Origin of the sequence: Loktanella sp. R86503, assembly GCF_042466455.1 — a bacterium.
Lineage (GTDB): Bacteria > Pseudomonadota > Alphaproteobacteria > Rhodobacterales > Rhodobacteraceae > Loktanella.
On sequence record NZ_JAXHCI010000001.1, the window covers coordinates 202,501 to 258,828 of the forward strand.

The window sequence follows — 56,328 nt, forward strand, 5'->3', positions numbered from 1 at the left end:
GCAGGGCAGCCGCACAAAGGTGGCGTCCGGCGTCAAAGCGGGCTGCGCCGTAACCAACCCGGCACCGACCAGTTCGATCAATTGCGCGAAGACATTGCGCGCTGCAATCGGCCAAAGCGCCGGTGCCACATCTGTATAGATCGCAGCTGTCAGCCCGCTGACATCACGCGGGACATCCAGCGCAGCCAGCACCTGTGACCGTCGCTCTATCCTGTGGGCGATCAGCCAATCGATCCGCGCAGCTGGCTCGCCGACCGGTGCACCGTGTCCGGGATATAGCACGGCCGCACCTTCGCCGCGCAACCGCGCACAAGACGCCAGAAAGTCGCTGATATCGCCGTCGGGGGGCGATACCAGCGATGTTGCCCACCCCATGACCAGATCACCGGAAAACACCGCATCGCCCCAACGCAGGCAGATATGATTACCCATATGCCCCGGCGTGTGCAGCACATGCAGGGGCCCTGCGGGCGTATCGATGACATCGCCATCACCGACAATCCTGTCAGGCGCAAAATGCAGGTCGACCCCTTCGCCGCCGCCATCATATCCTTGTGCGACAAGCTCTTGCATCACTGCCGACCGGCCAGAGGATGAATCGCCAAAGGCCCACACCTGCGCGCCGGTCTGCGCCGCAAGTCGTGCTGCCAACGGCGAATGGTCCAGATGCGAATGGGTGACCACGATATGACTAACAATTTCGCCGCTGGTGGCTTGCAACAACGCGGCCAGATGTGCTGCGTCGTCGGGCCCGGGGTCAATAACAGTGACCCGCCCCTGCCCTAACAGATAGCTATTCGTGCCGCGCCACGTCATTGCGGATGGATTAGGGGCCAGGATGCGGCGCAACTGCGGCGCGATCTGCTCTACCACACCCGGCTTGGGGTCAAACTTATCCATCGCTTTGCCTTCTGCTGCACCTTCGCTAGGATCATGCACATGTTCTTCCAATGGCTCAAACGCTACATGCCGCGCGGTCTATATACCCGCGCACTGATCATCCTGATCCTGCCCGTCCTCAGCTTGCAGCTGCTGGTATCAGTTGTCTTTATCCAGCGCCATTTCGAAGGCGTCACCCGCCAAATGACAGCGGCCGTCGCCATCGACCTGCGCTATTTGCGCGATCTGGCCGATGCGGCCCCAGACCGCACCGCCGCAATTGCGTCGGTAGATGCGGTGGCCGACCCGCTGGAACTTGCAGTGTCATGGCCTGCCGACATTCCCGATGTTGGTAACGACCGCGAATGGCTTGATCTGACCGGCCGCACCGTTGCGCTGCGCCTGCAAGAGGCTGTGCCGCAGATCAAGGCTGTCTCTATGATGGACCGTCGCCGCGTCACGGTCTGGATCGATACACAGCAGGGTCCGATGTCGGTCGATATCTCTCGCACGCGCCTTTCTGCCTCGAACCCGCATCAGTTACTGGTCATTATGGTGGTGCTTGGTGCCGTGCTGACGGCAATCTCTTATATCTTTCTGCGTAACCAGCTGCGCCCGATTACCCGCATGGCCCGTGCCGCTACCGATTACGGCAAAGGCAGGATCACGCCCTACCATCCCGGCGGCGCTACAGAGGTGCGCGCCGCTGGCATGGCCTTCCTTGATATGCGCAATCGGCTGGAACGGCAGATCCAGCAACGCACCATGATGCTGTCGGGCGTCAGCCACGACTTGCGCACCCCCCTGACCCGCCTTCGACTTGGCCTGTCACTGCTGGACGACGAAGAAGCAGAACCGTTGACGCGCGATGTCGACGAAATGCAGCGCCTCTTGGACAGCTTTCTCGATTTTGCCCGCTCGGATGCCGCCGACGCCTTGGAAAAGGTTGACCCCGCGGGGATTGCCCGCGATCTGGTTGCCGACTTTACCCGCATCGGTCTGGCCGTCGCCCTGCAACCGGGCAGCGGCCCCGAGGTTCTCATGCCCCTGCGCCCCGCAGCCATACGCCGCGCATTGGACAACCTTGTCGGCAATGCCCTGCGTTATGGCAAAAAGGCCCATATCGCAGTTCACGTCACCGACCGCGCTATCCGCTACGTCGTCGAAGACGACGGCCCCGGCATTCCCGCAGATCAGCATGATGATGCAATTCGTCCCTTCACCCGCCTCGATGCGGCGCGCAATCAGGACAAAGGGGCCGGCGTAGGTCTTGGCCTTGCCATCGTTGCCGATATCGCCCGCAGTCACGGCGGTGTGCTTAGACTGACCAGCAGTGAAACGCTTGGCGGGCTTAAAGCCGAACTCGTCATAGCGCGGTGACGGATATTCCGGCCCGCGAAAGTCTAACCGACACCGGAAAAACGATGCGCTTTATTTAGCTCTATTACCCTTTGACTGCGGCGCCGCAATTGGCAACGCTTTCGCAAGGTCCGCACAGGCAACCCGATCCTAACCCATTGTCAGAGAAAACGATTCTTTTACATAATATGTATCGCATGCGAAACATTGCTTTTATGAAATGTATTTTTCGCCCACCCTGCGGCATCGGCCCATCGCCCCGCCTCCCCCATTTCGGGTGCCAAATATGACGCGCGCCATGAAAAATGCGCCATTTCGAGTTGAAGTTGCCACATTTTAAGGTTTCAGAGAGTTACACACGAAAAGCGAGCGCAGCATGTCGACATCATATCTGGTCACTCACTCTGGCGGGTTTCACGCGGACGAGCTGATGTCGAGCGTTGTGCTGACGCGCATTTACCCCCAGGCGCAGATCATCCGCAGCCGAGATCCGGAATGGATCACCCCTGGCCCCGACCGTGTCGTCTATGACGTGGGCGGCGGTTATGATCCAGACTTGCGCCTGTTCGACCACCACCAGCGTGACGCACCGCTGCGGGACGATGGCCAGCCGTTCAGCTCGTTCGGGCTGGTCTGGAAACACCTTGGCCGCGATTACCTTGCCGCCCACGACGTTCCTGCGCATGACATCGAAACCGTCCACGCGAAAATCGACGCAGGCTTCGTGCTGCCGATTGATCTGCTGGACAACGGCGCCGTGAACCCTTCTGTGGCGGGTCCTTTGTCAGGCATGATCCTGCCAAGCCTGCTTGAAACGCTCAAACCCGTATTCGATCAAGGCGGACCAGAGGCCGACATGGCTGCCTTTCACGCCGCCCTCGACATCGCCCGCGCCTTCCTCGAAGCCCGCGTCGCCCGCAGCGCCGCGGGCCTGCGCGCCGATGACATGGTCATGACTGCAATTGCGGCTGCCGGCACAGGTCGTGTGCTGGAATTGCCCATGGGCATGCCATTCCGGCCCGCCGTCATTAAGGCCGGCGCTGATCAACTGCTTTTCGTCATTACCCCCCGCGGCGAAGGCGACTGGACCCTTGGCGGAATTTCCAAGGACCCGAACAGTTTCGAATTGCGTGCCGACCTTCCTGCCGCTTGGGCCGGCCTGACGGGCACGGCCCTGGAAAAAGCCAGCGGTGTGCCCGGTGCCAAATTCTGCCACAACGGCCGCTTCATCGCCGCCGCCTCTTCTTATGACGCCATCCGTGCGATGGCCGACCTTGCGGTCAGCCAGGCCGAAGCGGACGGCTTGTAAACACCAGACGAAAAACACTTGCACCTGACCGCCGAAAACCATAGGTCACACCACACAAGACCCAAACCCGGCGGCGAGTTGGCGGAGAGGTTACGCAGCGGATTGCAAATCCGTGTAGACCGGTTCGATTCCGGTACTCGCCTCCAGATTTTTCGTAATTCTTGCGCCTTTCACACTTTGTCTCTTTTGCGACAAATTATGATGTGCTGGCGCGTTTGCGGCACCTTGCATTGATGAATACGATTTGCGCGACAGCATTCATCCCGGATTGCATAGTGAACGGAATCGCAAGGCGCGTGGCAGCGTGATGCAATTGAACGAAGCCTGCTATGCGTAAGCTGCGCAATCTTATCTTTGCATTCAGGCTAACACATCGCAGGTAGCAATATTGCGGCAGGTTTTGCTTGGTAGATCAGCATAGATCAGGATTTGCCGGTTTCTTCGCCAAGTTACCCCTACGTCATGCATCGTTTGTCATAAAAACTATGCTGATTTTTAATCAGGTGGAAAAATCTCAGCCCGCAGGAGCAACAGGTTATGGCAAAAGCATTCAAGATCGGCTTCTTTTTTGGCGGCTTCGGCCCCGACGTTATTGACGGCACTGCAAGCAACGACGTGATTTTTGGCGGATTTGATAATGACATCATTGATGCCGGCGCGGGCCGGGATCTGGTTTTTGGCGGGTTCGGAAATGATACAATTCTAGGGGCTGCGGGCAGCGATACCATATTTGGCGGTGCCGGAACGGATACCGCAATTTATGAAGGCGGTGTCGAAAATTATACAATTTCGTTCAAACCGGCTCGCGGGTTCAGTGCGGCGCAGGCCAAAATCACAGACGGCGCAGGCGACACCGACACCCTGCGCAGCGTAGAGCGGCTTTATTTTGCGGCGGACGATTACACCGCCGATCTGACCGGAGGCAACAATGCCGTCTTGGCGCGGGGTGATGCAGCCAGCGTGGCGGCGAACGTCGGCACCGTACTGACCGGGCTGGATGACAACGATTTCGACTTTGACGGCGACAACCTGCAGATCAGTGGGATCGACACCTCTGACCTTACGGGCACAGCGACGCTGCAGCCGGATGGCACGATTTCCTATGATGCCGCTGGTGCCTTTGATCACCTGGCCGAAGGCGAGGTTGCGACAACTACGCTTCGTTATACCGTGACGGACGGGCGCGGCAGTGTTGATACTGCGACCGTCACGATTACCGTGACTGGTGTCAACGATGCGCCCACGCTGGATTTGACCGACGTCATGGTTTTCGAAAACAGCACTGCGGTTCTGACGGCTACCGGCGCGGATGTGGACGGCGATCTGCTGACCTATACCATTTCGGGTGCCGACGCGGCGCTGTTTGTGATTGATCCGGCAACCGGTGAGGTCGCCTTTGCCGACAATCCCGATTTCGAAGCACCGGTCGATCAGGATGGCGACAATGTCTATCAGATTGCCATTACCGCGACCGATACCGGTGGGTTGTCGGCGACATCTGACATCGCGGTGACCGTCACGGATGTAGAAGACACCGCGCAGCCCAGCGTTTTCGTGAACGAGATCCACTATGACAATGCCGGTGCAGACACCGGCGAATTCATCGAGGTGGCAGGTGCCGCCGGGACTGACCTGACCGGCTGGAGCCTGGTTCTGTACAACGGCAATGGCGGTGCAAGCTATGCGACGATCCGGCTGGATGGCGGATTGTCCGGCACGTCGGGTCAGGGATATTTTTCTGTCGATGCGGTCGGCATCCAGAACGGGTCCCCGGACGGGGTTGCCTTGGTCGACGCCAGCGGCGCTGTGGTCGAGTTTCTGTCCTACGAGGGCGAGATGACGGCCACCAATGGTCCGGCTGCGGGCATGACCTCTGTCGATATTGGTGTTTCGGAAAATGGCAGCGATGCAGCCGGCTTGTCCTTGCAGCGGCAGGAAGATGGCAGCTGGACGGGACCGGTGACCGCGACGCGCGATGCCGCGAACGATGATGACACCGACACGCCGCCGCCCCTGCCCGATGGCACAACGCTGATTTCGACGGTTCAAGGGAGCGGCAGCGCCAGTGCATACGTGGGCCAAACCGTCAGCGTCACGGCTGTGGTCACGATGGTCGCGGAAAACGGCTTTTACATACAAGAAGAGGATAGCGACGCGGATGGGAACGCCGCGACCTCTGAAGGTATCTTTGTGTTCACCGGCGACACGCCAAATGTCACGGTATCCTACGGCGTGACGGTGGTTGGCGAGGTGTCGGAATACTTCAACGCCACCCAGATCAATGCCCAAACCTTTGAACTTGTCGGCCCCCTTGCCCAGTTGCCGACCGCGGCAGAGCTATCGCTGCCATTTGCCACGGATGATGCCCTGGAAGCTGTCGAGGGCATGCGCGTTTCGCTTGATATCGGCACCGAAGATGCCCCCTTGCAGGTGATCGAGACATTCGAGCTTGGCCGGTATGGCGAAATCGTCGTGTCCGAAGGGGCCCAGTATCAGCCTACGCAAATTTACGACGCGCAAACGCAGGCAAGCGAAATTTCCGCTCTGCAGGCAGCCAACGCTGCGAACCGCCTGACGATTGATGACGGTGTTGCAGCGCAGAATCCGACAGGATTTGCCTATATCCCCAACACCACCGATGGCGATAATGGCAACGGGTATCTGGATATCGGCGATGACCTGAGCGCCGGCGGCACCCTGCGGATCGGGGCAGAAATCACAGCGCCAGTGACCGGCGTGATGAGCTACAGCTTTGGCGAATACAAACTGATTGCCGACGGCGTGCTGCAAATTGATGAGGCCACCAACAATGGTGCCCGCGAAGCCGCACCGGCTGATGTCGGCGGCACGCTGCAAGTGGCCAGCGTCAATACGCTGAATTACTTTACCACGCTGGGTCAGGACGATTCCAACGCGCGCGGCGCGCAAACGGCAGAAGATTTTGCCCGGCAGACGGATAAACTCGTCACGGCGATCACCGCACTGGATTCGGACATCATCGGCCTGCAAGAGCTGGAAAACAACGGCTTTGGTGACGCCTCTGCCATTGCAACACTTGTGGATGCCCTGAACACCCGGGCTGGCAGCGCTGTTTATGCCTTTGTTGACCCGACCGGCACGGGGGGACTGATCGGCACTGATGCCATTACGACGGGACTGATCTATCGCACGGATGCCGTCAGCGTCGTGAACTCTGGTATTCTTGATTACACTCCCGAAGGCGAATCCCAGCAGAACCGCCCAACCGTCGCCGCCTTGTTCGAAGATACCAACGGCGAGCAAATCACCATTGCCGTCAATCATTTCAAATCCAAAGGTGGTTCTGGCACGGGCGACGATGCCGATCTGGGCGACGGTCAGGGTGCCTTTAACGGGACCCGCACCGATGCGGCGATCCAGTTGACGCAGTGGCTGGCGTCCGATCCTTTCGGATCCGGCGACACCGACTATCTGATCATTGGCGATTTGAATGCTTACGGCGCAGAAGACCCGGTGCAGGCCATCGAAGACGCGGGCTATACCAGCCTGCTGTCCAGCCTGATCGGCGAAGATGCGTTCAGCTATACCTTCGACGGGCAACGCGGCGCGTTGGATCAGGCGCTGGCAAGCAGTTCGCTGACCGGACAAGTGACCGGCATTACCGAATGGCACATCAATTCGCTTGAGCCCAGCATTCTTGGCTATTCGTCCGAATTTACCGATCCGGCATGGTTCAATGGCGATGATCCCTATTCAGCATCCGACCACGATCCGCTGCTGATCGGCCTTGATTTGGGGAATTACATGGATCTGCAAGTCGCCTGATCCCGTATCATCGCTTGAAAGGCCCCGCCATCGCGGCGGGGCCTTTTGCGTTTGCCGGAGCGACAAAGCGAGGCCGGGCATGCGATCAATTGCCAGCGGTTCAAACTGTCACCGGCCTGAGTTTGCTCGCCGTTGCGCATCCTAAAAAGCGGGCATTTAGCAAAAATGCTATAAACTAGGCATCTGCCTAATCGTCCGGCATATTCCATTTCATTTCGCACACTTTGCCGGCTTGAATCTTGACGGTCATGACCTGCGCGACTGACGCTCTGGTGGCACGCACCAGAAAGGCCCGGCTTCCATGTCACATCTGCAAATTGTCCTGCCCAAAATTGCCCGGCCGGGGAAAATTGCATGCGGGGCAAGCGATTTATGATGCCGAAATGGGCCAGCGCCTATGTCCGCTATGTCGAGGCACTGAATTACCGTGTCGGGCGCTTTGCCATGTATCTGCTATTCGCCATGATGGGCGTGCTCTTGTGGTCTTCTGTTACCAAGGTGGCGAATGTCCCCGCGCTTTGGACGTTGGAAATGGCGCAGTTTATCCTGGTCGCCTATTATCTGCTTGGCGCTCCCTACACGTTCCAACTTGATACTAACGTTCGAATGGACCTGCTTTATGCGCGGCAAAGCCCGCGCAAAAAAGCGATTTGGGATGCGATCACGGTCTTTGTGCTGATCTTTTACCTTGGCGTAATGCTTTATGGCGCGCTTGGCAGCACCGCCTATTCCTTTGCGACCTCGGAACGGGCGCCAACGGCGTGGCGCCCTTATCTGTGGCCGATCAAGACCATAATTTGCGCCAGCTTCGTGCTGATGATCCTGCAAGCCGTCGCCCACCTGATCCGCGACGTCGCCATCTGGCGCGGAAAGGCGCTGTAATGTCATACGAAATGATCGCAGCCCTGATGTTTTCGACAATGCTGCTGATGATGCTGACAGGGCAGCGGGTGTTCGGAGCCATTGGTTTCGTGGCCGTTGTCGCCGCAATCCTGCTGTGGGGGCCGGGCGGGTCCGACATGGGGTTTTCGTCCATCATGAAGCTGATGAAATGGAACGCGCTGCTGACGCTGCCGATGTTCATTTTCATGGGATACGTCATGTCCGAAAGCCGCCTGGCCGAGGACCTGTACAAAATGTTTTACGTCTGGTTCGGCCCCCTGCCCGGCGGGCTGGCCATCGGAACCATCATGCTGATGGTGATGATTTCGGCCATGAATGGCCTGTCTGTCGCCGGAATGGCCATCGGGGCCACCATCGCCCTGCCGGAGCTGCTGAAGCGGAACTATGACAAGCTGATGATTTCAGGGGTGATCCAAGGCGGTTCAAGCCTTGGCATCCTGATCCCGCCATCGGTCGTGCTTGTGCTATTTGCGCAGATCGCCCGCCAACCGGTCAGCCAGTTGTGGTTAGCGGGGTTGATGCCGGGCCTGCTGATGGCGACGCTTTTCGTCATTTATATCGTTGTGCGCTGCCGCCTGAACCCGTCGCTGGCCCCCGCCATGTCTGCCGAAGAACGGGCCGAAATTACATGGGCCGAGCGTATCCGTTTGCTGCGCGCTGCCTTGCTTCCCATTATTATCTTTGCCGCCATGATGGTTCCTTTCATTAAAGGCTGGACCAGCCTGACCGAAGCATCCGTCATCGGGGCGCTGACCTCTGTTATTGCTGCTGTTTTAAAAGGCCGCTTTACCCGCGACGTATTCGAAACGGCCACCCGCAATACGCTGGCGATTACCGTGATGTTCATGCTGATCATCATGGCAGCCCTGTCATTTGGCGCGGTCTTTGACGGACTTGGTGCAGGACGCGCAATCGAAAATCTGTTTGTGCAGGACCTTGGCCTGACGCCTTGGCAAATCCTGATCCTGATGCAGCTTAGCTTTCTGATTATGGGGATGTTTCTGGATGATACGGCGATGCTGGTTATCGTCGCTCCGATCTATGTCGGGCTGGCCAAAGCGCTTGGCTTTGATCTGATCTGGTACGGCGTTCTTTACACCATCACCTGCCAGATCGCATATCTAACGCCGCCCTTCGGGTACAATCTGTTCCTGATGCGCGCGCTGGCCCCCCCGGATTTCACCCTGACACTGATCTATCGGTCGGTTTTTCCCTTCGTCCTTGTGATGCTGGTCACGCTCATCCTCGTGATGATTTTTCCCCAGATCGCCCTGTGGCTGCCGGAAAAGCTGCTGTGATGCCATAACCAGACCCCGCAAACGGGGCACCCATCCCAACAAGGAGATTGACCCATGACGACTAGACGCAAGTTTATCACGACCGGTGCCCTTGGTGCCGCCGCCACAACCCTGGGCGCGCCGGCCGCTACGGCGCAAACGCCCATCAAATGGCGGATGCAAACCTATGCGGGCACTGCCCTGGGGGCCGAGGTGATCAAACCGGCCGTCGACGCATTCAACACCATCGCTCAGGGCCAGATGGAGATCGAGCTGTTCTACGCTGACCAGCTTGTCCCAACGTCGGAACTGTTTCGCGCTTTGCAAAACGGCACTATCGACGCTGTGCAGTCAGACGATGATTCCATGGCATCTCCGACCGAAGTTACTGTGTTCGGCGGATATTTCCCTCTTGCGCTGCGTTATTCTTTGGACGTGCCCGCACTGTTCAACCACTATGGCCTGGATGAGATCTGGAAAGAAGAATACGCCAAGGTCGGCGTCAAACATATCTCTGCCGGCAGCTGGGACCCCTGCCACTTTTCTATGAAGGATCCGGTCACATCGCTGGCCGATCTGCAAGGCAAACGCGTCTTTACCTTCCCGACTGCAGGACGTTTCCTTGCGCAATTCGGCGTCGTGCCCGTCACCCTGCCATGGGAAGATATCGAGATTGCACTGCAGACCGGAGAGCTTGACGGTGTCGCATGGTCCGGCATCACCGAAGTTTACACCGCCTCTTGGGCTAAATTGGCCCCAAACTTTCTGACCAACAACATTTCTGGTGCCTGGATCGGACACTTTTTCGCAAATTTGGAACGCTGGGACGAAGTGCCACCGCATCTGCAAGAGCTGATGCGCGTCTGTTTCGAACAATCCCATTATTACCGCCAGCACTGGTATTGGGCCGGCGAAGCCCGCCTGCGCGTCGAAGGGGCCGAGACAAACCTGACCTCTATTCCAGACGAAGAATGGGCCACGGTAGAGGCCGCCGCCCAGACGTTCTGGGACGAAGTCGCTGCCGAAAGCGAGACCAAGGCAAAGGTGGTCGGGATTTTCCGGCAATACAACGAAGCCATGTCCAAAGCGGGACGGCCCTACCGCTACGGCTGATGTCGCATGGCCGGGGACCAAAGCGGTCTTTGGTCCCCGGTTTGTGCAGCATTTTCGGCTACGGCCTTCGCTGCTTGCTGGTTCATCGTGTCAGGCCGGAAGGGTTGCCTACATCCGTTCATCAAACGGTTCACAGCAGCCCTTCCGGACATCCGACGCAATTTCCATGTGTCCTAGCCAAGCAGCAGCGCGAGTCGTTTCGCAGACGCCGAACGTCGCAAATGTTTCAAAAATCTGCTTAATTTTGCATCTTTGCCGGATTCATCTTAGGCAAAGGTTGATGAAAGATTAATTGTTACAATGTTGATGTTGACTGCCAGCAATGGCCACCAATACTTAAACGCATAAACGGTACGACTATTTTTCTGTAGTTTACTATTTATTTTACGATCGGCCGTCGAGAGACGCCCAGTTTTTAGTACAAATCATAGCTGCGATTGGTCCACTGTCTATTTCGACAGTCAGGGCTGCGCAGCCGCGGGAGAACTCGAATGAGGAATACCGACGAAAAGCAAGATTTAAAGATCAACGGCACCCGTGCCAGGGTCGCGGATTCAACTGAAACCCGGCCGGAAATCGCCACTGATGCGAAAAAAAATAGTGTTGATATTTTGATTTTTGATAACAGCTCTGGCATGTGTGCGGTTTTAGCACGGCATCTGTCTGACCTATTTAAACTGAACTGTGTATCTTGCGCACATAGCGACGCCCCAATTCTGGCAACTTTGGCAAAACTTCAACCGAAGATACTGATTCTTGACCCGGCAGAGCTGTCGCTTAGCCCGCAGCATGACTTGCAAGATTTCCGGCGCAGTGTCCGGACCATTTCGGCGCGGACAATGCTGTTTGGCTATACAGCCCGGATGGACGATGCCGTTCTGCGCGGCGTTATCGGCGCACAGTTTGTGGGTTGTGTTGGCAAGCAGTCGAACCTTGAACAATTGGAAATCGGTTTGATGGCGGTCCAATCGGGCGGCGTGTATTTCGATCCCGGTTACGGCCATCTGCTTTACGAAGTTGTCGCGCAGGACAGCCTGAACAATAATGATTTGCTCAGTAAACGCGAAAGAGCAGTCATTATTCTGACCGCAAAAGGTCAGCCTGCGAAACAGATCGCAAAAGAGTTGCAGATCAGTGCAAAGACCGTCGAAACCTACAAAGGCAGGGCACTGAACAAGCTGGGATTAAGTAACCGGGCAGAGCTGTTGGACCACGCTTTAACGCAAGGTTGGCTTGCCTGATTCGATCCTTTTCGAAAACAAAATGCGGCGTTGCAGCACATGACTGCAGCGCCGCATTTTATTTTTAATGCACTGTCTACATTAACAAATTTGGTTAAAAAGTAATTTACCTTACAAGTGTAAGCATGTTTCCGACTACCTGATTTTTCTGCACCGCGGCACGCTGATCCCAGAAGTTCATTTACTGAAACTTAAAGGAATTATCATGGCGCGTATTAGCATATTCGGTATTGGCTACGTCGGGGTTGTTGCGGCCGCATGTCTGGCGCAAGACGGGCACGATGTGATTGCCGTCGACGTGGATCAGGGCAAGATTGACGCGATCAATGCCGCGAAATCCCCGATCGTGGAAAAAGGTCTTGGCCCGCTGGTCAAAAAGGTCGTCGAGGCTGGAAAACTTTCCGCAACATCCGATGTCGCATGGGCCATCAATAACACCGAGGCGTCATTTGTCTGCGTTGGCACACCCTCTGCCGAGGATGGATCGGTTGGACTGGTTTACGTCACTTCCGTCTGCGAAGCTATCGGCGCGGCGCTTGCGAAAAAGGATGCATTTCATTCTGTCATTATCCGGTCCACGATTGTTCCGGGATCCTGCGAAGGCACCTGTATTCCCACATTGGAAGCGGCATCAGGCAAAGTGGCGGGCGAAGGTTTTGGCGTAGGCTATTATCCGGAATTCCTGCGCGAATCGACCGCGATCGAGGACTATTACGATCCGGGCCTGATCGTTTTCGGATCTATGGACCGCCCCACGGAAACGATTTTGACCGAGCTGAACGAATCGCTGAATTGCAAGATTCATTCGGTCGATTTACGCACCGCCGAAATGGTAAAATACACATCAAATACCTGGCGCGCCGTCAAAGTCACCTTTGCCAATGAAATCGGCAATATCGCGAAATCTTGCGGACTTGACGGCCAGACTGTCATGGAAATTCTGTGTTCGGACCTAAAGGTGAATATCTCGCCTTATTTCATGCGGCCCGGCTTTGCCTTCGGCGGGTCCTGCCTGCCCAAGGATGTGCGCGCATTGCGTCATCTGGCAAAGGAAAACGGTGTCGAAGCGCAGGTCCTGAATGCCGTGCTAGAGGCGAACTCCGCGCAGATCAAGCGGGCAGAAACCATGGTCGAACATTCGCAAGCCCGCAAGGTCGGCATGATCGGCGTCAGCTTCAAGCCAGGCACCGACGATATGCGGGAAAGCCCGCTGGCAGAACTGGCCGGCCGGCTTATCAGCTCTGGCATCGGCGTCGAGATCTACGACCCCTTTGTTTTCGAGGCTTATTCCGAAGCAAATTCGACGGCCGGGCGTGGCAACGATGCAGTTCCCGACCTGCAAAGCCGTTTGGTTGGCGATCTGGATACCCTGATTGCAGGGTCCGATGCGATTATCGTGGGCAATATTTACAAAGAAACCTTGCCAGATCTTAACCAGGCCGCGCTGACGACGCCGGTCATTGATCTGGCGCGGCTGGACCGGTCAAAGGTGTCCGGCGGCAGCTACGCCGGTATTTGCTGGTAGGGGCCGGGTACGTGCTGGGACATCTTGCCTATCTGTCGACCATTATCCTGCTGGCTTCCATGGCATCGTCAAACATGCTTGGTCAGGCCAAAGAAGCTGCGATGGTGGTCGGTGCCCTTGGCTTGTGGCGCTATAGCTGGGCCGCGCTTAACTATAGCCGCGCCATCGTGTTCCGGCACATTGCCCACCCCCGCCGCCGTGCACTGGCCGAAAATCGGTTTGCCGCTGCAGGCACACCATGCCGCGCCTTCTTTCTAGTGACGTCCTACAAGATCGAACCAGAGGTCACGATGCCGGTTTACCGGTCGGTGTTTCAGGCTGCCCAAACGGCAAAGGATGGCGCGACAATCGTCGCCTCTGTCGTGGATGGAGCCGACGAGCGGCTGATCCGGCAGCTTTTCGCAGCAAGCCGCCAGATGCATCCTGATGCGGATGTCGAACTGATCCTTGACCGGATCCCAGGCACAGGAAAGCGCGACGCACTTGCACGCAGTCTGCAACTGATCGCGCGCCAGGCTCCGACGGCTCATGATATCGTCATCTTTGTCGATGGTGACAGCTGTGTGCCATTGGATCTGGTGGCACGGTCCGCGCCGGTTTTCACCGATCCAAAGGTCGGTGCGCTGACGACCGACGAGGCTGTCGATATCCCGGAGCCGGGGCTGTTCCGCGACTGGTTCAGCCTGCGGTTCGACCAGCGGCAGGTTATGATGTGCTCTATGGGGCTGTCTAAAAGGGTGCTGACATTGACGGGTCGCATGTCGGTGTTTCGCGCCAGCCTGGCAACCGACCCCGACTTTATCTCCATGGTCCAGTCCGATTTCATCGATCATTGGCGTCTGGGGCGGGTAAATTTTCTGACCGGCGACGACAAGTCCACATGGTTCTGGCTGATGCGTGAAGGCTATCAGATGATCTATTTGCCAGACGTACAGTCCCTGTCAGCCGAAACACAACCAAAACCCGGATTTTTCGACAGCGCCTCTGTTCTGATGGTGCGCTGGTTTGGCAATATGATGCGGACAAATGGCCGTGCCCTGCAACTGCCACCATCGCGCATCGGCTTTTTTACCTGGTGGTCGATCCTTGATCAGCGGGTATCGATCTGGACGACCCTGTCCGGCCCCATCCTTGCGCTAACCGCCGCCCTGATTTTCGATCTGTCCGTTCTGCCCGTCTACATCGCCTGGGTTATGCTGACACGCTACTGCTTTGTCTGGGCTATCACCTTGTTTCGGGGACGGGCCGGATTTCCGATAACCTATCCCTTCCTGCTCTATTTCGGTCAACTGTTCGGCGCTTTGGTCAAAAGCTACGTCTGCTTTCGCCTCGACCGTCAACGCTGGACCCGTCAATCCAGCAGCAGCGGCCCCCGCCCCAGCTTTGCGCAGCGTGTTAGTGCCGCAGGATCGCTGCATATGCACGCCCTTACCATCGGCTGGCTGACCCTTGGGCTATTCTGGTTCGCCGGAATGTTCTGACCCACTAGCCACCCCGCTAACTTGATCATTTCATATTAATTTCCCATCAAGAACAGGAGCTTCACGATGTCCGACGCTCAGACCAACATTCCAGAGCTGCCGCCCAGCTTCGCCTATGAGGGCGAGCATCCCCAGGTCCGGCTTCCGTTCGCGATCATACTTGAGGGGCGCAAGCTGAAAGGTGAAAGCCTGTCCGTGACCCGCGCGGTGGCAACCGGTCTGGTGAACCCCAACCTTGATGGCCATCAGGTTCTTGCCACTCTGCGCTTTGACCTAGAAGGTTTCACGGTCAGCTTTCCGGTTGATGTCGTCGTTGGCGTTGCCGGTCGTTCCGAGGACGCCGAGGTCATCTTTGTCTTCGCTAATCCAACAGGCCAGCATCTGCCGGCCATGCGGTATCTGTTAAACAGCTTCATCGCCGGTGATGTCGTATCCATTGCCGGAATGCTGTCCTACACCGGCCCGGTCAAGGTAAAGGCCACCAACGCCGCGGATAAGCCAAGCCCGCTGCAGCGGCTTGGCCGTGTCGGCCGCAAGGCCATCGTTGTGGCGCTGACCGCCGGTCTGGTTTTTCTGGCCGCTGATGTCATCATGGAACGGGTGGTTTATGCCTACGAACCGCGTCCGGTGCAGGTCGTGCAGGAAGGCCAGCTATTGCGCGCAACAGCGGCCGGTCAGATATCATACGTCGATGCGCAGGCGACCGAAGGCGATGTCATTTATTCGATCCTTGCCAATTCGGGCGATTTGCTTAGCGTCCGGATGCCCTGCGATTGCAGCATTACCGCGACGGATGCCTTTGCTGTCGGGGCCACCGTTCTGCCCGGCGCGGCGCTGGTTCAACTGACAACGGACGACACCCGCGTCACCGCCACCTCAGAGATTTCCTATGAAGGCACTGCGCGTCTTTTAGGAGGCGATCAGGCGGAACTGGTTCTGACCGATGGCCGAGTGGTTCCTGTCACGCTCGAACTGCTGCCAATCGAAGGCACAAATTCCGAAATGCAGCCGGTGACAATTGTCCTTCCCGACGATGTTTCTGTTGCGCCCGGCACGCCCGCGCGCCTGCGGTTCCAACGCCAGTTGCTGCCAGAACAGCTGCAGATCTGACGTTCACAACCACTCATTTTACCAGATCCAGTTTTTTCGACCCCCGATTTTCAAGCAATCCTTCACCTGAACCACCCGCCACCAGTGGCACCGATATTTGGAGATCAAAATGTCTAAGATCGTCCCAGTCATTCTTTGCGGCGGCAGCGGAACGCGTCTTTGGCCCATGTCCCGCAGCCAAAGCCCGAAGCAGTTTCACCCTGTTGACGGGCCTGCGTCGCTTAGTTTTTTTCAAACGACCGTTCAGCGACACCGGTCCGACCTTTACGATGCCCCAATTGTCGTCACCTCGGTCACTCATCTGACGACTGTCCGTCGCCAGCTTGCCGAACTTCAGTGTCCGGCCAGGATTATCGCAGAACCTGTCGCCCGCAATACCGGCCCGGCCGTGCTAGCCGCGGCGCTGCAAATAGCGCAGACCGACCCCAAATCGCTGATGCTGGTTTTGCCATCCGACCATGTCATCTCCGGCGATATGGACAGTGTCATTTCTGGGCCGATGCAGGCCGCTCATGACGGACGCATTGTCCTTTTTGGCATAACGCCCACTTATCCCGAAACCGGCTATGGCTATATCGTCGACGGCGGGGCCTTTGCGACCCATCCCGGTCTGCGCCGGGTCGCGCATTTCGTTGAAAAACCGCCGCTTAGTCAGGCAACAACTCTGGTTGCGACAGGGGATGCCTTTTGGGCATCGGGCATATCGTTGTTTGCGGCTGAAACGATCATCAGCGAAATGCGCCGCTGCGACCGCAAAACCTATGATGCGGTGGTGACGGCCTGCGAAAAAGGTGAAAAGCGCACCGGAGAGTTGCATTTGAATACGGACGCCTTGCGCCGCGCCCGTAGTGAGCCGACCGAACGCATCGTGTTCGAAAACTCTGAACGCGTTGTGCTTTTTCCCGCAAACCTGGTCTGGAACGACGTCGGATCCTGGACGTCGATCCACGGGATCGGCCGTCCAGACGCGCAGGGCAATGTGTTCCACGGCGACGTTATCGCGACGGAAACCGAAGGCGCACTTGTCCATTCCCAGGATCGACTGGTCGCGCTAGTCGGCGTGCCCAACGTCATTGTCATTGATACGCCTGACGCCCTTTTGGTGACCCAGCGCGGCCGGTGTCAGGACGTTAAAAAAATCGTCGAAACCCTGCGTAAAGAAGAAAGAGTAGAGGCGAGCCGCCATCGCCGCCGTGACCACGCTTGGGGTCAATCCAGTAATCTGATGCGCTCTGGCGCATTCGATATGTCAATTCTGCGTCTATATGCCGGGAATACATTGGAAATCGACCCACTTCCCGGGCGCCGGCTGATTATGGTGGAGGGCAATGTCGATATGTTCGATGGATTGCAGCGCCGCAAACTGTCGCCCGGTGAACATGCCACGCTGGACACCCAAGTGCTTAGCCGGGTGACAAATTTCAGCGACAAGACCGCTGAAGTTCTGCTGATGACCATGACATCGTCAATCATGGCGGGCACCAGCAAATCCTTTGCTCCGGTACCGACGCATGTTTCGTAGTTTGCTGTCCCCATCAGCAATCACGGCCAGTTTGCTTCTGGCGTGGTTCGGCTTGGCCCCAGGCGTGGGCAAGGCCGAACCTGTGGCCCAGATCCTTTCACAGGCGCAGGCCGATTACGAAGACCGCGCAGCGCAGATTGCCGCGATCACAACACCGCAAGACATGCGGTTGCGCGCTGGCCATGCGGCGGTACCGGGCCCGCAAAGCAGCCAGCTGACCGCCGAATTCGACCTGATTGATCTGCGGTTCGTACTGATCGAAATGGCGCGGACAAGCGGCTCGAACGAACAGCTGTCAGTTCTGCGAGCCCAGCCGGACGGACGCCTGAAGGCGCTATCAGTCCGCAAAGGCGCTGCAGACCTGGCGGCGGTCATTTCGGCAGCGGAGGAAATGGGGTTTTACGGTGCGGACGGGCTAACCATTCCGCTGATCATTCAGGCCGATGCGCATTTGACAATCGCAGGGCCGCTGCTTCTGGACCGGGAAAATGGTGCTTTTGTCATTAACTTCGGGCGCACGAAAATCATCGGTGGCAGTATTACGGGCACCGGCGGCGAAAACCCCAATATCTCTGAATTTCGCCCCTTTTTCACCACGCTGGGTACCGGCAGCTTTGACATTCGCGATGCCGTTATTCAATCGCTTGGTTATGGTAGCGCGCCGGCCTTTTCAGGCTTTGCCGCAATCGAGGCGGGGTTATACCGACCGCAGGCCCGATCATCCATTCAGAATACGCTGTTGCGCGATGTCATGTCGACCCAGTTCGACGGCTTGCGCGCCCCCAGCATTAGCGGATCCGTGTTTGATCAAAGTGGCGGCAATGCACTGGAATTGCGCCAGACACAAAATGCGCAAATTGCAGATAACCTTTTTATCAATTCCGGTGGCGATGCCTTGCGAATTACGCATGGCGCAACCGGAACGCAGATCAGCGGCGTTGATATCTATCAGGCCAGATTGAACGGCATTCGCATCAATATTTCCAGCCATGCAACACAGCTGGACGACGTCACAATCTGGAAAGCTGGCAAAATCGGCTTGGCAGTTGACCGATCCGATTGCATTGCCATCCGCCGTCTTTCCGTCCTGCATCCGGGTCAAAAGGGCGTTTCATTGCAACGCACCCGTGCATCCGTATTGACTGACAGCCGCGTTCTGGGTTCGCGAAACGCCGGTGTTTTCGTGGCGGACCAACCATTTGGAACCGTACTGACACTGGCGCGAAATCGCATTGCCGCAAACCGCGTCGGCATCTCTACCGCGGCACCGGCGGAAATCCGTATGGATGCGAACGATTTTACAGAGCAGTTTCCACGCTTTTTAAAAGGCGACCTTTCAGGCAGCACTGCAACCCTGACGGCCGATCTTACTGGATCAAACCCCCTTATTTTACAAGCTGGCGGGACCGACCCGGCGCTTGCCTCGCCCATGACCTGCACCCGAACAGAGGAAAGTTGAAACCATGGTTTTCTCGTCAGAGTCCTTTCTGTTCCTGTTTCTGCCGCTGTTTCTGGCTGTCTATTATCTGACGCCGTGGAAAGCGAAATCCTACACCATCCTTGTCGGGTCTTATATCTTTTACGCCTGGTGGCGGGTCGACTTTCTGGGCCTGCTGTTTCTAACGACAGGATTTGCCTACCTTGTCGGCCAGCGGATCGAGGCCAATCGCGGTACCGCACGCGGCAAGGCGTGGCTGGCAGTCGGTGTTGCCGGATGTCTGGGCGTGCTTGGCATTTTCAAATACCTCAACTTTTTTATCGACAGCATAGCAGCGCTGGTGGGCACTGATGCGGCGGGACTGGGTATTCACTGGCGGCTTCTATTGCCGATCGGCATTTCCTTTTACGTCTTTCAGGCACTAAGCTTTTTGATTGATGTCTGGCGGGGCGATGCACGCGCAGATGCCCGTTTCATCGACTTCGCGGCCTTTATCGCTTTGTTCCCGCAACTGATCGCAGGCCCAATTCTGCGTTACAAGGATCTGGAGGATCAATTCAAGCAGCGCACCCATTCACTGGAAATGTTTTCCGACGGGATGGCGCGGTTCTTGATAGGTCTTGCAAAGAAGGTGCTTTTGGCCGACGCCGTCGCCCCATTAGCAAATCTGGCCTTTGACAACTCCGCCGACGTGGGCATGACGCTCGCCTGGCTTGGCGTGATTGCCTACATGCTTCAGCTGTATTTCGATTTCTCTGGCTATTCCGATATGGCGATTGGACTTGGCAAGATGATGGGTTTCACCTTTGCCGAAAACTTTCGTTATCCTTACATTTCCAGATCCATCACCGAATTCTGGCGGCGCTGGCATATCTCTTTGTCGAACTGGCTGCGCGATTACCTTTACATTTCGCTAGGCGGCAACCGTAAGGGGGATGCGCGTACCTATGTGAACCTGATGATCGTGATGGTCCTTGGCGGGCTGTGGCACGGTGCCAATTGGACCTTTGTACTTTGGGGTCTGTGGCATGGCGGGCTGCTCGCGCTGGAACGTGCCACCGGATACGATCGCCGTGCGTCTGACATTGCTTGGTCGTTACCGACGACCCTGCTGTGCGTGTTGGTCGGATGGGTAATGTTTCGCGCGGTCGACGTGGGTCAGGGCATGCAGGTTTACGCCGCGATGCTGGGCGCAAACGGATGGGCGGGGGATGCAACGCTGTGGCTGGACGTTACGCGTGAAAGCATCGCCTTGATGATCATTGCCATCGGTGTCGCGTGGGCAGAGCCGCACATTGCACGCCTGATTGCAGATTCCCCGCAGCCCGGCCCGTTGCAAGGCACCGGCACCCCCGTTGCGATCAACGCCGCATCGCAACTGGCCCTGTCAACGTTCATCTTGGCGGTCGGAATGTTGACGGTTCTGAAGCTGGCCGAACAGAATTTCTCTCCCTTCCTCTATTTCCAGTTTTGAGGTGCGTCATGACACTTTCGCTTGTTTTGAAAGTCACGGTTCCCGCAGCCTTTTTCGGCTATGCTATCGTTGCCAATCTTGCACTGCTCACCAAACCGGATACGCCGATGCCGGTCATTGACGGTTTGTTTGACGGCAGGATCACCCATGACATCGACACGCTTTACCGCGATAACCTGCCGCACAAGCAGCCAGCCGTTGGCCTGATCGGAGCGGCCCGGTATATCCTGCTGGATGAAGGCAGACCCGGCGTGGTGGTCGGCCGCAAGGGCACGCTTTTCACGGCAGAAGAATTCCGCGCGGCCGATGCAGCGACCTATGACAAAGCGCTCGGCGTTATCCTGGCTGCAGCCGGTGAGCTGCAGCAACAGGGGGTCGAACTGGTCGTTGCCCCGCTGCCCGCCAAGATCGATTTGTTACGCGCGCAGGGTCACGATACCGGGGAATCCCAGCGGCTTGCGCTTTTCTATAATGCCTTCCTGCGTGATCTGGGCGATCTTGGTATCCAAGCGATAGACACCCGCCCTGCGTTGTTGCCCCTGGCCCAGCCCTTTTTGATGACTGACACGCATTGGAGCCCCGAAGGGGCCGCCGCCGTTGCGCAGCTAATTGCGGACAGTGGAACGCTGGCGGCTGGCGAAGACGTCTTTACGACGCAATCTGACCCGGTCGCCATCTTTGCCGGCGATCTGGTGACTTACGTGACATCTGACGCCCTCGCGCCGCGCATCGGGCTTCGGCCAGAGCAGGTAACGCCATACCGCGCCGTCGCGCAAATAGTGGATGGCGGCACCCTGGACATTTTTGGCGGCGGTACAGGATCGTCAGGTACGGTTGATCTGGTTGGCACATCCTACAGCGCTAATCCGAACTGGAGCTTTGCCGAGGCTTTGAAACTGGCTTTGCACCGTGATGTCATCAACTACGCCGAAGAAGGCAAAGGCCCCTTTGCGCCGATGCAAACCTATTTGTCCGCCCGCGATCCCTTGAACGGGGCGGCGCAGGTGATCTGGGAAATCCCCGTCCGCTACTTGACCGATCCGGACATTCTGCAAGCCAAGTCAAAGGATCAGGTGTAATGGTCCGCTTTTCCAAAACGCTACGCACAGGGGCTTTCGGTCTGGCACTTCTATGCGCCGCACCAGCCATTTGCGAAACCAATGCGCTTTTGTCCGGCTTTTCGGCGATCAATAAAAACGCGCCGCAGGTATCGGTTGTCATGGTCGCTGGCATCACACGATCCGATCAATTGCCGCCTGCCCTGATCCCGGCCCGAAAAGCCATGTCCGCCGATGTAGCCTTGCGGGATTCAACGCTGCGCGATCTGGCCGACCTGATGGATGGCAATGCTGCGTTCCAATACGCCAAACGGCTGGATTTCGAAGCGAAACCAGGGCTGGCACCCCACGCGGCGCATTACTATGGCATTGCCGCTGCAACCGGACGCGGCGGTGCAATTTATGGCTTTATCAAAGCGTTGGATGCACTGGATCCTGCAACCACAACAACCGGGCGACTGGCGAACCTGCGCAATATTCTTGTTGCCTATGCAGACGCCGGCAGCGCACCCGCGCTGGAAGCCATCATGCGCTATCACGTTCAAAATAGCCCATTCACCGATATGCGTGCAGAGCTGGACCGGATACTGGCGGAAACCGACGGTCCGGCTGCCGATGCCGTCGCCCTGCAGCTGGCATTCGAAATCCTGCATGCTGATAAACCGGCCCCGGCCGACCTGGAAAAGGCGCGGCAGTATCTGCTGCGCGCAGAAGGGTCCGACAGCCTGCGCACCCTGCTCATTTCGCGCAACCTTTTGCCGCTTGTCGAGGCGCGCGTTGCGGCGCTGCCAGCTGAACAAGGCCCTGCACCTTTAGTCGAAACCCAAGGGGAGATCACACCGTGAGACACCGGACAAGACTGACTTGTGCCGCACTGGCGATCGGCCATGCCTTTGCCGCGACCAGCGTTCTAGCCCAAAGCGAATTCGGCTGCAGCGGCCTTGAAACCAACCGCGAGCTTCCGGCTATCGAAGGAAAGGGCGGCATATTTTATCGTATCAATGCTGACATCAGGATGAACCATCCGTTTTCCCAAACGATCGTCAACAACATGGCAGAGCTGTCCCGTGCACTGGAAAGCCGTGGCACGACGCTGATTTTTGCGCCAATCCCGACCAAAAGTGTTTCGATGCCGGATCACTTGCCTGATGAGGCGCGCCTTTACGGTTTTGATCTGAATGTCGCGAACGCGGTTCATGATGACGTGCTAAAGCGGCTGACAGACGCGGGCGTTCTGACCGCTGACATTCGCCGGGCGCTTCTGGCAGCTGACCCCGGCCAGCTGCCGTTTTTCAACTCGGATTTTCATTGGTCGGCTTACGGCGCGAACCTGGGGGCCGCTGCGATTGCTGATGTGATCAAGGCGCAGCCAATTTATGACAGCCTCCCCGTAACGCGGTTCGAAACTGAACCGGTTGCCGAAGAAACGGCATTTTCCGGCATGCGCCGCATCTTGCAGACGCGGTGCACCGATACCCTGCCAGAGCCGGTTTCGATGACATGGGACACGCAGCCCGTCAGTGATGAAAGCGGCCTCGATATCGGACTAGATATTGGACTTAGCGACAACGATGCAGCGGGCCTCGATATTTTCGGAGAGGCAACAGATGCAATTCCCATCGCGCTCGTCGGCACCTCTTTTTCCGACAGCCCGATCAATAATTTTCCAAACTGGATCGCACAGCACGCCAGTTTGGAGGTTGTCAATTTTTCGATCACCGGCGGCAACCAGTATGGCGCAATTACATCCTACCTGACGTCGACTGAGTTTCAGGATGCACCGCCCGCCTTTCTGGTCTGGGAAAACCCGATCTACAACAATCTGGCGCAATACGGCGATCAGCCCTTGCGCGAACTGATCGCGGCAGCCGCGAACAACTGTCCGGCAGAGCGTGCCATCACAATGGCAAAGGACGGCATGTCAGCGACTGCAGATGTGTCAGGACTCGGTGCGTCAGATACGCTTTTTCTTGATACGGATGGCAGCGCCGCGCTGGAGGTTGATTACACCTTCGCCGCTGCCAATGGCGGCGCGCGCATAAAGTCGCTGCGCCGCGGAGAACGCCTGCGCCGGACCGGCCGCTTTTACATGCCGATGACCGGACTTTGGCCCGATGGCGCACAGCAGGTGCGCATCAACCTATCCGCGCCCTTTGGCCCAGACGCGCGGCTCTACATCTGTAACCCGTTGCCACATCAAGAGGAAAAATCATGATGAGCCTGAAAGCCCTGTTCGTGGCAGTCGCCCTGCCCGCCATGTCGGCCTTTGTCGCGACTGTTCCCGGACCTGCGTGGTCCGCTGATGACGCGCTATACGAAGACGTCTTTGATCCCAATTCCAGCTTTATTCGCGTGCTTGCGCCCGCCGAAGCCTTTGCGACCATTGACGGCAAAACGGTCCGCGACTTTCACGCGGGCCTGTCGGACTATGTCAACGTCATGCCAGGCACGGTGGCTGTCATGCTGTCGGGGCAAAGCATCGACATTCCGGTCGCGCCGTCCAAACATTATACGGTTGTCAGCCTGAACGGCATGGATCCGGACGTCATCGAAGACACCCTCGCGCTGAGCCCGGCAAAAGCCGATGTCAGCGTCTACAACCTGACCCAGGTATCGGGCATCGATCTGTATGTGCCCCTGGCCAATGCTGTCGCTATCGAAAGCGTTGACGCAGCGCATACAAAATCTGTTGCGCTCAAGGCCCCGTTAACGCTCGATTTCGATTTGCGCAGCGGTGACGAGGAACTGGCCCAGGTCGATGCGGTCGATCTGAAACGCAAAGGCGGCGTTACAATCGTCCTGAGCGAACAAGGCGGCAGTTTTACAGCCCTAGCCGTCCCCAACACGTATTTCAAATAAAGCATTTATCCGGGAGCCGCAGCCATGATCTGTCACCTTGTCAAAAGTCTGAAGCGTTCTGTCCCCTGCGGCCTGCTGTTGGGTTTGGCAGCCGTCAGTCCGCTCGCGGCGCAGGATAAGGCCAGGCTTGCATTCCGCTTCGAGCCGCCAAGCATCCAAATTGAACCGATCTGCACGGTGCGGCCCCCGGATGACGAAACCACCCGCCTATGGGATGCCTGGGATGGCGGTGCGTTGCCCGATATGGGCAGCGATCTGATCAAACGCGATATCAGCCGGCTGATGCATCTGGACAGTGCGCGCTGGTACGACAAAGCAATGCAGATGATTACCAGGCTGGAGGAACGCAATCCGTCCTTTGGCGGTCAAAACGCGCTGATTACGCGTATTTCGGCGATGGAATCGGCAGGACGGTTTGAAACGCTGGTAAAGGCACAGCTTGTGCCCGAACTGGCCGCCTATGGTGACGCCCTTTCACCGCGGGCACGCACAGCCCTTGCCGGCTATTACCGTGACGGGATCGGTGTGCCCCGCGATGAGGCCCGCGCCAATGAACTGCTGATGGAGGCAGGCTATGCAGGCAACGCCGATGCCTTGCTGACACTGTCCGGCATGGTTCTGGATGGCACCGCACCACAGGCGTGGGATGTGCCGCTTGAACTGGCTGTCAGCATGGCGTTTGGCTCTTTAGTGGGCGAGCTGAACCCGACGATCTGCGATCGCACCGCCCGCATCGCGCGGGAATATCATTCAGGGCAAATTGTGAAGCAAGACCCGCAGCTTGCCCATGACTGGTTCCGCTTTACTGCCGATCTTGGGGATGCCTATTCCGCGTGGAAGGTTGTGGAATACCACCTTGAGGCCGAAGGTTTCGAGCGGGACAACGCGGTTATGCTGAAATATCTGACCATGGCGTCGGACGCGGGCCTTTCCTATGCGCAGATCGAACTGGGCCGTCTATACGAATTCGGCGCACTGGTGGATCTGGACCTGAACAAGGCATTATCGCTTTATGAACAGGCCGCCAGTAACGGCGAACGCCCCGGTTTGACGCGGGTTGCGCTTTTTCTGGAACGGTATGCGCAGGAATTTCCGGACCAGCAGCCCCGCCGGATCGCGGCGCTTGATGCGCTGACCAAAGTGCCGGACGCGCCCGGGTGGGCTTTCGCCCGGATGGCAGAACACGTGCTCGAGGTTGAAGGCCAATGGGCGGGTGCCGAACACGCCCGCACGTTGCTTGCGCGGGCTGTGGAACTGGATGATATGGACGGAACAGTCAGCATGGCCAACCTGATCCTGGCAGAAGCCGACGGCCCGTCTGATTTCGATCAGGCCGTGAACCTTCTGGCCAGAGCGGTATCCGTGCACGGCGGGATCAGTCCGCTCAAAACACTTTTTGCGGCCTATACCTGCCGCGCCGATGATGCGCCACGCTTGCCAGAGGCGCAACACTGGCTATCGTTGGAAGAGGCGACAGCAACGGCAAACATTGATCTGCCGGCCCGCGAAATCATCGAGCTGTCGCCAGACAATAACCCCCTGATGATGGCCGCCTTACAATCCCATGCGCTTTATGGACGCCCCTCTGCCTTGGCCAGCTGGCTTAAGCTGTTGGAATATGCCGGGTTTGCCGATGCCGAAATGCAAGAGTTCTGGACAACGTATTCCGACCGCTATTCCCTTGTGCTGAATGCGCTGGCCCAGTTGGAATTTGAACTTGCTGAAAACCGCGAGCAGCGTCTGGCCGCCTTTGGCCTGCTGCGCGAGGAATACAAGCGGTCGGGTCCCGCAGCAGCATTGTCACTGGCCGAGGCCCTGCTGGAAAGCCGCACGGAAACCGACCCCGTCGCCGCTGCAAAGGCCCAGGGCGAAGCAGTCACGCTGCTGACTGAAATTGCGGAACTCGGATACGGCAAGGCCATTCAGCTTATTGCAGGTTTTGCCAAAACCGATGATGAACGCCGCGCTGTTTTTGAAACCTACAGTGACATCATTGCGGCCGACGGTGATTTTTCAGCCCTTTTGTTCGCAATTCCCTATGTGACCGGCCAAGAGCGTGAGGTCATGATGCACCGGGCCCGGGGCATTATGCCGTGCGATTACAAGAACGTTATGCTGATGGTCGGGGTCACCCGCCAGATCGGGGACCGCGACGCCACTGCTCACTGGCTGGACGTTGCCGAAACGCTGATGCGGGATAACACCTGGGCCATCACCGATTTGGCAAAGGCGCGCTATGATCTTGAAGGCCCCGACGGCGCGATGGCTGCGGCAGAAATGTTCGAACGCTCCTATGCCATGGGCGACGATACGGCCGGGCGAGAATTGTTTGAATTGCGTGTTTCGCCCGAATTGGCAACCTTTTCACCGGACAAGGCGGTCGATCTGATTGCGGATGCGGTGGTCAGCGAACGGGTCAATCTTCTGGCAGGCTATCTTGGCCGCTTTCGCAAGACAGATGAAACCACGCAAACCGCTATTGCCGCATCGCTTGACGTTCCCGAACTTTACCGCGTCGCGGCAAGCAGCGGCGACGTCTATTCCATGCGCAGTTACGGCCAATACCTGATGGCCAATGCTGCAGGACCCGCCGATTTGACATCGGCGACGGACTGGCTGCGCCAGGCCGCCGAATGGGGTGACGCAACCGCTATGGCAGACTACGGTGAGGCGCTTGCCTTCGGCATCGGCGTTCCGGCAAATCCGGTCGAGGCAATCAGCTGGCTGGAACGCGCCTCTGACGGTGGCAGCGCAAAAGCCGCCGAAATCACACGTCTGATCCGACTAAGCCGAGGAGGCTAAAGCGATGGCACGAAATCTTTCGAAAGCGAACAGGTCGGCCGGATTACCCATGTTGGCCTGCAGCGTCATGATTTGCGGCGCCGGGGCCATGATCCCCACGGGTGCATTCGCGATAGATGCGGCTTGCGCACCGGCTGCGGAACCTGTGATCAGTCTGGACTATGGCAGCCGCTATACCGACGATGACAAGTCCCGCTCAACCATTGATGCCGACAGCAACGAAGCGGTCAATACCGCGCTGCGCCCCGTGGATGATTTCATACGCGACCTTGTTGTCGGCGCGAACGATGTGCTGAACGAAACCGATCCCGCGACCGCCAGTACGGCCGCCGATTGCGTTCTGACGCAGATCGCGGTTTGGGCACGCGCGGACGCGCTGTCCGACCTTAGCAGCTATACCGCGCGTCTGTCGGTGGGGGCCCGTATCGGCGCGATTGCAGAAGCCTATCGCCAGATCAGGCCGCAAGTCACCGACCTGAAGGCAGTGGCAGACGTCGACCAGTGGCTGATCATGCGAGGCGACGAACAGCTTGCCTTTTGGGAGGAGGAGGCGACTTCAGGCGCTAGAACAGGAAACCTGCGGGCCTGGGCGGCGCTTGCCTTGCTGAACATCGGCGAAGTGACGGATACGGACACGTTTGTATGGTGGGCCGGCGCGTCATCTGTTCGTATTTTATGCACGGCCCGCGATGATGGCAGCTTGCCACAGGAAACCAAGCGGGGATCTTACGGACTTCACTATCAATTCCACGCCTTGTCGCCGCTTGTGACCATTGCGGCGCGCCTCGACCAGGCGGGTATGCCCATCACAACCGTTTGCAACGACGCCTTAACGCGCGTTGTTGACTACGCATTCAACGATCTGGATCAGGAAGGGGCCCTGACCCAGGAATATAGCGGTGCCCAGCAAAGCTACTTTGACGGAACAGAGACAATGGAAGACCACGAGCTTGCGTTTCTTGGCCCTTATGTGACGCTGTTTCCGCAATCAAACCTCGCCGCGCGCGCCGAAGGAATAGAGTCCCTGTCCAATTCAAAGCTTGGCGGCGACCAGCGGCTTTTGTGGCCCTAGGTCAGGCAATGCCGCGCCGCGCACAGATTGTGCCACGGCGCGGCACCCTTATATTTACAGGATGCCGCACCGGCGGTGGTCAGATCAGGCGTGCAATACGCTATGTAAGGGGCGGCAACTGCGCCCGAAGATATGCGAAATGCTGCGCCGCCATGCCGCGATAATCACGCCAGCCATCGGCTGTATTCTGCGCGACAGTATCGGACAGAACAGCCAGAGGATCACCGCTCGACTTCGCCAAAATCAGTGTCTGTGCGGCTTTTTCAAAGAAATACAAATCCTCGAACGCGTCTGCGACAGTTTCCCCGACGATCGTGACACCATGATTGCCCATGACAAGGACTGACTTGTCACCCAAGGCATCGGCGATACGCTCACCTTCTTCTGCTGCATCGGCAATACCGCCAAAGGCCAGATCATAGGCGGTGCGTCCGTAAAAGCGGGCCGTATTGTTGTCGATGGGCACGACAGTCGGATCCTTAAGACAGGCCAGCGCCGTCGCATAGGGCGAATGGCAATGCAAAACGACGCGTGCTTCTGGCAGGCGGCGGTGGATCGTGCCGTGGATGCACCAGGCCGAAGCATCGGGCGCATTTGGGCCGCTGGCCGACGCGGCGTCGCGGCTGTCCAAGAGCAGCAGATCGGACGGCTTGATAGTCGCGAAATGCTGCCATTTCGCGTTGAGCAAAAATTCCGCCCCATCGGCAGAGGCGGCGGCGCTAAAGTGGTTGCCCACAGACTCGCTCCACCCGAACTGGTAGCAGATACGAAAGGCGTCCGACAGATCCTGGCGCAGGCTGGCGACATCCGGGTTTACGGGTGATTGCACATTCATTCCGCGAACCTGCCCTTGCTAACCAGCGCCCGATATGTCGACCGCATTTCGCCCCGGTCGGTATAGCAGCCCCGCAGATAACGTGACCCACTCTCGGCAGAATAGGCGCTGCGACCATGCACGATACGATGGTTGTCAAACACCATGCATTCGCCGGCCTTCATCAGAAACCGCATCATGTAGCGATCCTCTTGCAACATCCGGCCAAAGCGGCAAAAGGCGGGATAATATGAATCGAGCATGGTCTGATCCAGATCAAAGATATCTGCCATGTGCTGGCTGATGGTCAGCCCCGTGACATCGCCCCGCGCGTCCAATTCGATCACGGTCTGGCGGGACCGCATGTCGTAGGTATCATGTTCACAATAGAACGGGATCGGAATCTCTGATAGCAGGCGAAAGCCTTCGGGATCACGTTCACGAAACGCGTTGGCGACAGCGACACCATCGCTGTAAATGCTTTGCCCGCCTGCCACCGTGTTGGCGCGGCAGTGCAGGAATTGCACGCCGGGCGCATGCTCTTCTGCGGGGGTATCGGTGTGCAGTTCCAGCGCCGCCGCGGTATAGGCCGTGTTGGTCGGGTTGATGTGGGTCCGCACGTCGAAATAATCACCAAAGAACGTGGGCCGCACCTGGCCAATCAGATTTGCCGTCTGGGTCAAACCTTCGTCGCTGTCAGGCATATCCGTTACAATGGCGAAACCTTCGACAATCAACGCCTCGATCCATTTGGCCCGCACGGCGGGATCTGCGACCAGTTCGGGTTGTGAAAAGCGCGGCACATCGGGGCAATGATCGCCGAACCAGGCCTTGCGCGGCAAGTCGGCCGGGTCATGACGCGGCGGCCCGTTCGCATAGGTTTCAAGCCACGCGATGGGGAAGCGCGTGACATGATCCTCGTCCGTCCAGCCAATAACCAGCATGTCGCCTTCGACAACTGCGGATTTCGCAACGGGGCCCGTTGTCAGGTGGAAAATGTCAAACGACCGCTCTCGGGTATTGGCGTTAAAGGATGTCGGGCAGTTGTCCCGCAGCCAGTAGTAATTAAAGTAATGCGCGTTGCCATCCGCCAGCGTGATATCAAGGCCATTGGCCTTGAGCGTGACATCACCCGCGGTGACAGAAGCCGGAACTGACATCTCATTCATCTGAATTCTCTGCATATTGTAAGGGGAGGGTGCGATTTTTCACCCCCTACCCTTCCAGAGTTTCCTTCACACAAAAAGATCGGTTAACCTGAAGTTAGATTAAGCTCCAACTTAAGGTGCATCATGGACCGCCTGCCCCCTTTACGCTTGCTGACCACCTTCGAGGCCGTCTCGCGGCACGGTTCCATGCGCGAAGCGGCAGCGCGGCTGAACGTAACCCAGCCTGCCATCAGCCAGTCGCTTAAGGCGTTGGAAGATCATATCGGCGCGCCTTTGATCGACCGTGCTGTCCGCCCGGCCCGCCTGACCGAAATGGGCGAAATCCTGGCCCGCGCCGTTCGCGGCGGACTTGGGCAGATTACAGCGGCGGTCGAAAACATCCGGACCTTGCACAACAGTGGCAGCGGCCAGGTCACCGTATCCTGCACGCTTGGCATGGCGAGTTATTGGCTGATGCCACGCCTGCACACCTTTTACGCGCGTCACCCCGATATTACGGTCAACGTGCAGGCCCCGGCTACCGATATGCCGGTCCTAGCCCCGGGGGTCGATATCGCGCTGCGTTATGGGACCGGCGGCTGGAAAGAAGGCGAAACACACCGTTTGTTCACTGAACAGGTCTGCCCGGTCGGTGCCCCGGATCTGGTCGCCCGGTTGCAAGCGACGCACACCGGCCTTGATTGCGCACCCCTGATACATGTCCGCAGCCAGAACAACCAGCACTGGGCCGGCTGGGAAGATTATCTGCGCCTGCGCGGCATCAGCCGTCATCACATGGCGGGTCAAAGTTTCAACAATTACGTGCAAGCCGCGCAGGCTGTTCTGGACGGGCGCGGGCTGATGCTGGGTTGGCGATCAATTACCGGCAGCGCCGTGCGCGACGGCGCGCTGGTGCCTTGGCCGGACGGAGCCCTTGATCTGGGAACGGCCTATTTCGTGACGGGTGCCGCCGATCTGTCCAACAGCGGACGCGCCTTTCTGGACTGGATTAAAGGCGTTGAACTGACGCAACAGGAAGCGTCTGATTAAAACAAACCGGGCCGCAATCTTCGGCCAAGCGCATAGCCAAGTGACCCCATTGGGTAAAATGTCGTTGCTTTACTGCTGTTTCGAACTGTCCCACGCTGAATCTTAACGCGGCCAAAACACCGGACCCCTTTCAGCACCGATTGGCGCTTCGCACAGCCGCCCACCGGATGAAATGTGACGCAGGGCGTTCATATTGGGATGCTATCCCTTTCTACATGATGGCACCCGCAGCGGTGCGGCCAAAGAATGAATAGAAATAATACAGGGATATCATTTATGGACAGAAGATCATCGAAGCGGATTGTTGGTGGTTTGAGCCGTCGTTCTTTTTTGGGTCGTGCGTCGGGGCTTGCGGTGACGGCTGCGGTTGGTGCGACGTTGTTTGCGGGCGGTGCGCGGGCGCAGACGCCTGTAAAGGGCGGGACGCTCAAGATGGGTCTGGGCGGCGGTGGCAGCACGGACAGTCTTGATCCGGCGCTGGCGGCGAATCCGGTGACGTTTCACCTGATGCGGACCCTGGGCGAGCCTTTGGTGGATGTCAGCCCGGACGGTGCGCTGGAAATGCGTCTGGCCGAGGCGGTCGAGAGCGATGCGGAGGCCAAGGTCTGGCGCTTCAAGGTGCGCCAGGGCGTTGCCTTCCACGACGGCTCGATCGTCACGCCGGATGATGTGCTGGCCACGCTGGAGCGGCATTCGGACGAGCAGTCCCAATCGGGTGCGCTGGGGATCATGCAGGGCATCGAGTCCATGCGCGTCGACGGCGATTGGGTCGAGGTGACGCTGACCACGGCCAATGCGGATCTGCCCTATCTGATGTCGGATTATCACCTGCAGATCCAGCCGAACGGCGGCCGCGACGATCCGGCATCGGGCATCGGCGCGGGGGCCTACAAGATTGTCACGCAGGAACCGGGCGTGCGGTATACCTTTGAAAAGCACGAAGGCTATTGGGACGACAGCCGCGGGCACTATGACGGCGTTGAATTCCTGGTCATCAACGATGCCACCGCCCGCATGGCGGCGCTGCAGTCGGGTCAGGTGCATATCGCAAACCTGGTGGAACCCAAGGTCGCGGGCCTGCTGAACCGCGCCCCCAACCTGGAGGTCAAGAATGTCTCGGGCCGCGGGCACTATGTCTTTGTGATGCACACCGACACCGCACCCTTTGACAATCCCGACCTGCGTCTAGCCCTGAAATACGCCGTGAACCGCGTGGAAATGGTCGACAAGATCCTGCAGGGCTATGGCACCATCGGCAATGACATCCCGATCAACGCCGCCTACCCGCTGTTCGACGACAGCCTGCCGCAGCGCAGCTTTGATCTGGAAAAGGCCGCCGAACACTACAAGGCGTCCGGCCATGACGGCAGCCCGATCGTGCTGAAGGTGGCCGATACCGCCTTTCCGGGCGCTGTGGATGCCGCTGCGCTGTTCCAGCAATCTGCGAACGCTGCGGGGATCCCGCTGGAAATCCAGCGCGTGCCCAATGACGGCTACTGGTCCGAGGTCTGGAACGTGGAGCCGTTCTGCGCGTCCTATTGGGGCGGCCGGCCGGTGCAGGACCAGATGTATTCGACAGCCTATCTGTCGACGGCAGACTGGAACGATACCCGCTACAGCAACCCTGCCTTTGACGATCTGCTGTTGCAGGCCCGGGCAGAGCTGGACCCCGCCGCGCGCACCGCGACCTATGCGCAGATGGGTGCAATGTTGCACGAGGAAGGCGGCGTGATCGTGCCGATGTTCAACGACTTTATCGAAGCGGTCAGCAATGACGTGCAGGGCTGGGTCGCGGATGGCGGTCAGGACACGATGAACGGGCTTGCCCCGCACAAGACCTGGTTGGCCAGCTGACGTGATACGCAACCCGATTGTCTTTTTGTTGGCCCAGCGATTATCGCTGGGCCTGCTTTTGCTGCTGGCCGCCTCTGCCCTGATCTTTATGGGCACCGAGATTTTGCCCGGCGACGTCGCCCAGTCCATTCTGGGCCAAAGCGCCACGCCGCAGGCGCTGGCGAACCTGCGCGCGGAACTGGGCCTGAACGAGCCGGCGCTGGCGCGGTATTTCGACTGGCTGGGCGGCATCCTGCACGGCGATCTGGGCACGGCGCTGACCAATGGTCAGGACATCTGGACCAATATGTCCGGGCGTCTGGCCAACACGCTGTTCCTTGCGGGCTGTGCTGCGGCCATTGCGGTGCCGCTGGCGATCATCCTGGGCGTTATTGCGGTGCGCTACCGCGGGCAATGGCCGGACAAGCTGATCTCTGGCGTGACCCTGACCTCGGTGTCGATCCCGGAGTTCATGCTGGGCTATATCGCCATGTTCTTTTTGACGGTGCAGTTCCGCATCTTTCCGTCGGTATCCACGATTTACGACAGCATGAGCTTTGGCGAGAAGCTGCACGCCATCGCGATCCCCGTGCTGGTGCTGGTGCTGGTGGTGCTGGGGCATATGATGCGCATGACCCGCGCCGCGATCCTGAACGTGATGCAGTCCGCCTATATCGAAACCGCCGAGCTGAAGGGCCTGCGCCCGATCACCGTGATCGCCCGCCACGCCTTTCCCAATGCCATCGCGCCTGTGGTCAATGTGGTCATGATCAACATGGCCTATCTGATTGTCGGCGTTGTCGTGGTCGAGGTGGTTTTTGTCTTTCCCGGCATGGGCCAATACCTTGTCGATCACGTCACCAAGCGTGACGTGCCTGTCGTGCAGGCCTGCGGGCTTGTCTTTGCTGCCGTATACATCGGCCTGAACATGGTGGCTGATATCGTGTCGATCCTGTCCAACCCCCGCCTGAGGCACCCCAAATGAGGGGGATACCTGTTTCCGCCCTGATCGGGCTGGCCTTTGTCGCCCTTTATGCCTTCGGCGCGATCTTTGCCGGCCTGATTGCCCCCTACGGCATGGCCGAAGTCGTCGGCGATGTCTGGGAGCCCGCCTCGGCCGAGCATCTACTGGGCACCGACAGCATCGGCCGCGATCTGCTCAGCCGGATCATCTTTGGCGGGCAGACGACGATCTTTGTCGCCACCGCCGCCACGATCCTGAGCTTTACCGTGGGGTCGGTCATGGGGCTGACCGCCGCTGTGGCGGGGGGCTGGGTGGACCAGCTGCTGTCGCGCTTTGTCGATCTGGTCATGTCGATCCCGGCGCTGATCTTTGCCCTTGTCGTGCTGTCGGTGATGCCTGTCACCCTGCCCGTGCTGATCGTTGTCATGGGGCTGCTGGACGCCACCCGCGTGTTCCGCCTGTCCCGCGCCGTCGCCGTCGATATCACCGTGATGGATTACGTCGAGGCCGCGCGCCTGCGCGGTGAAGGCAACCGCTGGATCATCTTCCACGAGATCCTGCCCAATGCCCTGTCGCCGCTGATCGCAGAGATGGGCCTGCGGTTCATCTTTATGGTGCTGTTCATCTCGACCCTGTCATTCCTCGGGCTTGGCGTGCAGCCCCCTCTGGCGGATTGGGGCGGCATCGTGAAGGAAAACAAGGACGGTATCGTCTACGGCATTCCCGCCGCGCTGATCCCGGCCTTTGCCATCGCGACCCTCGCGATCTCTGTCAATCTGGTGGCGGATTGGGTGCTGGCCCGCACTTCCAGCCTGAAAGGAGGCCGGGATGGATGATACCCTGCTTGATGTGCGCAATCTGACGATCGGCGCGACGATCTATCCCCCCGATGCCGCGCCCAAGGATATATCCATTGTGCACGGCGTGTCCTTTACCCTGGCCAGGGGCCAGGTGCTGGGGCTGATCGGGGAATCGGGCGCGGGCAAGTCCACCATCGGTCTGTCCGCCATGGCCTACGGGCGCGGCGGCGTGCGGATCACCGGCGGTCAGGTCATCCTGAACGGCCGCGATATCCTGCAAGAGCGGGCCGGCGGCCTGCGCGGTCTGCGCGGATCAGAGGTGACCTATGTCGCCCAATCCGCCGCCGCCGCCTTCAATCCCGCGATGCGCCTGATGGACCAAGTGGTCGAGGCGACGGTGCGCCACGGCCTTGCCACCCGCGCAGAGGCCGAGGCCCGCGCCGTGCAGCTGTTTGGCCAGCTGGGCCTGCCCAACCCGCAGACCATCGGCCAGCGCTATCCCCATCAGGTATCCGGCGGGCAGTTGCAGCGGGTGATGACGGCGATGGCCCTGTGCCCGCGCCCGTCGTTGGTGATCTTTGACGAACCCACCACGGCGCTGGATGTGACCACGCAGATCGACGTGCTGTCGGCGATCAAAAAGGCGATCCGCGACACCGGCGTTGCCGCGCTTTACATCACCCACGATCTGGCTGTCGTGGCGCAGGTCTCGGACGAGATCATGGTGCTGCGGTCGGGCAAAACGGTCGAACACGGCCCCGTGCGCCAGATCATCGAGGCCCCGCGCGAGGATTACACCCGCGCGCTGGTGTCGGTCCGGTCCATCGCACACAAGGAAAAGGAACCCGCCGCCCCGCTGCTGCGCGTGGACAACATGACCGCCCGCTATCCGGGGGTCAAACTGGACGTGCTCAAGGACGTCAGCGTCCAAATCGCGCCGGGCCAGACGCTGGCTGTGGTCGGCGAAAGCGGCTCTGGCAAATCGACGCTCGCCCGCGTGGTGACCGGCCTGCTGCCACCGTCTGACGGGCAGATCACATTCGACGGGCGCACCCTGCCCGCCGCGCTGGACGGCCGCGCCCGCGATGATCTGCGCGAATTGCAGATGATCTATCAGATGGCCGATACCGCGATGAACCCGCGCCACACCGTCGGCACCATCATCGGGCGCCCGCTAGAGTTCTACTTTGGCCTCAAGGGCGCCGCCAAACGCGCCCGAGTGCAGGAGCTGCTGGACCAGATCGAGATGGGCAAAGGCTTTATCGACCGCTACCCCGCAGAGCTGTCGGGCGGCCAAAAGCAGCGCGTCTGCATCGCCCGCGCCCTGGCCGCCAAACCCCGCCTGATCATCTGCGACGAGGTCACATCCGCCCTTGACCCGCTGGTCGCCGACGGCATCCTGAAACTGCTGCTGGATCTGCAGGCGCAAGAAGGCGTCGCCTATATGTTCATCACCCACGACCTGGCCACCGTCAAAGCCATCGCCGACCAGATCGCCGTCATGCACCGCGGCAAAGTCGTCCGCTACGGCCCCAAATCACAAGTCCTCGCCCCGCCCTTCGACACCTACACAGACCTCCTCCTCGCATCCGTCCCCGAAATGAAAATCGGATGGCTCGAAAACGTCGTCGAAACACGCAAATAAACCCGCAAAACGCGTAGGAAAAAACGGGGCAATGGATACGGCCCCATTGGGCAAAATGCCGTTGCTTTACTGATTTTTCGAACTGCACCACCTTGGGCAATATCAATCGAATATTCAGATAAGGATACACCGCAGATGAAAGTTGGCTTTATCGGACTGGGAAATGTGGGCGGAAAACTTGCGGGCAGCTTGCTGCGCAACAATTTCGATTTAACCGTGCATGACCTGAACCCAGCCCATGTTGCGACCTTTGTTGCCCGCGGGGCACATGCAGCGGCCAGCCCGTTGCAGATGATGCAGGATTGCGACGCCGTTATCACTTGCCTGCCATCCCCCGCCGCATCCGCCGCCGTGGTCAAGGAAATGTTGCCCGCCGTCACCGCGGACAAGATCTGGATGGAGATGTCGACAACGGACGAAGCCGAGGTCAAGCGGCTGGCTGCTTTGGTCAAGGCAGCGGGCGGCGCGGCTATGGAGTGCCCAGTATCGGGCGGGTGCCACCGGGCGGATACGGGAAATATCTCTATCTTTGCGGGCTGTGACCGTGCCACGTTCGAACGCATGCTACCGACGCTGACGACACTCGGACGCCGCGTGCTGCACACCGGCGACATCGGCACCGCATCGGTCCTGAAAGTGATGACAAATTATCTGGCGACTGCCAACCTTTTGACCTGCTGCGAGGCTTTGGTCACGATGAAAGCCGCGGGTCTGGATATGAATACGACCTATGAGGCGATGAAGATTTCATCTGGCACCTCTTTCGTACATGAAACCGAAAGCCAGCTGATCCTGAACGGTTCGCGCGATGTGTCGTTTACCATGGACCTTGTGAAGAAAGACATCGGGCTATTCCAGAAGATCGCCGATCAAGCTGGCGTGCCGCTGGAAATCAGCCCCCTGCTGGTCGAGATTTTCAACGACGGTATCGCCCGGTTTGGTGAACGAGAGCTGTCGCCAAACATCATCCGCCGTCTGGAAGAGGCGACCGGGCTTGATATTCGCGCTTCCGGATTTCCTGCCGAACTGGTCGATGACGAACCCGAAGAGCCGGGCTACGAGGTCATTCCCACCGGGCTGACGGCGCCCGCAGGTGTAGCAAAACCGGTCCCCGCAGAATAGATCAGGGGCCGCAAAACGATAAGGGCCACCAGCCTGACGCTGGCGGCCCTTTGCCGTTCAGTCAGCACTGCTTCACGGCGCGAAGGGCGGGCGCACCTTGATTTCAAGATAATCTTCCAATCCGAACTTGCCGCCCTCGCGGCCATTGCCAGATTGCTTAAAGCCGCCGAACGGCGAGCCATAATCAGATCCCCGGCCATTGATATGAATACCGCCAGCCCGCAGGCGCCGCGCAACCCGGCTGGCACGTGCTTCATCCTGGGTCCACAGGTAGGCATCAAGCCCGTATTCCGTATCATTGGCCAGGGTGATCGCCTCTTCTTCGGTATCGAAGGGCGCAATGATCAGGACGGGGCCAAAGATTTCCTTTTGCCAGACGGTCATATCCGGCGTCACATCACAAAACACAGTGGGCCGCGCAAACCAGCCAGTCTGAAGCGCGGCCGGCAGATTATCAGGACGGCCCAAACCACCCGCCAGAAGGCGCGTGCCTTCGTTGATACCAATACCGATCAGCTCTTGGACGCGGTCATATTGGATCTGGTCGAACAACGGACCGATGTGATCGCCTTCCAGCGCGGGATCACCGACGGCTTGGGCATCAGCGGCTGCGCGCGCGATGGACAACGCTTGATCATAGACGCTGCGTTCCACCAGCATCTTGGTTGGCGCATTGCAGGACTGACCGGTATTGTAGAAACATTCGGCGACGCCGCCGGCAACTGCGGTCGCGATATCCGCATCAGCAAAAATGACATTGGGGCTTTTGCCGCCCAGTTCCAGCGTGACGCGCTTGATCGTGGCGGCGGCGTCCACGGACACGGCACTGCCCGCACGGGTTGATCCGGTGAACGACATCATGGCCACATCCGGATGCCGCGACAGGGCTGCCCCGACCGACGGGCCATCGCCGTAAACCAGATTGAAGACCCCCGCAGGATAGCCCGCTGCATGGATCAATTCAGCATATATTTGCGCAGACAAAGGCGTGTGTTCGGACGGTTTCAGCACACATGTCGAGCCTGTCGCCAAGGCTGGAATAACCTTTAGCGCAATCTGGTTGATGGGCCAGTTCCACGGCGTAATCAGACCGCATACGCCGATCGGCTCTCGGCTGACGATATCGCCATTGGGCAGCGTTTCTTCTTCGTCATGCGCCTCCAGTGCGGCGATGAAAGCCTCCAGATGGCCAAGACCCGCATCGGCCTGCGCCTCGCGCGACATTGTGGCGGGGGCACCCATTTCCATCGTGATGGCAGCGGCCAGATCATCAAGCCGCGCGCGGGTCAGCTCGGCCAGCTTGCGCAGCAGCGTCAGGCGTTCGTCCTTACTGGTCAGGGAAAACGTCTCGAACGCGGCTTTGGCGGCAGCGACCGCGCGGTCCACGTCAACGCCATTTCCCAGTGCGACTGTGCCAACCTGCGCGTTGGTTGAAGGCGTCTTGATCGCCATCATATTTGGCGCATCAGGGGCGACCCAGGCACCATTAATATAGAACTTATCAAGCCTAATCATCGTTTTACTCCACAAGGGGTCACATGGAACTGATCCATCGTCAGATGCAGTTCGGTATCGGTGTAGGGCAGGTCTGCAATTGCCGCATCATCCAGTTCCAGCCCCAAACCGGGTGCCCTAGACGGGATAATATAGCCGTTGTCCCATTCGATCGTGCCTTTGACCGCGCTCATGTAAGGTCCGTCAAAAGTGCCGATGCTTTCAAGGATCAGGAAGTTCGGGGAACAGGCAGCAATCTGGATATTGGCGGCCGCCACGATAGGCCCGCAATAAAGATGCGGCGCGATCTGGACTTGCCGCGTCTCTGCCATGCCGGCGATCTTTTTGGCCTCGAGCAGGCCACCAACGCGGCCAAGGTTCATCTGCAGGATCGACGCTGCACCGGTTTCCAGCAGACGCGCAAATTCGTACTTGGTGCAAAGCCGCTCGCCCGCCGCAACAGGAATGGAAGTAAAGGCCGCAACGCTTGCCATATCGGCAGGGCTTTCGGGCGGCACGGGTTCTTCGAACCACAGCGGATCAAAGGGTTCCAGCGCGCGGGCCATACGTTTCGCCCCCGACACGGTGAATTGGCCATGGGTGCCGAACAGCAGATCCGCACGGTCGCCCACGGCGGCACGGATCTCTCGGCAGAAAGCAACGCTTAGACTGATGTCCTCTAGCCGGGGCTGGTGGCCGTCAAAGATCGTGTAGGGGCCGGCCGGATCGAATTTAAGTGCTGTAAAGCCCTGATCAACCATGTCCGCCGCGACCTTCGCGGCAATCTGCGGATCATTGTAGGCATTAGGCAAGGTCGGGTCGGGATAGACGTCGCCACTGGGCGGGTAGATATAGGAATAGCTGCGCAGTTTGTCATGCACGCGCCCGCCCAGCAGATCGTAAACCGGCTTGTCCGCCGCCTTGCCCAGGATATCCCAGCAGGCCATTTCCAGACCGCTGAACACGCCCATGACACTGACATCAGGTCGCTGCGTAAATCCCGCGCTATAGGCTTTGCGGAACAAAAGTTCGATCTGGTGCGGGTCCATGCCTTCGAATTGACGCGCGAACATGTCCTGCGCCATGGCGCAACACACCTGCGGACCGAAGGTCGCGTTGTAAATCTCGCCTACGCCGGTGATACCGCAGGCCGTCGTCAGCCGGACAAAGATGAAATACCGCCCGCCATGACGCGGCGGCGGGTTTCCAACAACGAAGGTTTCTAATTTCTCGAGGCGCATGTGCCCCTCCTTTTGCATTGCAGCAGGTTATCCTGCGTCTTGTAAAATCATCGCAGCGGCGCGCATCGCCAGCATCATCGTCGGGGCATTGGTATTGCCTGACGTGATGTTCGGAAAGGCCGAGGCGTCGGCAACCCGCAGCCCCGCAACGCCGTGCACCTGCAAGCGGGCATTCAGAACGGAATCGGCTGCGCTGTGCCCCATGCGGCAGGTGCATGTGGGGTGATAGACGGTGCCCGCGCGATTGCGGAACTCTAACAAAAGCGCGTCATCGTCCATGCTGTCAAAGGCTGCCAGCTTGGATGCGGCGGTCACGGCCTGCAGCGCGGGAGTGCGCGACAGGGCGCGAATGATGCGGCTTGCGCGGACCGCGGCGTCGCAGTCCTCGTTCGTCGAAAGCGAATTAGCCTGAATCTGCGGCGCATCCCTGTAATCGTCAGAGGCGATCTGCACCGATCCACGGCTTGTCGGACGGCACTGCTGCGCCGACAAAAGGAAGCCCGGATCGCGGTCGATGACGACCTCTCCGGCGGGGGTCACCTCGTAGGATGCAGGGTTGCAAAACAGCTGGATATCGGGTGTATCGCGGCCGGGCTCTGACCGGACGAAGCCGCCAACCTGATTGACCGGTACAGCCAGCGGCCCGCGCCGCGTCAGGACATAGCGCACCCCTGCGGCCAGCCGTCCAAGGGGATGCCCCAGGATGTTGTTCAGGGTCTTTTGCGACGCACGGAACTGGTAGGAAACGGCCAAATGATCCTGAAGTCCCTGCCCCACCTGTGGCAGATCATGGCGCACCGCGATCCCCCGCGATTGCAGCAATGCAGCGGGTCCAATGCCGGACAGCTGCAAAAGCTGCGGCGAATTGATGGCACCCGCGCTTAGGATCACCTCTTTGCGGGCAACCACCCGAAAGGTTTTGCCGCCGCGGCTGTAGGTCAGGCCATCGACGCGTGATCCGGAAAATTCCAGACGGGTAACATGGGCACGCGAAATCAGGGTCACGTTGCGCCGCCGGAGCGCAGGGCGCAGAAAGGCATCCGCCGACGACCATCGCATACCGCACCTGACATTGCTGCGGTAAAAGCTGACGCCTTCGGCCCCCGGCGCGTTCATATCATCAACATTGGCAAAGCCGGCCTGCTGCGCGGCGGTCAGAAAATTGTGCGAAAAAGGGTTCATTTGATTGCTCAGGTTTTGCACCCAGACCGGGCCACCCTGTCCCGGCGCATCCGACAGCGTTTCCATACCGTCATAGGTATCACGCACCGCATCCCAGCCCCAGCCCGATGCCCCCGCTGCAGCCCAATCGTCAAAGTCATGCGCCTGACCGCGCACATAGGCCATGGCATTGATAGAGCTTGATCCGCCAATCACCTTGCCCCGTGGCCAATAGCTTGTGCGCCCGTTCAGCGCCCTATCCGTATCCGTGTGATATCCCCAATTCAGCGCAGGTTTGGCATAGTTCACAGCATAGCCGACGGGTATCTTGATCCAGAACTGGCGATCGCTTCCGCCAGCTTCCAGGACCAGGACGCGATGCTTTCCGCTTGCCGACAGCTGATCTGCCAGCACGCAGCCCGCGGACCCTGCGCCAACAATCACAAAATCAAATTCTTGCGCGGTCATAAGGGCCTGCTTTTTGACAGTTGAACATACAGCTCAAACCATCCGCGCAAGCTTTGCACAAACAACGGCTATGACCGCTAAGGCCCCATGGATTTTAGGCTTGCGCCGTTGCATGATCGCGGCAAGCGGCCCACACAGTGCAGCACACAAGATGGATATCAAATGCGCAGGTTGCCTCACGTTACATGGCTACGCTCTTTCGAGGCGGCAGCGCGGCACAGCTCTTTCAGTTCTGCCGCAGAAGAGCTGAACCTGACGCCCGCCGCGGTCAGCCAGCAAATCCGCTTGCTGGAACAGCATCTGGACATCCAGCTGTTTCGCCGCCTTGCCAAAGGTGTGGAACTGACCGACCTTGGTCTTGCCTATGCCGTGCCGGTGCGCAAATCCTTTCAGGAAATGCAGGCGGCGACCGACGGGCTGTTTCGCGACCAGCAAAAATCGGTTGTGCGTGTGCGCTGTTCCATTTCCTTTGCCGCGCTGATCGTCGCCCCCATGCTGCGTGAATTCTGCACTGCGCACCCCCAGATTGAAGTCGAACTTTCCACCACCGTATGGGGGGACCGCATGAACGGGGCGCATATCGATCTAGATATCCGCTATGGTGAAGGCGGTTGGACCGAACGCAAGGTCCACCCGATGCCCGTGGATAACGCTGTCATCGTGTGCCACCCGAACTATGCAGAAACTCTGGGCCAGACACCGGTCGAGGCGGTGCTGGCGCAGGCTGCGATCGTGCAGATCGGCGGGTCGGAAACCGATTGGGACAGGTTATTTCAAATCTGCGGCTTCGAAGGGCCGCGGCCTGCACACTGGATCAGGGCGGATTCGTCCCTGATCGCGCTTGAAATTCTGTCGGCAGGCCACGGATGTGCAATCATCAGCAAAAGCTTTGCGCGGCGCCATCTGGCAGACGGCCGCCTTGTGGCCCCGTTTGACCTTCAAATTCCGATGGGCGCGAACTTTAACCTGGTTGAACACGATGATGCCGCCGGGCGCAGCGATGTTGCTGTCCTTGTCAATTGGCTGTTGCAGCAAACGCTTTGACCGCTTTGCTTGATGCCCAATCCGGAATTCGGGCAGCCGCGCCGCACTTCATCGCCCGTGGCCGTACCGCGGCCTAGTCACTGATCGTCATCCGGCATAGCAGCGTGTTATCCTGCTTCAGACTCGCGCCCCAGACCAGCTTTGCCGTGTCGTCCCATGTGACGTCGTCATAGCCACCTTTCGGACTGACATCGGCAGCGGAATGCACGGTTGCAGCGGGCCATTCACTGTCGTCAAAGTCAGACGCGGTCCAGTCTGCCGGAATGTCGGTGGCGACAAAGCCGCAGGCTCCCTCTCCCGCGACAGGTGTTGCTTGATCGGCGCAGGATGGATCCAGCGGCGCAAACTGCACCACGAGGCATTTCATACCCGCGTCTGTGACCGCCAGTGTTTCACCTGTTGCCGCATCCTTGAACTGTGCAATCATGCCGCCGTCGCCCATTTGCTGGCGGTTTGTGCCGATGTATTCCAGTCCAGTATCGTTTTCCTTGAAATCCTTTGCCTCGATCGCGATTACGGCCGGCAAATCAATGGAAACCGTCGTTGTTTCCTTGTTAAAGGATCGCTCTGTCGTAATCGGCACGGAGTCTTCAAGCACCAGCGTTCCGTTTGCCGACATGGCAAACCAGTTATCGACCCAGATGTCCGCTGTTACATTACGGGTGTCCGCCGCTGCCGCGCTGGCCGTCAAGGCTGTGACGGTCGCAATCATCAAACGCATATCGTATCCAATCGTTTCAAAGGTATCGTGTTTTATGCCTGCCATGGCAGGCACACCGGTTACTGGATGATACGTCGCATTGGCAGGTTTCCGTCGGCATACCTGAAAAAATGTCGATTGGCGTGGTCGCCGGCCACTTACTGGCTGCACGCCGTCCGGTTGGTCAGACGGCATGCAGCATTTTTGAAGGATATCAGGCATCGCCCGCCGCAATGCGCGGTCGCTTGGTCAGAAAGCGAAAGACGCTGTTAGCGCAACTGTGCGGCCAGGTTCGGTCAGCGGCACAACCCCCGCGAAATCGACCCCGTTCGAGCTGCGGCTTGCGTAGGTCGTATCGAACAGGTTGTACAAATTAAGCCGGACAGACAAACCATCCACGCCAACCGGCTGGTATTCACCGTACAGATTGACAGCTTCATAACCATCCAGCGTCACTTCGGTATCTGTGTTTTCCAAAGCAACCTGCGCTGTGCCACCGACGCGCAACGTGTCGCTAACATCATACCCGGCTTCGAAGCCGAAAATATGACCGACAGGGCGGCCAAGGTAATAGGCCGTGGATGCGATGGTCTCGCCGTTCGCCTCTACATCTGCATAGGTATAGTTGATTGTGCCAAAGCCCCGTGCGCCGGCAAAGGTGACGGACGCATCCACACCGCGCGTCGACAGATCATCCGTATAGCCGCGCGCACCATCCGATGGCAGCACAGCATTGATGTCATCGATTTGCGTCTGGAACACAGCAGCACTGACAGCCCACGGACCGTTTTCAAACCGGGCACCCAGCCGAATTGCATCCGCCCGAGACGCCGTCAACCCGTCATAATTCCAAGGCGTGCAGTAGTTCACCAAAGCGGCTTCGCCAAGCTCATAGCCACCCCAGCTGGATGCGGCGCCTGCATTCAGCGTCCAGTTTTTGGTCAGTACGAAATCGACGGAACCATTCACGCTTAGCCCGCTATCATCAAAGGTCTGTCCATCGGCACCGTCCAGCGACGCCCAGTCATAGCGCGCACCGTAAGACACTGATATCCGGTCCGACAGATCCTGACGCGCCTGTGCAAAGATACCGGCATCGAACAATTCCTCGCGGCCGCTAGACGTGCGTGGACTAACTGTGTTGTCAAAACCTTCGGCAGTTTCCTTGAAAAAATCGACGCCAGCTGTCAGCGTTCCGTTGTTCAGCAAGAATTCGTTTCTGGCGACACCGCTCAGGCTCGTGTTTTCGCCGTAAAGGTTCCCCACATCCATCACCTGCTCATTATAGCTCAGCTGAAGATATGGCGCGATAATCCCTGCTGGATTTTCATCCTCGTAGGTAAGCGTATAGGACTTACGCTCGGACAATGCAGAATAAAGCTCGGTATCCCGGCCAATGACCTCTGCAAAATCAGGGCGAATGAAGCCGCTTTGCGATGCGCGATCGCCGGTATCGGATGTATCCGACGCAGAGAAACTGATGCGTTTGCCTGAACCGGTCGTATAGGCGAATTTGCCGATATAATCAGTCAGATCGGCCCCCGTTCCAGTGATCGTGTCGCCGGATCCGTCTTTGTAATCGTCCCCGGTCGCCCGCGTGCCGCTCAAAAGGTATTCGAACCCGCCGGTCTGACCGAACCCGGTCAAAGTATTGCGAAAACCCTGACCATTGCTACCGTAAGACATGGTGTAAAGCCCGCCGAACGGATCATTTGGATCTAAAAGGTCACGCGCATCTTTGGTGGTATAGCTGATTACGCCAGCCACAGCCCCGGCCCCCTAATCGGCAGGGGCCAAACCGGCGCTGACGTCGACCGATTTCAAAAGCGCAGGGTCAAGCAGGACATTTCCCGCATGGTGAAAGGCTGACTTGTTCTGCCGGGCACCGTCAATTGTAACTGACAAAAGGCTTTCTTCGATACCGTTTACAAAAACCCTTTGCGCAATGGACGCGCCGCCACCGACCAGCACGCCGGATTCGCCAGCAAAGACATCCGCAACAGTCGCGGGATTGCGCGCCTCGATCTCTGCCTCGGTGATTGTGTCGTTGCCCAAAACATTCTGCGCATCGTCACCTTAGATACGGATTTCATCCAGCGCGATAATGCTGCCGTCCTGAGGAGGCGGTCGAGCATGTCAAAGGGGTCAGCGCGATCCGGCGCGTTGCAGTAGTTGCAGTCATAAGATGTCCCTGAACGATAGGTTTTGCTGGCTGGGACGTCGTATAGACTGCTTGGCCTGCGAGATACGCGGATACCTTAGTGTTTTAGTTGGAAATGTAAAGCGCCCTTATGCGGTGATGAACCGCTTTAGCTTGGCACCGCGATCCCATACATTTGCGCCATGACAATCCAGACCACCCAGACCGACACCGCAGCCGACCCCTTTGCCGATGATGCCGATGTCAGCATCGGCGCCAATCGGGTCTGGTTCAATCTGTTGCGCGCCGAACGCTATCTTGCCCCTCGCATTGGCCGCGCGCTTAAGGATATCGGCATTGCTGATCCGATCTGGTTCGAAATCATGTTGCAGGTCAAAAAAGCCATGCCGGACGGGCTACCCATGGGAGAGTTGGAAGCCCGTCTGCATGTGTCGCAATATGCCCTGTCGCGCCATGCCGGTCGCATGGCCGATGCCGGACTGCTGCAACGCCAGCCGCGCAAAGGCAGGGGACGCGGCTTGACCTTGCACCTGTCATCAGCTGGCACCGCCGCCATTGACGACATTTGGAGAGCCTACGAATCTGCAATTCAGTCTGAAATCGGCAGCAGGGTTACTCCGGAAGAGGCCTATGCCCTTTCCCGGTTATTGATGCGCCTGACGCCATGACCTGGACACCACCGGAAGGTTTCGGCGGCGTCCATTGTTCTGTTCCGGTCAGAACCGTGCAACTGCGGTCAGCGACCGCGTCCGGCCCGGCTCGTTCAGCGTTGTGACACTGGCAAAGTCGTTCCCATAAGTCGCGCGGTCGGCATAATCCACATCGAACAGATTGCTGACGTCGGCCCGAAGAGTCAGCGTGCCTAGCTGGGGCGGTGCGTATTCCACAAAGGCATTGACGACAGTGTAACCTTCCAGGTCCACAGTTTCGTCCACGGCGTTGTCCGGTAGGTCGTAATCAAGTGCCATATCAACGCCGCCGCCAAGTCGCAAACCTTCGACAGGGGTATCCTGTTCCAGCTCCATTGCAATGATCGTGCCAAGAGGCGCACCAAAATCAAGCGATTCATAACTGTTTGCCCGCTCGCGATCCAAGGCCACTTCGCTATGCGACAGGGTCACGCGCGCTAAGCCGGACGTCCAGTCATAGGTACCGCTCAGGTTGAACCCGATGCTTTCGAAATCGAAGTTTTCTGGATTGCGCGACGCGCCCACCCCGCGGGCATTGTCGATATGGCTGGCAAACACCTCTCCGCTTAGCAGCAAACCGCCAGCCTGCCAGTCAAAGCCGATGGTCGCGTTATTGGCGCGCGCAGGATCCAGATCATAATAGCTCCAGCTTGGCACAAAGACATAATTATCTTCGAGCACAATGCCGCCAAAGACACTGGATGCGCCCCCGCGCAGGGACAAGGTGTCAGTCAACGCATAAATGACAGAAGCGTTGCCCGACACACCTGTGTTCGTCAGCACTGTCTGGTCCAGACCCTCAAAGGTCTGGTTATCGATCCGAGCACCAAAAGACACTTTCCACAAGTCAGTCGGTGTGAGCCTTGCCTGGGCGAATGCACCGATGTTTTGCGAATTTTCCGAATAGTCCTCGTCATAGGTCGGGCTGGTGTAGCGGCCTTCGCGGTCCTGCCAGTCAAGCCCTGCGGTCACCTCGCCCATGGAGCCAAGATCGAAACGGTTCTGCGCCGCCGCGTTCAGCGTGCTGGAAAGGCCATTGCTGTCATAGGGGTCGGGCACCCGCACATCGGATTCGGAATATCCCACCGTTACAGTCGGGTCCCAAAATCCCGATGCCTGCGTGTTGGTATAGCGAAACGACGTCGTTTTGCGGCTGGTATCATATAACCGCAGCGTTTCGTCCGGGCGGATCGGCCCGCCGAAATTGGCGCGGAACTGCCGCAGGGCGGAATCGTCCAACTGCTGCGTCATGACTTCAATACGGTGGCCCGATTGTGCCTCGAAGGCGATCTTTGCAAGGTAGCTTTGCAAATCAGCGCCTGTGCCGCCGATCACTTGCCCGGCCCCCGTTTCATAGTCGTCGCCCACCGCGCTTTTCGCATAGCCAAGCCATGAAAAGCCGCCCTGCCGTCCGGCAATGGTCAGTGCGCTTTGAACAGTGTTGCCGTTATCGCCAAAACTGGTGCGGAAATCGCCGCAAACGTGTCGCCATCGGCAAGGATGTCTTCTGGATCAACAATTTCAAATACGACAGACCCGGCCAGTGCATAGGGGCCAGCATCGGCTGGTGCGACAGTCGCATCGGCGCGGACCTGTTTCAGCAGGCCGGGGTCGATCGCATTTGCGCTGACATGGTGGAAAGCCCGGTTGTTTTGCGCCGCGCCGTCAATGGTCACGCCAAGATTCAGCATATCGACGCCGTTTAGATAAATCTTTTGCGTCAGCGGCAGCGCACCACCGACTGACACAGAGGCAATGCCAGAAAAGACGTCTTTCAGATCGCCCGTCCGCGCCCGTTCAAGTTCCAGATCAGATACATACATTGATGTCGCCCGGTCCGCAGCACCGCCAAGAGGGTCGCGGTTTTCAACGATGATCGGATCCAGATTATAACTCAGCTCTTGCGCTGCAACCGGCGCGGCAAGGAAGACATAGGCGACCGAACTTAGCAGGAAGCGGGGAAAATACGGGATCGGTTTCATGATGGCGTCCTGTCTTAGAGCCGCATTCGGCGATGTAAACGAATTGCAGGGCAGACATATCCAAATGGGCATAATCATGCAAACGCATCTAAAGTCTTTTTGTCAGGTTTATTTTCATGCGTTTTATATGCAACAACACACCAAATCATACCGGTCCCCGCGCGCGGCGGCGGACCCGTCCGGGAAAACTGACACAAGGTTTTAGCGACTGAATGTCATCGGCAGAGTTAAGCTGTGAACGCCGCCCCCGACAGCCGCAGGCGCGGGGGGAAAGCGGCCGGCCCGCTGCACCGCACTAAGCGCGGCTTGATCCAGCGCCGCATTGCCGGAGGACTGGGCGATGCCAAGGCCTTGCAACCCGCCATCCGCACCAACACGAATGGCGACCCTGACCGTCCCGCCTGCCCGGCCCGCGGCGCGGGGGTAACTTTTCCGACGTTCGATCCGCGACCGGATCACCCCGCCCCACTCCGCCATAGCGGACTGGCGCGCCGCGGCGGTTTGCGAGGCGGCCTGACCCGCCTGCGCTGCCCCGGCGTTTGCGCCGCCACCCTGCCCCGCGGCACGTTGCGCCGGACTTGACGGTGCGGGATTGGACTGCGCGGGGGCCTGTCGCGGGGCCGGCGATTGCCGCGCCGGGCGCTCTATCGGCCGGGCTGTCATTTGCGGCGCATAGGTCGGAACGACCTCTGCGACTTCGAGTTCGGGTTCAGGTGGCGGCGTTTGGGGCGGCGCCGGCAGGGCAGGGTTATCCTGCGCCGGTGGTTGCAAGGCTGGTGATGACATGGACGGGGGCGCGGACGGCACGCGTGCAACAGAAGGCATCGGCTGCGACGGCTGCGGCTCGGTCATTTGGGGCAGGTCGGGCGGCGGCTCGACCAGCGCTACTGGCGGCCGGTCCCAGTCTGATACCAATGCAGCGACCGCGCCGCTGGTCGCTTCCAGCGAAACTAGGGCATCACCGCCTGCGCCGCTTGCTGCTGAACCACCTTCGGGCGGCGGTTGGAACGCGGCTAGGGCACCGACATGCAATCCAAGCGCAAGCAGTCCGAAACCTGCAAATTCTAGCCCGCGTTTCATGGGGCCCCCGTGACCAATGTAATGTCCGCAAAATTGCCGCCCGCAAGTCGGGACAGAAGGGCCGCAATGACCGTGGCCGGTACAGCTGCGTCCGCCTTTAAAATCAGCGTGCTGTCACGACCGGCCTGCGCCAGCACTGCAGTGACTGCGGCCTCGCCGCGCAAATCGTGAAAGGCAGAGGTCCCACCAGCATCGACGTAAAAGGTCGGCTCTCCCTCGCTGATGTCTTCCAGCGCGGCGATCGGCGGTGAAACCTCCAGCGGGTCGGGGGGTGTGATCTGTGCTGTTATTAGAAAGAAGATCAGCAGCAAGAACACCACGTTGATCATCGGCACGATGCTTTCGGGCGGCGTCCGGCGGGGTGGCAGATCAAATATCATGGCGCTTCTCCCATCACGACACGGCTAAATCCTGCATCATTCAGCACCATCATGACATCGATGGTGCGTTGCAGATCAGTCGTCGCTGATGGGCGCAACACGATCATATCATCCGGCGATTCCGTCATGGTGCCCAAGCGTGCGATCAGCGCCTCTGTCGCGATGGGCGCACCATTCAACATCAGATCATCTTCCCCAACATCAACCAGCCGCGGCGGCCCGGAATAGGCTTCGCCTGATCCGGCGGTCAAAAGCGGCAGCGAGGTATCCAGACCAAAGCGCGCCGCCAGCATGAAAAAGACCAGCAGCAGAAAGACCACGTCGATCATCGGGGTCAGGCTCGGCTTTCGCCGTGTCCGGGGCGCATCAAAGGCGAACATTTAGGCTGCCATCCTGCTAGGTTCAGTCCGGCGGCGCAAAAAGATGCGGGTGGCCGTGTCTTCCATGTCAAAGCGCAAACGGTCAACGACGCTTTCAAACCAGGTCAGCGCGACAGAAGCCGGAATCGCAACCGCCATCCCCGCCGCAGTTGTCAAAAGCGCCTCCCAGATCCCGCCGGCAAGGGCGGCAGGGTCCGCGCGGGTGCCCGTTTGTTGCAGCGCCTGAAACGCCCCGATCATGCCAAGCACGGTGCCAAGCAGTCCGAGCAATGGGGCAATCGTCGCAATCAGCTCCAGCGCGCGCAAACCGCTTCTTGCCTGCTCTAACGACGCACGGGCCACACGGGCGGTTTCCTCGCGGGCGGCGACATCATCCAGATCAGGGTCCTGCCGCGCCACCATGGCCGTTTTGGCGACCTGCGCTCATAAAGACCGCGATGCCGCTAATGAAGTTACCGCGTCTGCGTCTTGCCCGCCTTGCCAAAACGCAACTGCGCGGCGCGTGCACCGTCCTGCCCATGCCCCAAGGCGGATCAGGCGGAAAACTTTCCACAGGATGATCGCAAGCGTCACGACAGAAAGTGCGGCAATCACAACGATGGCAATACCGCCCAAAGCCATAAGCTGCTGCAGTTTTTCTTGTATCAGGTTCAGTAATTCCATGTCAGGCAGGCCTTAGATAAAATGAATGGGATGGCGGGCGGCCGCGGTTGGCGATCCGTCACAGGACGCCGCGCGCAATTGGGCCGCATAATCCGCAAGAGCCTGCGCAGGCAGGCTTTTGCCAAAATCATGCGGGGGCCGTTGCACCCCAGGTCATTGTGGTGAACCCTTCCCGGAATGCGAAAGTCACCAGATGACTGTCGATCGCCCGCCGGGCATCGCGCAACTTATCCTCGGTCGGGGCTGTGACCACCGCGATCAAGGCGTCATCTGTTGCGGTCAGCGTTGCCGGACCGAACGGAAAGGCAACCGATCCAGCGGTTTCGTCAAACTGCACATCGACCTTATGGGCAAAGTGTTTGCACAGCTGTTGAAGGTAGCGACTGGCATGTTCCGTCCTAAATTCGCCGCGGTCTGTTATTTCTGGTTGCATGTCGTTTAATCCCGAGTATTTCTATCGGAAATCATACCTGACAGATTATGTCACCTATGTCGAGGCCGTGTATGATCCCAAATTAGATTTGAAGGACACCACATGAGACAGACGTTCATGATCGCCGCGCTTGCGGCATTGCCGACCTTCGCGATGGCGCAGGACATTCAGATTGATACCGCTGCCGGGCCGGCCACCGTACCGCTTGCGCCGCAGTCCGTGGTAACCTTTGACCTTGCCGCGTTGGATACGCTGAGCGCCCTTGGCGTCACTGTTGCGGGTGTGCCGGATATCGCGCCTCCTGCTTTTCTGGCAGATGTGATCGACGGCACGCCAACGGTCGGCACCCTGTTCGAACCTGATTTCGAGGCGCTTGCCGTTATGGCACCCGATTTCATCGTTGCTGGCGGCCGCTCGCAAGCACAGGTTCCTGCCCTGTCAGAAATTGCGCCCACCATTGATATGACAATTTCCGGCGAAAACCTGATCGCCGACGCAGAAGCGCGCATCAATGCCTATGGCGCGATGTTCGGCCTTGAAGGCGAGGCTGCTGCCTTGCAAAAGAACCTGGACGACGCCATCGCCACCGCGAAGGCAGCCGCAGAGGATCATGGTAATGTCCTGATCCTTTTGACGAACGGCGGCAAGGTTTCGGCCTATGGTGATGATTCCCGTTTCGGCTGGCTGCACACCAGCCTTGGCCTGCCCGAAGCCTATCCTGACCTGACCGCCGAAACCCACGGCGAGGCGGTGTCGTTCGAATTTATCGCAGACGTCAATCCGGACTGGATTTTCGTCATCGACCGCGGCGCTGCCATCGGCCAAGAAGGTGAAGCTGCCGCCGTCACGCTCGACAACCCGCTTGTTGCGGGCACGACGGCCGCGAAATCCGATCAGATTGTCTATCTTGATCCGGCACGGCTGTATCTGGTGGGCGGCGGCTATCAATCCGTAATGGGCACCATTGATGAAGTCGTCAGCGCGCTTTCGGCCAAAGACAGCTAAGGTCTGACGGTGAAACATTGGCCTTATGCCATTACGATGCTTGCCCTGTTGATCGGGGCAAGCTGTCTGGTCGGCGTTGCCGATATTTTTGGCGGCGATTTGGATGGTCAGATGATCATGATGGTCAGCCGCCTACCGCGCACCTTTGCGGCGCTTTTGACCGGCGCCGGGCTGGCCCTGGCCGGTGTTGTCGTACAGATGAGCGTGCAGAACAGATTGGTGGAACCCGGCCTTGTCGGCACACCTGAATCCGCCATGCTGGGGCTTTTGGCGATCACGCTGATGGCTCCCGGTGCCGCGCTAATGGTCAAGATGTCGGTCGCGGCGGCCACCGCCCTGATCGGCACCTTGGGCTTTTTATGGCTGGCACGCCATGTCCCCCGCCGCGATCCAGTCCTTCTGCCATTGGTCGGCCTAATTTACGGCGGCATCATCGGGGCTGCGGTGCTGTGGCTCGGGTGGACCAGCGATCTGGTGCAATACATTAGCGTTTGGCAAAGCGGCGAGTTTTCCGGCGTCCTGCAAGGCCGCTATGAACTGCTTTGGATCGTCGCGGGTATTGCCGTTCTGATCTGGATCGCTGCCGACCGGATCACAATGCTCGGCCTTGGTGAAGATGCCGCCCGCAGCCTTGGGCTCGACTATCGGCAAACACTGCTCGGCGGGCTAATCCTTGTATCGATTATCGTTGCGGTCATCGTCGTCAGCGTCGGATCCGTTCCCTTCGTCGGTCTTGTGGTGCCGAACATCGTATCGCGCTGGTATGGTGACAACCTGCGCCGTAATTTGCCGATCGTTGCTTGGCTGGGTGCATCCATGGTGCTGGCCTGCGACATCATAGGGCGCCTGATCCGCTACCCTTATGAAATCCCCGCTGGCACGGTCTTTGCCGTCCTGGGGGCCGGCGTTTTCCTATGGCTGCTGCACGCGGCACCAAGGCAACGCCATGACTGATAAACGATCGCTATTGTTATTTGTGCTGCTTGTGCTGTCCTGCACCTTGTTTCTGCTTTGGAACCTGCGCGCGCCCATGGGTTTTATCCTGTCGCTGCGCCTGACGAAACTTGCCGCGCTTTGCGTTGTCGGCGGGGCCATCGGCACTGCAACGGTTCTGTTCCAGACAATTGCCGCCAATCGCATGCTGACCCCCGGGATCGTCGGCTTCGACGCGCTATTCGTCTTTATCCAGACAATGCTGGTTCTGACGCTTGGGGGGATCGGCTTTGCCGGACTACCCTCCCTTGCCCAGTTCGGGATAGAGACCTTTGTTCTGGTCGCGACCGCGCTGGCGCTGTTCAGCGTTCTGCTGCGCAAAGGGGCGGATGATATACTGCGCCTCGTTCTGACAGGTGTCATATTAGGCGTGCTGCTACGCGGTCTTGCGGGACTGGCACAGCGGCTTCTGGATCCGTCTGAATTTGCTATTGTGCAGCAAGCCAGCTTTGCGACCTTCAGCGGCGTCAATCAAAACCAGTTGGTCATTGCCAGCCTAATCCTGATCCTATGCTTTGGCGTTGCCATGCGCATGGCACGGTTTCTCGATATCGTCGCTTTGGGTCGCAATGTTGCCTTGCCTCTTGGACTTGACTACGACCGCGTCGTTTTTGCCGCGCTTGGGTTGGTGGCCTTACTGGTTGCGACCTCGACAGCCCTTGTCGGGCCGATTACGTTTCTGGGGCTACTGGCATCCAGTCTAGCCCATGCGGCCCTGCCGACGTGGCGCCACGCAAAGTTACTGCCAGCAGCCGCCATGATCGGGGCGACGATTCTTGTCGCCGGGCAGTTTGTGTTCGAACGCCTGCTTGGGCTTCAGTCGACTCTGACAGTCATCGTCGAATTTGCGGGCGGTCTGCTTTTCCTTTTCCTTGTCCTGCGAAGGCCAAAACCATGATCCACGTCAAAGACCTTTGTGTCGTAAAAAACGGAAACACGATCCTGAAAGATGTGTCGCTGAAATTCGGCGAAGGCGGCATCACCGCATTGATCGGTCCGAACGGGGCCGGGAAATCAACCTTGCTGAATGCTATGGCCGGGCTTGTTCAGACGGCAAAAGGGCAGGTCATGGTCGACGGATGCGACATGACCCGCGCCAGGCCGCCTGAGCGCGCCCGCCGGGTTGCCCTTTTGGCGCAAAACGAACAGGTGACCGCACGGCTCAGCGTGCGCGAACTGGTCAGTTTCGGACGCTGGACATATCATCAGGGTCGCCCGGAGGCGCAGGACCGCCAAAAGATTGAAGCGGCAATAGCCGCCTTCGATCTTGGCACTTTAGCGGATCGCAGGCTCGACTCGCTGTCAGGCGGGCAACGCCAACGGGCATTTGTTGCCATGTCATGGGCGCAGGAAACACCATGGCTTCTATTGGACGAGCCGCTTTCGGCACTGGACCCGCGCCACGTTCGCGACATCATGGACCGCCTGCATGACCTGACCCGCCCTGGCAAGGACCAGCGCAGCGTCGTCATTGTGTTGCACGATCTGGCCGTCGCCGCCCGCTATGCAGACCGCATTGTGGCTTTAAAAGACGGCCAACTGGTCACGTCCGGCCCACGTGTTCTGGCCATGACCGGCCCCATGCTAAGCGCGCTTTTCGGCACCGACCTAGCGATCCAGAAAGTTGCGGGGAAAGACGTGGTTGTTCCGGCTTGACGAACTGGCCAAGAATTACTGCGTGCATCGGACATTAATCAGCTGCTGATTGAAAACGGCGATCTTGGATTTGGCTTTGGCGTTTGGCGGCAGGGACGAAGGAAAAGCCGCCATTTGACGTGCCCCCTGATAACGGGTCACTGACGCAAGTGAGGTGCCCCTAGCTTCCTAGACACCTGCCTGGTTAGCTTCTGCTGTTTGATTTCGAAGTCAACGGGCGACAGCATGCCGTTGTTCGTGTGCTTGCGTTTCGGGTTGTAGAACATATCGATGTAATCGAACACGTCCCGCCTGGCGTCATCTCTGGTCGGATAGGTTCGGTTCCTGATCCTCTCGCGTCTCAAGAGCTGGAAGAAGCTTTCGGCCACGGAAGCGTTGTGGCAGTTTCCGCGGCGGCTCATGCTGGGTTCGAGGTCGTGCTGGCGTAAGAATGTCGGCCATTCGCGGCTGGTGAACTGGGAGCCCTGGTCCCAATGCACTGTCACTTTGCTGTTTGGCTTTCCTTGTGAGACGGCTATCCGCAAGGCCTGCAGGGCGAGGTCCAGATCATGCGGGATTGGGCTGACCATCCAACGACACGGTGTGAGGACAGGTCAATGACGACGCCAGGTACAGCGGGCCCTTATAGGTCTTGATGTAGGTGATGTCCGTCACCCAGACCTGGTTTGATGCAAACGTCTGGAACTGCTGCTCCAGCCTGTTCGCAGCCACCACCGCAGGCTTACCACCGTATCGGCCCGGACGGCGCCCGTCGCCGACCTGTGCGGCGATCCCGGCCAAGGATGCAAGCCGCGCCACTCGGTTCACCGAACAGCATCATCCACTTGTAGAGTGAATGCGTGCTGACCCCCGAGGGCTGCCCCCCCCGCATCGGATACCCCGCATCGCGCCTAAACTCGTCACTGTAATTGCTTGTCCTATGTCAGCCTCCTTGCCTTAAAGTTGGGGGGCAAAGCGTCTACAAATCTAGGCGCACCTTAGTCCAAGAGATGGGGAGCACTTCACTGCAGAGCGACACCACCAAGGCCGAAGCCACGTCGATCATCCGCAGCCTTCTGACGGAGATACGGCTCATCCCGCAGGCCGGTGTTCTTGCGATTGAACTGGTCGGGGCATTGGCGGGGCTGCTGTCATTGGGGAGTCCTAGAAACGCCGAAAGCCACCCGAGGGTGGCTTTGTCTTGTTCGAGATTGCTG

General features: G+C 58.7%; 47 protein-coding genes, 1 tRNA gene and 2 pseudogenes (1 of these 50 only partly in view). 32 read left to right on the forward strand and 18 right to left on the reverse strand.

Annotation, left to right across the window (positions count from 1 at the left end; genetic code table 11):
* Positions 1-900: the 5' portion of an MBL fold metallo-hydrolase gene (locus tag SJY10_RS00775; RefSeq protein ID WP_386679115.1), read on the reverse strand. Its footprint begins 9 nt before the window's first position; only the first 900 of its 909 coding nucleotides appear in the window; its start codon is at positions 898-900; the stop codon falls past the left edge of the window.
* Between the two features lie 39 nt (positions 901-939).
* Between SJY10_RS00775 and SJY10_RS00780 the strand changes: the two genes are divergently transcribed.
* The 20 genes from SJY10_RS00780 to SJY10_RS00875 all read left to right on the forward strand — a co-directional run bounded on the left by SJY10_RS00780 (position 940) and on the right by SJY10_RS00875 (position 28,226).
* Positions 940-2,259, forward strand: a complete 1,320-nt coding sequence (locus tag SJY10_RS00780) for an ATP-binding protein (protein WP_386679116.1) — start codon at positions 940-942, stop codon at positions 2,257-2,259.
* Positions 2,260-2,614: 355 nt separating this feature from the next.
* Positions 2,615-3,547, forward strand: coding sequence for an MYG1 family protein (locus tag SJY10_RS00785; RefSeq protein WP_386679117.1), 933 nt, complete (start codon positions 2,615-2,617; stop codon positions 3,545-3,547).
* Between the two features lie 72 nt (positions 3,548-3,619).
* Positions 3,620-3,693: transfer RNA gene (locus tag SJY10_RS00790), tRNA-Cys, on the forward strand.
* A 391-nt stretch (positions 3,694-4,084) separates the two neighbouring features.
* On the forward strand, positions 4,085-7,351 hold the full coding sequence (locus tag SJY10_RS00795) for an ExeM/NucH family extracellular endonuclease (RefSeq protein WP_386679118.1): 3,267 nt from the start codon (positions 4,085-4,087) through the stop codon (positions 7,349-7,351).
* 375 nt (positions 7,352-7,726) lie between these two features.
* On the forward strand, positions 7,727-8,233 hold the full coding sequence (locus SJY10_RS00800) for a TRAP transporter small permease subunit (protein WP_386679164.1): 507 nt from the start codon (positions 7,727-7,729) through the stop codon (positions 8,231-8,233).
* Positions 8,233-9,552: a TRAP transporter large permease subunit gene (locus SJY10_RS00805; RefSeq protein WP_386679119.1), complete on the forward strand. Its 1,320-nt coding sequence runs from the start codon at positions 8,233-8,235 to the stop codon at positions 9,550-9,552. The genes SJY10_RS00800 and SJY10_RS00805 overlap by 1 nt, the downstream gene beginning before the upstream one ends.
* 54 nt (positions 9,553-9,606) lie before the next feature.
* Complete coding sequence (locus SJY10_RS00810; RefSeq protein WP_386679120.1) at positions 9,607-10,644, forward strand: TRAP transporter substrate-binding protein; 1,038 nt, start codon at positions 9,607-9,609, stop codon at positions 10,642-10,644.
* Positions 10,645-11,081: 437 nt separating this feature from the next.
* Positions 11,082-11,885 carry a response regulator transcription factor gene (locus tag SJY10_RS00815; protein WP_386679121.1) on the forward strand — a complete coding sequence of 268 codons (804 nt, stop codon included), beginning with the start codon at positions 11,082-11,084 and terminating at the stop codon, positions 11,883-11,885.
* Between the two features lie 205 nt (positions 11,886-12,090).
* A complete protein-coding gene (locus SJY10_RS00820) occupies positions 12,091-13,410 on the forward strand; it encodes a nucleotide sugar dehydrogenase (protein ID WP_386679122.1) in 1,320 nt (439 codons plus the stop codon).
* A gap of 11 nt (positions 13,411-13,421) precedes the next feature.
* Entirely contained in the window at positions 13,422-14,891 is a 1,470-nt protein-coding gene (locus SJY10_RS00825) for a glycosyltransferase (protein ID WP_386679123.1), read from the forward strand.
* 66 nt (positions 14,892-14,957) lie between these two features.
* Positions 14,958-16,001 carry a hypothetical protein gene (locus tag SJY10_RS00830; protein ID WP_386679124.1) on the forward strand — a complete coding sequence of 348 codons (1,044 nt, stop codon included), beginning with the start codon at positions 14,958-14,960 and terminating at the stop codon, positions 15,999-16,001.
* A 109-nt stretch (positions 16,002-16,110) separates the two neighbouring features.
* Positions 16,111-17,523: a mannose-1-phosphate guanylyltransferase gene (locus SJY10_RS00835; RefSeq protein WP_386679125.1), complete on the forward strand. Its 1,413-nt coding sequence runs from the start codon at positions 16,111-16,113 to the stop codon at positions 17,521-17,523.
* Complete coding sequence (locus SJY10_RS00840) at positions 17,513-18,982, forward strand: right-handed parallel beta-helix repeat-containing protein (protein ID WP_386679126.1); 1,470 nt, start codon at positions 17,513-17,515, stop codon at positions 18,980-18,982. The genes SJY10_RS00835 and SJY10_RS00840 overlap by 11 nt, the downstream gene beginning before the upstream one ends.
* Positions 18,983-18,986: 4 nt before the next feature.
* On the forward strand, positions 18,987-20,435 hold the full coding sequence (locus SJY10_RS00845; protein ID WP_386679127.1) for an MBOAT family O-acyltransferase: 1,449 nt from the start codon (positions 18,987-18,989) through the stop codon (positions 20,433-20,435).
* A gap of 8 nt (positions 20,436-20,443) precedes the next feature.
* Positions 20,444-21,514 (forward strand): hypothetical protein, encoded by a 1,071-nt coding sequence (locus tag SJY10_RS00850; RefSeq protein WP_386679128.1) that lies wholly within the window; start codon positions 20,444-20,446, stop codon positions 21,512-21,514.
* On the forward strand, positions 21,514-22,338 hold the full coding sequence (locus SJY10_RS00855) for a hypothetical protein (RefSeq protein WP_386679129.1): 825 nt from the start codon (positions 21,514-21,516) through the stop codon (positions 22,336-22,338). The genes SJY10_RS00850 and SJY10_RS00855 overlap by 1 nt, the downstream gene beginning before the upstream one ends.
* The gene (locus tag SJY10_RS00860; protein ID WP_386679130.1) at positions 22,335-23,708 is read left to right on the forward strand and encodes a hypothetical protein; all 1,374 of its coding nucleotides are present in this window, start codon (positions 22,335-22,337) and stop codon (positions 23,706-23,708) included. Before SJY10_RS00855 ends, SJY10_RS00860 begins: the two co-directional genes overlap by 4 nt.
* A complete protein-coding gene (locus tag SJY10_RS00865) occupies positions 23,705-24,352 on the forward strand; it encodes an alginate O-acetyltransferase AlgF (protein WP_386679131.1) in 648 nt (215 codons plus the stop codon). Before SJY10_RS00860 ends, SJY10_RS00865 begins: the two co-directional genes overlap by 4 nt.
* Before the next feature lie 24 nt (positions 24,353-24,376).
* Positions 24,377-27,154 (forward strand): tetratricopeptide repeat protein, encoded by a 2,778-nt coding sequence (locus SJY10_RS00870; protein WP_386679132.1) that lies wholly within the window; start codon positions 24,377-24,379, stop codon positions 27,152-27,154.
* Positions 27,155-27,203: 49 nt separating this feature from the next.
* Entirely contained in the window at positions 27,204-28,226 is a 1,023-nt protein-coding gene (locus SJY10_RS00875; RefSeq protein ID WP_386679133.1) for an alginate lyase family protein, read from the forward strand.
* Positions 28,227-28,326: 100 nt separating this feature from the next.
* Here SJY10_RS00875 and SJY10_RS00880 read toward each other — a convergent pair whose 3' ends face one another.
* Both SJY10_RS00880 and SJY10_RS00885 read right to left on the reverse strand, forming a co-directional pair.
* Positions 28,327-29,061, reverse strand: coding sequence for a class II aldolase/adducin family protein (locus SJY10_RS00880; RefSeq protein ID WP_386679134.1), 735 nt, complete (start codon positions 29,059-29,061; stop codon positions 28,327-28,329).
* Positions 29,058-30,209, reverse strand: a complete 1,152-nt coding sequence (locus tag SJY10_RS00885; protein WP_386679135.1) for a TauD/TfdA family dioxygenase — start codon at positions 30,207-30,209, stop codon at positions 29,058-29,060. The genes SJY10_RS00880 and SJY10_RS00885 overlap by 4 nt, the downstream gene beginning before the upstream one ends.
* Positions 30,210-30,332: 123 nt before the next feature.
* Between SJY10_RS00885 and SJY10_RS00890 the strand changes: the two genes are divergently transcribed.
* The 6 genes from SJY10_RS00890 to SJY10_RS00915 all read left to right on the forward strand — a co-directional run bounded on the left by SJY10_RS00890 (position 30,333) and on the right by SJY10_RS00915 (position 37,602).
* On the forward strand, positions 30,333-31,238 hold the full coding sequence (locus SJY10_RS00890; RefSeq protein WP_386679136.1) for a LysR substrate-binding domain-containing protein: 906 nt from the start codon (positions 30,333-30,335) through the stop codon (positions 31,236-31,238).
* Between the two features lie 276 nt (positions 31,239-31,514).
* Positions 31,515-33,092: an ABC transporter substrate-binding protein gene (locus SJY10_RS00895; protein ID WP_386679137.1), complete on the forward strand. Its 1,578-nt coding sequence runs from the start codon at positions 31,515-31,517 to the stop codon at positions 33,090-33,092.
* A 4-nt stretch (positions 33,093-33,096) separates the two neighbouring features.
* Positions 33,097-34,056 (forward strand): ABC transporter permease, encoded by a 960-nt coding sequence (locus SJY10_RS00900; RefSeq protein ID WP_386679165.1) that lies wholly within the window; start codon positions 33,097-33,099, stop codon positions 34,054-34,056.
* Complete coding sequence (locus tag SJY10_RS00905; protein ID WP_386679138.1) at positions 34,053-34,871, forward strand: ABC transporter permease; 819 nt, start codon at positions 34,053-34,055, stop codon at positions 34,869-34,871. Before SJY10_RS00900 ends, SJY10_RS00905 begins: the two co-directional genes overlap by 4 nt.
* Positions 34,864-36,480 (forward strand): ABC transporter ATP-binding protein, encoded by a 1,617-nt coding sequence (locus SJY10_RS00910; RefSeq protein WP_386679139.1) that lies wholly within the window; start codon positions 34,864-34,866, stop codon positions 36,478-36,480. The genes SJY10_RS00905 and SJY10_RS00910 overlap by 8 nt, the downstream gene beginning before the upstream one ends.
* A 135-nt stretch (positions 36,481-36,615) precedes the next feature.
* The gene (locus SJY10_RS00915) at positions 36,616-37,602 is read left to right on the forward strand and encodes an NAD(P)-dependent oxidoreductase (RefSeq protein ID WP_386679140.1); all 987 of its coding nucleotides are present in this window, start codon (positions 36,616-36,618) and stop codon (positions 37,600-37,602) included.
* Between the two features lie 72 nt (positions 37,603-37,674).
* On the opposite strand, the gene SJY10_RS00920 is transcribed toward SJY10_RS00915, so the two are convergent.
* The 3 genes from SJY10_RS00920 to SJY10_RS00930 are packed head-to-tail and all read right to left on the reverse strand — an operon-like array spanning position 37,675 to position 41,966.
* On the reverse strand, positions 37,675-39,117 hold the full coding sequence (locus tag SJY10_RS00920; RefSeq protein WP_386679141.1) for an aldehyde dehydrogenase family protein: 1,443 nt from the start codon (positions 39,115-39,117) through the stop codon (positions 37,675-37,677).
* Complete coding sequence (locus SJY10_RS00925; RefSeq protein ID WP_386679142.1) at positions 39,114-40,337, reverse strand: mandelate racemase/muconate lactonizing enzyme family protein; 1,224 nt, start codon at positions 40,335-40,337, stop codon at positions 39,114-39,116. Before SJY10_RS00925 ends, SJY10_RS00920 begins: the two co-directional genes overlap by 4 nt.
* Before the next feature lie 27 nt (positions 40,338-40,364).
* Positions 40,365-41,966 carry a GMC family oxidoreductase gene (locus tag SJY10_RS00930; protein ID WP_386679143.1) on the reverse strand — a complete coding sequence of 534 codons (1,602 nt, stop codon included), beginning with the start codon at positions 41,964-41,966 and terminating at the stop codon, positions 40,365-40,367.
* Positions 41,967-42,128: 162 nt separating this feature from the next.
* Between SJY10_RS00930 and SJY10_RS00935 the strand changes: the two genes are divergently transcribed.
* Complete coding sequence (locus SJY10_RS00935; RefSeq protein WP_386679144.1) at positions 42,129-43,010, forward strand: LysR substrate-binding domain-containing protein; 882 nt, start codon at positions 42,129-42,131, stop codon at positions 43,008-43,010.
* Positions 43,011-43,083: 73 nt separating this feature from the next.
* On the opposite strand, the gene SJY10_RS00940 is transcribed toward SJY10_RS00935, so the two are convergent.
* The 3 genes from SJY10_RS00940 to SJY10_RS00950 form a co-directional block, all read right to left on the reverse strand.
* On the reverse strand, positions 43,084-43,776 hold the full coding sequence (locus SJY10_RS00940; RefSeq protein ID WP_386679145.1) for a PEBP family protein: 693 nt from the start codon (positions 43,774-43,776) through the stop codon (positions 43,084-43,086).
* Between the two features lie 183 nt (positions 43,777-43,959).
* On the reverse strand, positions 43,960-45,477 hold the full coding sequence (locus SJY10_RS00945; RefSeq protein WP_386679146.1) for a TonB-dependent receptor domain-containing protein: 1,518 nt from the start codon (positions 45,475-45,477) through the stop codon (positions 43,960-43,962).
* Between the two features lie 12 nt (positions 45,478-45,489).
* The gene (locus SJY10_RS00950; protein ID WP_386679147.1) at positions 45,490-45,765 is read right to left on the reverse strand and encodes a TonB-dependent receptor plug domain-containing protein; all 276 of its coding nucleotides are present in this window, start codon (positions 45,763-45,765) and stop codon (positions 45,490-45,492) included.
* Between the two features lie 288 nt (positions 45,766-46,053).
* Here SJY10_RS00950 and SJY10_RS00955 point away from each other — a divergent pair, with 288 nt between their 5' ends.
* Positions 46,054-46,539: a MarR family winged helix-turn-helix transcriptional regulator gene (locus SJY10_RS00955; RefSeq protein WP_386679148.1), complete on the forward strand. Its 486-nt coding sequence runs from the start codon at positions 46,054-46,056 to the stop codon at positions 46,537-46,539.
* 48 nt (positions 46,540-46,587) lie between these two features.
* Here SJY10_RS00955 and SJY10_RS00960 read toward each other — a convergent pair.
* The 7 genes and pseudogenes from SJY10_RS00960 to SJY10_RS00990 form a co-directional block, all read right to left on the reverse strand.
* Positions 46,588-48,542: pseudogene (locus tag SJY10_RS00960) on the reverse strand (TonB-dependent receptor plug domain-containing protein).
* A 201-nt stretch (positions 48,543-48,743) separates the two neighbouring features.
* Positions 48,744-49,622, reverse strand: coding sequence for an energy transducer TonB (locus tag SJY10_RS00965; RefSeq protein ID WP_386679149.1), 879 nt, complete (start codon positions 49,620-49,622; stop codon positions 48,744-48,746).
* A complete protein-coding gene (locus SJY10_RS00970) occupies positions 49,619-50,002 on the reverse strand; it encodes an ExbD/TolR family protein (RefSeq protein WP_386679150.1) in 384 nt (127 codons plus the stop codon). Before SJY10_RS00970 ends, SJY10_RS00965 begins: the two co-directional genes overlap by 4 nt.
* On the reverse strand, positions 49,999-50,382 hold the full coding sequence (locus SJY10_RS00975; protein WP_386679151.1) for an ExbD/TolR family protein: 384 nt from the start codon (positions 50,380-50,382) through the stop codon (positions 49,999-50,001). Before SJY10_RS00975 ends, SJY10_RS00970 begins: the two co-directional genes overlap by 4 nt.
* Positions 50,383-50,784 (reverse strand): MotA/TolQ/ExbB proton channel family protein, encoded by a 402-nt coding sequence (locus SJY10_RS00980; RefSeq protein WP_386679152.1) that lies wholly within the window; start codon positions 50,782-50,784, stop codon positions 50,383-50,385. It lies immediately after the preceding gene.
* Between the two features lie 21 nt (positions 50,785-50,805).
* Entirely contained in the window at positions 50,806-51,045 is a 240-nt protein-coding gene (locus SJY10_RS00985; RefSeq protein ID WP_386679153.1) for a hypothetical protein, read from the reverse strand.
* Between the two features lie 127 nt (positions 51,046-51,172).
* The gene (locus tag SJY10_RS00990) at positions 51,173-51,478 is read right to left on the reverse strand and encodes a DUF2218 domain-containing protein (RefSeq protein ID WP_386679154.1); all 306 of its coding nucleotides are present in this window, start codon (positions 51,476-51,478) and stop codon (positions 51,173-51,175) included.
* Between the two features lie 102 nt (positions 51,479-51,580).
* On the opposite strand from SJY10_RS00990, the gene SJY10_RS00995 reads away from it, so the two are divergent.
* The 4 genes from SJY10_RS00995 to SJY10_RS01010 are packed head-to-tail and all read left to right on the forward strand — an operon-like array spanning position 51,581 to position 55,132.
* Positions 51,581-52,483 carry a siderophore ABC transporter substrate-binding protein gene (locus SJY10_RS00995; RefSeq protein ID WP_386679155.1) on the forward strand — a complete coding sequence of 301 codons (903 nt, stop codon included), beginning with the start codon at positions 51,581-51,583 and terminating at the stop codon, positions 52,481-52,483.
* 9 nt (positions 52,484-52,492) lie between these two features.
* Positions 52,493-53,437 (forward strand): ABC transporter permease, encoded by a 945-nt coding sequence (locus tag SJY10_RS01000; protein WP_386679156.1) that lies wholly within the window; start codon positions 52,493-52,495, stop codon positions 53,435-53,437.
* Entirely contained in the window at positions 53,430-54,374 is a 945-nt protein-coding gene (locus SJY10_RS01005; RefSeq protein WP_386679157.1) for an iron chelate uptake ABC transporter family permease subunit, read from the forward strand. Before SJY10_RS01000 ends, SJY10_RS01005 begins: the two co-directional genes overlap by 8 nt.
* On the forward strand, positions 54,371-55,132 hold the full coding sequence (locus SJY10_RS01010; RefSeq protein WP_386679158.1) for an ATP-binding cassette domain-containing protein: 762 nt from the start codon (positions 54,371-54,373) through the stop codon (positions 55,130-55,132). Before SJY10_RS01005 ends, SJY10_RS01010 begins: the two co-directional genes overlap by 4 nt.
* A 137-nt stretch (positions 55,133-55,269) precedes the next feature.
* Here SJY10_RS01010 and SJY10_RS01015 read toward each other — a convergent pair.
* Together SJY10_RS01015 and SJY10_RS01020 are read right to left on the reverse strand one after the other, a co-directional pair.
* Positions 55,270-55,945 (reverse strand): annotated as a pseudogene (locus SJY10_RS01015) (IS3 family transposase); the annotation flags it as partial.
* Positions 55,946-56,090: 145 nt separating this feature from the next.
* Positions 56,091-56,328, reverse strand: a 238-nt coding sequence (locus tag SJY10_RS01020; protein WP_386679159.1) for a hypothetical protein, incomplete at its 5' end; no start/stop codon positions are given.

Bases quoted from the DNA above. Each gene is read 5' to 3' on its own strand.
- SJY10_RS00780 (WP_386679116.1), top strand. From the start codon at position 940: ATGTTCTTCCAATGGCTCAAACGCTACATGCCGCGCGGTCTATATACC.
- SJY10_RS00785 (WP_386679117.1), top strand. From the start codon at position 2,615: ATGTCGACATCATATCTGGTCACTCACTCTGGCGGGTTTCACGCGGAC.
- SJY10_RS00795 (WP_386679118.1), top strand. From the start codon at position 4,085: ATGGCAAAAGCATTCAAGATCGGCTTCTTTTTTGGCGGCTTCGGCCCC.
- SJY10_RS00800 (WP_386679164.1), top strand. From the start codon at position 7,727: ATGCCGAAATGGGCCAGCGCCTATGTCCGCTATGTCGAGGCACTGAAT.
- SJY10_RS00805 (WP_386679119.1), top strand. From the start codon at position 8,233: ATGTCATACGAAATGATCGCAGCCCTGATGTTTTCGACAATGCTGCTG.
- SJY10_RS00810 (WP_386679120.1), top strand. From the start codon at position 9,607: ATGACGACTAGACGCAAGTTTATCACGACCGGTGCCCTTGGTGCCGCC.
- SJY10_RS00820 (WP_386679122.1), top strand. From the start codon at position 12,091: ATGGCGCGTATTAGCATATTCGGTATTGGCTACGTCGGGGTTGTTGCG.
- SJY10_RS00830 (WP_386679124.1), top strand. From the start codon at position 14,958: ATGTCCGACGCTCAGACCAACATTCCAGAGCTGCCGCCCAGCTTCGCC.
- SJY10_RS00835 (WP_386679125.1), top strand. From the start codon at position 16,111: ATGTCTAAGATCGTCCCAGTCATTCTTTGCGGCGGCAGCGGAACGCGT.
- SJY10_RS00840 (WP_386679126.1), top strand. From the start codon at position 17,513: ATGTTTCGTAGTTTGCTGTCCCCATCAGCAATCACGGCCAGTTTGCTT.
- SJY10_RS00845 (WP_386679127.1), top strand. From the start codon at position 18,987: ATGGTTTTCTCGTCAGAGTCCTTTCTGTTCCTGTTTCTGCCGCTGTTT.
- SJY10_RS00850 (WP_386679128.1), top strand. From the start codon at position 20,444: ATGACACTTTCGCTTGTTTTGAAAGTCACGGTTCCCGCAGCCTTTTTC.
- SJY10_RS00855 (WP_386679129.1), top strand. From the start codon at position 21,514: ATGGTCCGCTTTTCCAAAACGCTACGCACAGGGGCTTTCGGTCTGGCA.
- SJY10_RS00865 (WP_386679131.1), top strand. From the start codon at position 23,705: ATGATGAGCCTGAAAGCCCTGTTCGTGGCAGTCGCCCTGCCCGCCATG.
- SJY10_RS00870 (WP_386679132.1), top strand. From the start codon at position 24,377: ATGATCTGTCACCTTGTCAAAAGTCTGAAGCGTTCTGTCCCCTGCGGC.
- SJY10_RS00875 (WP_386679133.1), top strand. From the start codon at position 27,204: ATGTTGGCCTGCAGCGTCATGATTTGCGGCGCCGGGGCCATGATCCCC.
- SJY10_RS00880 (WP_386679134.1), bottom strand. From the start codon at position 29,061: ATGAATGTGCAATCACCCGTAAACCCGGATGTCGCCAGCCTGCGCCAG.
- SJY10_RS00885 (WP_386679135.1), bottom strand. From the start codon at position 30,209: ATGAATGAGATGTCAGTTCCGGCTTCTGTCACCGCGGGTGATGTCACG.
- SJY10_RS00890 (WP_386679136.1), top strand. From the start codon at position 30,333: ATGGACCGCCTGCCCCCTTTACGCTTGCTGACCACCTTCGAGGCCGTC.
- SJY10_RS00895 (WP_386679137.1), top strand. From the start codon at position 31,515: ATGGACAGAAGATCATCGAAGCGGATTGTTGGTGGTTTGAGCCGTCGT.
- SJY10_RS00905 (WP_386679138.1), top strand. From the start codon at position 34,053: ATGAGGGGGATACCTGTTTCCGCCCTGATCGGGCTGGCCTTTGTCGCC.
- SJY10_RS00910 (WP_386679139.1), top strand. From the start codon at position 34,864: ATGGATGATACCCTGCTTGATGTGCGCAATCTGACGATCGGCGCGACG.
- SJY10_RS00915 (WP_386679140.1), top strand. From the start codon at position 36,616: ATGAAAGTTGGCTTTATCGGACTGGGAAATGTGGGCGGAAAACTTGCG.
- SJY10_RS00920 (WP_386679141.1), bottom strand. From the start codon at position 39,117: ATGATTAGGCTTGATAAGTTCTATATTAATGGTGCCTGGGTCGCCCCT.
- SJY10_RS00925 (WP_386679142.1), bottom strand. From the start codon at position 40,337: ATGCGCCTCGAGAAATTAGAAACCTTCGTTGTTGGAAACCCGCCGCCG.
- SJY10_RS00930 (WP_386679143.1), bottom strand. From the start codon at position 41,966: ATGACCGCGCAAGAATTTGATTTTGTGATTGTTGGCGCAGGGTCCGCG.
- SJY10_RS00935 (WP_386679144.1), top strand. From the start codon at position 42,129: ATGCGCAGGTTGCCTCACGTTACATGGCTACGCTCTTTCGAGGCGGCA.
- SJY10_RS00940 (WP_386679145.1), bottom strand. From the start codon at position 43,776: ATGGCAGGCATAAAACACGATACCTTTGAAACGATTGGATACGATATG.
- SJY10_RS00955 (WP_386679148.1), top strand. From the start codon at position 46,054: ATGACAATCCAGACCACCCAGACCGACACCGCAGCCGACCCCTTTGCC.
- SJY10_RS00965 (WP_386679149.1), bottom strand. From the start codon at position 49,622: ATGAAACGCGGGCTAGAATTTGCAGGTTTCGGACTGCTTGCGCTTGGA.
- SJY10_RS00970 (WP_386679150.1), bottom strand. From the start codon at position 50,002: ATGATATTTGATCTGCCACCCCGCCGGACGCCGCCCGAAAGCATCGTG.
- SJY10_RS00975 (WP_386679151.1), bottom strand. From the start codon at position 50,382: ATGTTCGCCTTTGATGCGCCCCGGACACGGCGAAAGCCGAGCCTGACC.
- SJY10_RS00980 (WP_386679152.1), bottom strand. From the start codon at position 50,784: ATGGTGGCGCGGCAGGACCCTGATCTGGATGATGTCGCCGCCCGCGAG.
- SJY10_RS00985 (WP_386679153.1), bottom strand. From the start codon at position 51,045: ATGGAATTACTGAACCTGATACAAGAAAAACTGCAGCAGCTTATGGCT.
- SJY10_RS00990 (WP_386679154.1), bottom strand. From the start codon at position 51,478: ATGCAACCAGAAATAACAGACCGCGGCGAATTTAGGACGGAACATGCC.
- SJY10_RS00995 (WP_386679155.1), top strand. From the start codon at position 51,581: ATGAGACAGACGTTCATGATCGCCGCGCTTGCGGCATTGCCGACCTTC.
- SJY10_RS01005 (WP_386679157.1), top strand. From the start codon at position 53,430: ATGACTGATAAACGATCGCTATTGTTATTTGTGCTGCTTGTGCTGTCC.
- SJY10_RS01010 (WP_386679158.1), top strand. From the start codon at position 54,371: ATGATCCACGTCAAAGACCTTTGTGTCGTAAAAAACGGAAACACGATC.